The organism is Pseudomonas sp. NEEL19, assembly GCF_028751975.1.
GTDB lineage: Bacteria > Pseudomonadota > Gammaproteobacteria > Pseudomonadales > Pseudomonadaceae > Aquipseudomonas > Aquipseudomonas juntendi.
On sequence record NZ_CP081491.1, the window covers coordinates 5219826 to 5275316 of the forward strand.

The 55491-nt window shown below is 62.9% G+C and carries 56 protein-coding genes (2 of these 56 running past the window's edge); 29 read left to right on the forward strand and 27 right to left on the reverse strand.

Going from position 1 to position 55491, the window contains the following annotated elements; all coding sequences use genetic code 11:
• On the reverse strand, positions 1-613 hold the 5' portion of the coding sequence (gene pyrE / locus K4A76_RS23175) for an orotate phosphoribosyltransferase (RefSeq protein ID WP_054905201.1). 29 nt of this gene lie to the left of the window's left edge; the window shows 613 of its 642 coding nt (coding positions 1-613); its start codon is at positions 611-613; its stop codon lies off the left edge, out of view.
• Positions 614-693: 80 nt separating this feature from the next.
• Here pyrE and K4A76_RS23180 point away from each other — a divergent pair, with 80 nt between their 5' ends.
• A complete protein-coding gene (locus tag K4A76_RS23180) occupies positions 694-1473 on the forward strand; it encodes an exodeoxyribonuclease III (protein WP_003253401.1) in 780 nt (259 codons plus the stop codon).
• A gap of 202 nt (positions 1474-1675) precedes the next feature.
• On the opposite strand, the gene rph is transcribed toward K4A76_RS23180, so the two are convergent.
• A complete protein-coding gene (rph, locus tag K4A76_RS23185) occupies positions 1676-2398 on the reverse strand; it encodes a ribonuclease PH (RefSeq protein WP_009681991.1) in 723 nt (240 codons plus the stop codon).
• 205 nt (positions 2399-2603) lie between these two features.
• Between rph and K4A76_RS23190 the strand changes: the two genes are divergently transcribed.
• Together K4A76_RS23190 and gmk are read left to right on the forward strand one after the other, a co-directional pair.
• Positions 2604-3467, forward strand: coding sequence for a YicC/YloC family endoribonuclease (locus K4A76_RS23190; RefSeq protein WP_009681990.1), 864 nt, complete (start codon positions 2604-2606; stop codon positions 3465-3467).
• A gap of 13 nt (positions 3468-3480) precedes the next feature.
• On the forward strand, positions 3481-4101 hold the full coding sequence (gene gmk / locus K4A76_RS23195) for a guanylate kinase (RefSeq protein WP_054913891.1): 621 nt from the start codon (positions 3481-3483) through the stop codon (positions 4099-4101).
• 34 nt (positions 4102-4135) lie between these two features.
• Here the strand turns inward: gmk and K4A76_RS23200 are convergent, their stop codons facing one another.
• The 3 genes from K4A76_RS23200 to K4A76_RS23210 all read right to left on the reverse strand — a co-directional run bounded on the left by K4A76_RS23200 (position 4136) and on the right by K4A76_RS23210 (position 7878).
• A complete protein-coding gene (locus tag K4A76_RS23200; protein WP_047149774.1) occupies positions 4136-5677 on the reverse strand; it encodes an APC family permease in 1542 nt (513 codons plus the stop codon).
• 79 nt (positions 5678-5756) lie between these two features.
• Positions 5757-6530 carry a gamma-glutamyl-gamma-aminobutyrate hydrolase family protein gene (locus K4A76_RS23205; protein ID WP_274411238.1) on the reverse strand — a complete coding sequence of 258 codons (774 nt, stop codon included), beginning with the start codon at positions 6528-6530 and terminating at the stop codon, positions 5757-5759.
• A 4-nt stretch (positions 6531-6534) separates the two neighbouring features.
• Positions 6535-7878: a glutamine synthetase family protein gene (locus K4A76_RS23210; protein ID WP_370593786.1), complete on the reverse strand. Its 1344-nt coding sequence runs from the start codon at positions 7876-7878 to the stop codon at positions 6535-6537.
• Positions 7879-8124: 246 nt separating this feature from the next.
• On the opposite strand from K4A76_RS23210, the gene K4A76_RS23215 reads away from it, so the two are divergent.
• The 5 genes from K4A76_RS23215 to K4A76_RS23235 all read left to right on the forward strand — a co-directional run bounded on the left by K4A76_RS23215 (position 8125) and on the right by K4A76_RS23235 (position 12828).
• The gene (locus K4A76_RS23215) at positions 8125-8997 is read left to right on the forward strand and encodes a LysR family transcriptional regulator (RefSeq protein WP_274411239.1); all 873 of its coding nucleotides are present in this window, start codon (positions 8125-8127) and stop codon (positions 8995-8997) included.
• A gap of 205 nt (positions 8998-9202) precedes the next feature.
• Positions 9203-9466, forward strand: coding sequence for a DNA-directed RNA polymerase subunit omega (rpoZ, locus tag K4A76_RS23220; protein ID WP_003253383.1), 264 nt, complete (start codon positions 9203-9205; stop codon positions 9464-9466).
• Positions 9467-9525: 59 nt separating this feature from the next.
• Complete coding sequence (gene spoT / locus K4A76_RS23225) at positions 9526-11634, forward strand: bifunctional GTP diphosphokinase/guanosine-3',5'-bis pyrophosphate 3'-pyrophosphohydrolase (RefSeq protein ID WP_009684532.1); 2109 nt, start codon at positions 9526-9528, stop codon at positions 11632-11634.
• Positions 11635-11657: 23 nt separating this feature from the next.
• A complete protein-coding gene (locus K4A76_RS23230; RefSeq protein ID WP_274411240.1) occupies positions 11658-12038 on the forward strand; it encodes a RidA family protein in 381 nt (126 codons plus the stop codon).
• Positions 12039-12096: 58 nt separating this feature from the next.
• Positions 12097-12828, forward strand: coding sequence for a hypothetical protein (locus K4A76_RS23235; protein ID WP_274411241.1), 732 nt, complete (start codon positions 12097-12099; stop codon positions 12826-12828).
• 142 nt (positions 12829-12970) lie between these two features.
• On the opposite strand, the gene K4A76_RS23240 is transcribed toward K4A76_RS23235, so the two are convergent.
• Positions 12971-13828 carry an SDR family oxidoreductase gene (locus K4A76_RS23240; protein ID WP_274411242.1) on the reverse strand — a complete coding sequence of 286 codons (858 nt, stop codon included), beginning with the start codon at positions 13826-13828 and terminating at the stop codon, positions 12971-12973.
• Between the two features lie 191 nt (positions 13829-14019).
• On the opposite strand from K4A76_RS23240, the gene exbB reads away from it, so the two are divergent.
• The 6 genes from exbB to K4A76_RS23270 all read left to right on the forward strand — a co-directional run bounded on the left by exbB (position 14020) and on the right by K4A76_RS23270 (position 20730).
• Positions 14020-14985: a tonB-system energizer ExbB gene (exbB, locus tag K4A76_RS23245; protein WP_274411243.1), complete on the forward strand. Its 966-nt coding sequence runs from the start codon at positions 14020-14022 to the stop codon at positions 14983-14985.
• 3 nt (positions 14986-14988) lie between these two features.
• Positions 14989-15417, forward strand: coding sequence for a TonB system transport protein ExbD (gene exbD, locus K4A76_RS23250; protein ID WP_009684525.1), 429 nt, complete (start codon positions 14989-14991; stop codon positions 15415-15417).
• Positions 15414-16145 (forward strand): energy transducer TonB, encoded by a 732-nt coding sequence (locus tag K4A76_RS23255; RefSeq protein WP_033690730.1) that lies wholly within the window; start codon positions 15414-15416, stop codon positions 16143-16145. The genes exbD and K4A76_RS23255 overlap by 4 nt, the downstream gene beginning before the upstream one ends.
• 94 nt (positions 16146-16239) lie before the next feature.
• The gene (locus K4A76_RS23260) at positions 16240-17166 is read left to right on the forward strand and encodes a hydrogen peroxide-inducible genes activator (protein WP_009684523.1); all 927 of its coding nucleotides are present in this window, start codon (positions 16240-16242) and stop codon (positions 17164-17166) included.
• A gap of 3 nt (positions 17167-17169) precedes the next feature.
• Entirely contained in the window at positions 17170-19248 is a 2079-nt protein-coding gene (gene recG, locus K4A76_RS23265; RefSeq protein WP_274411244.1) for an ATP-dependent DNA helicase RecG, read from the forward strand.
• 78 nt (positions 19249-19326) lie between these two features.
• Positions 19327-20730, forward strand: coding sequence for an aminoacyl-tRNA deacylase and HDOD domain-containing protein (locus tag K4A76_RS23270; protein WP_009684521.1), 1404 nt, complete (start codon positions 19327-19329; stop codon positions 20728-20730).
• Between the two features lie 31 nt (positions 20731-20761).
• On the opposite strand, the gene K4A76_RS23275 is transcribed toward K4A76_RS23270, so the two are convergent.
• The 4 genes from K4A76_RS23275 to K4A76_RS23290 form a co-directional block, all read right to left on the reverse strand.
• The gene (locus tag K4A76_RS23275; protein WP_009684520.1) at positions 20762-21139 is read right to left on the reverse strand and encodes an SCP2 sterol-binding domain-containing protein; all 378 of its coding nucleotides are present in this window, start codon (positions 21137-21139) and stop codon (positions 20762-20764) included.
• Positions 21140-21285: 146 nt separating this feature from the next.
• A complete protein-coding gene (locus tag K4A76_RS23280; protein ID WP_274411245.1) occupies positions 21286-21591 on the reverse strand; it encodes an HU family DNA-binding protein in 306 nt (101 codons plus the stop codon).
• A 187-nt stretch (positions 21592-21778) separates the two neighbouring features.
• Positions 21779-22927, reverse strand: a complete 1149-nt coding sequence (locus tag K4A76_RS23285) for an NAD(P)/FAD-dependent oxidoreductase (protein ID WP_161892735.1) — start codon at positions 22925-22927, stop codon at positions 21779-21781.
• 16 nt (positions 22928-22943) lie between these two features.
• Positions 22944-23111, reverse strand: coding sequence for a rubredoxin (locus tag K4A76_RS23290; RefSeq protein WP_003253349.1), 168 nt, complete (start codon positions 23109-23111; stop codon positions 22944-22946).
• A 190-nt stretch (positions 23112-23301) separates the two neighbouring features.
• Here K4A76_RS23290 and K4A76_RS23295 point away from each other — a divergent pair, with 190 nt between their 5' ends.
• A complete protein-coding gene (locus K4A76_RS23295) occupies positions 23302-23859 on the forward strand; it encodes a chorismate--pyruvate lyase family protein (protein ID WP_029886880.1) in 558 nt (185 codons plus the stop codon).
• A complete protein-coding gene (gene ubiA, locus K4A76_RS23300; protein ID WP_274411246.1) occupies positions 23859-24749 on the forward strand; it encodes a 4-hydroxybenzoate octaprenyltransferase in 891 nt (296 codons plus the stop codon). The genes K4A76_RS23295 and ubiA overlap by 1 nt, the downstream gene beginning before the upstream one ends.
• Before the next feature lie 64 nt (positions 24750-24813).
• Here the strand turns inward: ubiA and K4A76_RS23305 are convergent, their stop codons facing one another.
• Entirely contained in the window at positions 24814-25182 is a 369-nt protein-coding gene (locus K4A76_RS23305; RefSeq protein WP_029886882.1) for a COG4315 family predicted lipoprotein, read from the reverse strand.
• Between the two features lie 173 nt (positions 25183-25355).
• On the opposite strand from K4A76_RS23305, the gene phoB reads away from it, so the two are divergent.
• From phoB to K4A76_RS23320, 3 genes are all read left to right on the forward strand, one after another.
• Positions 25356-26045, forward strand: coding sequence for a phosphate regulon transcriptional regulator PhoB (gene phoB / locus K4A76_RS23310; protein ID WP_003253341.1), 690 nt, complete (start codon positions 25356-25358; stop codon positions 26043-26045).
• 135 nt (positions 26046-26180) lie between these two features.
• Positions 26181-27488, forward strand: a complete 1308-nt coding sequence (gene phoR / locus K4A76_RS23315; RefSeq protein ID WP_274411247.1) for a phosphate regulon sensor histidine kinase PhoR — start codon at positions 26181-26183, stop codon at positions 27486-27488.
• 117 nt (positions 27489-27605) lie between these two features.
• Positions 27606-28946 carry a hemolysin family protein gene (locus K4A76_RS23320; RefSeq protein WP_009684513.1) on the forward strand — a complete coding sequence of 447 codons (1341 nt, stop codon included), beginning with the start codon at positions 27606-27608 and terminating at the stop codon, positions 28944-28946.
• 94 nt (positions 28947-29040) lie between these two features.
• On the opposite strand, the gene K4A76_RS23325 is transcribed toward K4A76_RS23320, so the two are convergent.
• The 8 genes from K4A76_RS23325 to K4A76_RS23360 all read right to left on the reverse strand — a co-directional run bounded on the left by K4A76_RS23325 (position 29041) and on the right by K4A76_RS23360 (position 39466).
• Entirely contained in the window at positions 29041-29937 is an 897-nt protein-coding gene (locus tag K4A76_RS23325) for a peptidoglycan DD-metalloendopeptidase family protein (RefSeq protein ID WP_009684512.1), read from the reverse strand.
• A gap of 80 nt (positions 29938-30017) precedes the next feature.
• The gene (locus K4A76_RS23330; RefSeq protein WP_274411248.1) at positions 30018-30914 is read right to left on the reverse strand and encodes a response regulator; all 897 of its coding nucleotides are present in this window, start codon (positions 30912-30914) and stop codon (positions 30018-30020) included.
• Positions 30915-31076: 162 nt separating this feature from the next.
• On the reverse strand, positions 31077-31847 hold the full coding sequence (gene phoU / locus K4A76_RS23335; RefSeq protein WP_009684510.1) for a phosphate signaling complex protein PhoU: 771 nt from the start codon (positions 31845-31847) through the stop codon (positions 31077-31079).
• Positions 31848-31986: 139 nt separating this feature from the next.
• A complete protein-coding gene (gene pstB / locus K4A76_RS23340; RefSeq protein WP_274411249.1) occupies positions 31987-32820 on the reverse strand; it encodes a phosphate ABC transporter ATP-binding protein PstB in 834 nt (277 codons plus the stop codon).
• A gap of 101 nt (positions 32821-32921) precedes the next feature.
• A complete protein-coding gene (pstA, locus tag K4A76_RS23345; RefSeq protein ID WP_174824186.1) occupies positions 32922-34538 on the reverse strand; it encodes a phosphate ABC transporter permease PstA in 1617 nt (538 codons plus the stop codon).
• A 71-nt stretch (positions 34539-34609) separates the two neighbouring features.
• On the reverse strand, positions 34610-36898 hold the full coding sequence (locus K4A76_RS23350; RefSeq protein ID WP_054912426.1) for an ABC transporter permease subunit: 2289 nt from the start codon (positions 36896-36898) through the stop codon (positions 34610-34612).
• A 138-nt stretch (positions 36899-37036) separates the two neighbouring features.
• Positions 37037-38035: a phosphate ABC transporter substrate-binding protein PstS gene (locus K4A76_RS23355; protein WP_009684506.1), complete on the reverse strand. Its 999-nt coding sequence runs from the start codon at positions 38033-38035 to the stop codon at positions 37037-37039.
• A 141-nt stretch (positions 38036-38176) separates the two neighbouring features.
• Positions 38177-39466, reverse strand: coding sequence for an MFS transporter (locus K4A76_RS23360; protein ID WP_274411250.1), 1290 nt, complete (start codon positions 39464-39466; stop codon positions 38177-38179).
• A gap of 361 nt (positions 39467-39827) precedes the next feature.
• Here K4A76_RS23360 and K4A76_RS23365 point away from each other — a divergent pair, with 361 nt between their 5' ends.
• Positions 39828-40226 carry an acyl-CoA thioesterase gene (locus tag K4A76_RS23365; RefSeq protein ID WP_003253317.1) on the forward strand — a complete coding sequence of 133 codons (399 nt, stop codon included), beginning with the start codon at positions 39828-39830 and terminating at the stop codon, positions 40224-40226.
• 71 nt (positions 40227-40297) lie between these two features.
• Positions 40298-41194: a D-hexose-6-phosphate mutarotase gene (locus K4A76_RS23370; protein WP_274411251.1), complete on the forward strand. Its 897-nt coding sequence runs from the start codon at positions 40298-40300 to the stop codon at positions 41192-41194.
• Positions 41195-41528: 334 nt separating this feature from the next.
• Here K4A76_RS23370 and K4A76_RS23375 read toward each other — a convergent pair whose 3' ends face one another.
• From K4A76_RS23375 to purE, 4 genes are all read right to left on the reverse strand, one after another.
• Positions 41529-42062 carry a DUF3299 domain-containing protein gene (locus K4A76_RS23375; protein ID WP_274412321.1) on the reverse strand — a complete coding sequence of 178 codons (534 nt, stop codon included), beginning with the start codon at positions 42060-42062 and terminating at the stop codon, positions 41529-41531.
• A gap of 48 nt (positions 42063-42110) precedes the next feature.
• A complete protein-coding gene (locus K4A76_RS23380) occupies positions 42111-42356 on the reverse strand; it encodes a GlsB/YeaQ/YmgE family stress response membrane protein (protein ID WP_009684502.1) in 246 nt (81 codons plus the stop codon).
• A gap of 96 nt (positions 42357-42452) precedes the next feature.
• A complete protein-coding gene (locus K4A76_RS23385; protein WP_274411252.1) occupies positions 42453-43535 on the reverse strand; it encodes a 5-(carboxyamino)imidazole ribonucleotide synthase in 1083 nt (360 codons plus the stop codon).
• Positions 43536-43545: 10 nt separating this feature from the next.
• Positions 43546-44037, reverse strand: a complete 492-nt coding sequence (gene purE / locus K4A76_RS23390; RefSeq protein WP_009684500.1) for a 5-(carboxyamino)imidazole ribonucleotide mutase — start codon at positions 44035-44037, stop codon at positions 43546-43548.
• A gap of 267 nt (positions 44038-44304) precedes the next feature.
• Between purE and K4A76_RS23395 the strand changes: the two genes are divergently transcribed.
• Complete coding sequence (locus tag K4A76_RS23395; RefSeq protein ID WP_274411253.1) at positions 44305-44934, forward strand: zinc-dependent metalloprotease family protein; 630 nt, start codon at positions 44305-44307, stop codon at positions 44932-44934.
• Here K4A76_RS23395 and K4A76_RS23400 read toward each other — a convergent pair.
• Positions 44926-45843 (reverse strand): LysR substrate-binding domain-containing protein, encoded by a 918-nt coding sequence (locus K4A76_RS23400; protein ID WP_274411254.1) that lies wholly within the window; start codon positions 45841-45843, stop codon positions 44926-44928. The two genes, K4A76_RS23395 and K4A76_RS23400, sit on opposite strands and share 9 nt — an antisense overlap.
• A 182-nt stretch (positions 45844-46025) precedes the next feature.
• On the opposite strand from K4A76_RS23400, the gene aspA reads away from it, so the two are divergent.
• The 4 genes from aspA to K4A76_RS23420 all read left to right on the forward strand — a co-directional run bounded on the left by aspA (position 46026) and on the right by K4A76_RS23420 (position 50987).
• Positions 46026-47450: an aspartate ammonia-lyase gene (gene aspA, locus K4A76_RS23405; RefSeq protein WP_029886441.1), complete on the forward strand. Its 1425-nt coding sequence runs from the start codon at positions 46026-46028 to the stop codon at positions 47448-47450.
• A gap of 234 nt (positions 47451-47684) precedes the next feature.
• Complete coding sequence (locus tag K4A76_RS23410; RefSeq protein ID WP_274411255.1) at positions 47685-48677, forward strand: AraC family transcriptional regulator; 993 nt, start codon at positions 47685-47687, stop codon at positions 48675-48677.
• Positions 48678-48840: 163 nt separating this feature from the next.
• Positions 48841-49884 (forward strand): histone deacetylase family protein, encoded by a 1044-nt coding sequence (locus tag K4A76_RS23415; protein ID WP_274411256.1) that lies wholly within the window; start codon positions 48841-48843, stop codon positions 49882-49884.
• Positions 49884-50987 (forward strand): polyamine ABC transporter substrate-binding protein, encoded by a 1104-nt coding sequence (locus K4A76_RS23420; RefSeq protein WP_274411257.1) that lies wholly within the window; start codon positions 49884-49886, stop codon positions 50985-50987. The genes K4A76_RS23415 and K4A76_RS23420 overlap by 1 nt, the downstream gene beginning before the upstream one ends.
• A gap of 122 nt (positions 50988-51109) precedes the next feature.
• On the opposite strand, the gene pdxR is transcribed toward K4A76_RS23420, so the two are convergent.
• On the reverse strand, positions 51110-52642 hold the full coding sequence (gene pdxR, locus K4A76_RS23425) for a MocR-like pyridoxine biosynthesis transcription factor PdxR (protein WP_274411258.1): 1533 nt from the start codon (positions 52640-52642) through the stop codon (positions 51110-51112).
• A gap of 90 nt (positions 52643-52732) precedes the next feature.
• Here pdxR and K4A76_RS23430 point away from each other — a divergent pair, with 90 nt between their 5' ends.
• The 3 genes from K4A76_RS23430 to K4A76_RS23440 are packed head-to-tail and all read left to right on the forward strand — an operon-like array spanning position 52733 to position 54495.
• On the forward strand, positions 52733-53362 hold the full coding sequence (locus tag K4A76_RS23430) for an FMN-binding negative transcriptional regulator (RefSeq protein ID WP_274411259.1): 630 nt from the start codon (positions 52733-52735) through the stop codon (positions 53360-53362).
• A 12-nt stretch (positions 53363-53374) separates the two neighbouring features.
• Positions 53375-53821, forward strand: coding sequence for a GNAT family N-acetyltransferase (locus K4A76_RS23435; RefSeq protein WP_274411260.1), 447 nt, complete (start codon positions 53375-53377; stop codon positions 53819-53821).
• A 5-nt stretch (positions 53822-53826) separates the two neighbouring features.
• Positions 53827-54495 (forward strand): GNAT family N-acetyltransferase, encoded by a 669-nt coding sequence (locus K4A76_RS23440; RefSeq protein ID WP_274411261.1) that lies wholly within the window; start codon positions 53827-53829, stop codon positions 54493-54495.
• Positions 54496-54543: 48 nt separating this feature from the next.
• Here the strand turns inward: K4A76_RS23440 and K4A76_RS23445 are convergent, their stop codons facing one another.
• Together K4A76_RS23445 and K4A76_RS23450 are read right to left on the reverse strand one after the other, a co-directional pair.
• Positions 54544-54822: a helix-turn-helix domain-containing protein gene (locus K4A76_RS23445; protein WP_197884904.1), complete on the reverse strand. Its 279-nt coding sequence runs from the start codon at positions 54820-54822 to the stop codon at positions 54544-54546.
• Positions 54819-55491: the 3' portion of a type II toxin-antitoxin system HipA family toxin gene (locus K4A76_RS23450; protein WP_274411262.1), read on the reverse strand. 653 nt of this gene lie beyond the right edge of the window; only the last 673 of its 1326 coding nucleotides appear in the window; its start codon lies beyond the right edge, outside the window — the gene reads right to left on this strand; the stop codon is at positions 54819-54821. Before K4A76_RS23450 ends, K4A76_RS23445 begins: the two co-directional genes overlap by 4 nt.

Sequence of the window (55491 nt, forward strand, 5' to 3'; positions counted from 1 at the left end):
CGACAGCCGGCAGGTGCTGCTTGAGCTGTGGGTCGTCAGCCAGGAACTCCAGCACCTGGGTCAGCGAAACGATGCTGACCACTGGAATGCCGAAGTCACGCTCCACTTCCTGGATAGCCGACAGCTCGCCATTGCCACGTTCTTCGCGGTTCAGCGCGATCAGCACGCCGGCGGCCTTGGCCTGCTGGGCGTTGATGATCTGCATGACCTCACGGATGGCAGTGCCGGCGGTGATCACATCGTCGATGATCAGCACATCGCCGGCCAGCGGTGCGCCAACCAGGCTGCCGCCTTCGCCGTGGTCCTTGGCTTCCTTGCGGTTGAAGCACCATGGCACATCGCGCTGATGCTGGTCAGCCAGCGCCACGGCGGTGGTCGCCGCCAGCGGAATGCCTTTGTATGCAGGGCCGAACAGCACATCGAACGGGATCTTGCTGTCGACGATGGCGGCGGCATAGCAGCGGCCCAGTTCAGCCAGGGCGGAACCGGTGTTGAACAGGCCGGCATTGAAGAAATACGGGCTGGTACGCCCCGATTTCAGGGTGAACTCACCGAAACGCAGTACCCCGCGATCGATGGCAAAACGGATAAAGTCGCGCTGATACGGCTGCATGAATAGTCCCGGACACCACGGATTTAGCTAAATGGGTTGAGCTCGGGTATCATACACGCACGAGATTTATGGGGCCATTTATGCGGATCATCAGTGTGAACGTTAATGGCATTCAGGCTGCGGCCGAGCGTGGTTTGCTCAGCTGGCTTCAAGCCCAGAATGCCGACGTCATCTGCCTTCAGGATACCCGCGCCTCGGCCTTTGAACTCGATGACCCAGCTTTCCAGCTCGATGGCTATTTCCTTTATGCCTGCGACGCGGAGGTGCCAGCCCAAGGTGGTGTGGCCCTTTATTCGCGCATGCAGCCCAAGGCAGTCATCACCGGCCTGGGCTTCGAGACAGCCGACCGCTACGGGCGTTACCTGCAAGCAGATTTCGACAAAGTCAGTATTGCCAGCCTGCTACTGCCTTCAGGCATGAACGGCGACGAAGACTTGAACCAGAAATTCAAGTTGATGGACGACTTCGCCAAGTACCTGGACAAGCAGCGCCGCAAGCGCCGCGAGTACATCTATTGCGGCTCGTTCTACGTGGCGCAGCAGAAGCTCGACATCAAGAACTGGCGCGACAGCCAGCAGTCGCCTGGCTTCCTGGCGCCGGAGCGTGCGTGGATGGATGCGATCACGGGCGAGATGGGTTACGTCGACGCCCTGCGCGAAGTCAGCCGTGAAGGCGACCAGTACAGCTGGTGGCCGGACAACGAGCAGGCCGAGATGCTCAACCTGGGCTACCGGTTCGACTACCAGATCCTCACCCCGGGTCTGCGCCGCTTCGTGCGCAACGCCCGCCTGCCGCGCCAACCGCGCTTCTCGCAGCATGCGCCGCTGATTGTCGACTATGACTGGACGCTGACCATCTAAAGCCTTTGGGGCTGCTTTGCAGCCCCGTTCGCGGGCACGCCCGCTCCCACAGGTACGGCGCTACCAGTGAAAGCGCCGCGATCGCTGTGGGAGCAGGCGTGCCCGCGAACGGGGCCACAGAAAATCTATTTGATCGGCCGCCAGATCAGCGGGCCCAGCAGCGCGGAGAGGTGGCAGAACATCTGCACCTCTCCGGCTGGTCTCAATCGGCCAGCGCCGCCTGCTGCAGCTCGAAGATTTCGGTCATGCCTTTCTGCGCCAGGGCGAGCATGGCGTTGAAATCTTCCGGCTGGAACGGCGCGCCTTCGGCAGTGCCCTGCACTTCGATGAAGCCGCCCGCGCTGGTCATGACCACGTTCAGGTCGGTTTCGGCAGCGGAATCTTCCAGGTAGTCCAGGTCGAGCACCGCTTCGCCCTGGTACATGCCGACCGAAACGGCAGCGATCATGTGCTTCAGCGGGTTACCGCCCTTGAGGCCACCGCGCTTCTTGATTACTGCCAGGGCGTCGCACAGGGCAACCATGGCACCGGTGATGGACGCGGTACGGGTGCCGCCATCGGCCTGGATCACGTCGCAGTCGACGTACAGGGTGATGTCGCCCAGCTTGCTCATGTCCAGTGCGGCACGCAGAGAGCGCCCGATAAGGCGCTGGATTTCCAGGGTGCGGCCACCCTGTTTGCCGCGGCTGGCTTCACGCTGGTTACGCTCACCGGTGGAACGCGGCAACATGCCGTACTCGGCGGTCAGCCAACCCTGGCCCTGGCCTTTGAGGAAGCGCGGTACACCGTTTTCCACGCTGACCGTGCAGATGACCTTGGTGTCACCGAACTCGACCAGTACCGACCCTTCGGCGTGCTTGGTGTAGTTGCGGGTGATGCGGATCGAGCGGAGCTGATCGGCGGCGCGACCACTTGGACGTTTCATCTGGGATACCTGTACTGGGACTTTGAATCTAGCGAGCATTATAAAGCCGCAAGCCCGGTGAGGACATGCCTATTGTCGCGCGCAGACGGCCCGTCGCCTTTTCCTACCCCGTCCACCACCTACCGGTAACATAGGCCGATTGGGCGCCACGCCCCCACTGCGCTACAATCCTGCGCCGTTCACTTATCCAAGCGAGGTACTCCCCATGGTGCATAGCATGACCGCTTTTGCGCGTGTCGAGCGCGCCGGCAGCCAAGGCACCCTGGTCTGGGAGCTGCGTTCGGTCAACCACCGTTACCTGGAGCCGCACCTGCGCCTGCCCGAGGCCCTGCGCGACCTCGAAGGCGGCGTGCGTGAAGGCCTGCGCCAAGGGCTGTCACGGGGCAAGGTGGAATGCACCTTGCGCCTGAATGAAGACAGCACCGGCAAGCCGCTGAAGGTCGACCGCGAGCGCGCCGCACAACTGGTCGCCGCCGCCGAAGAAGTGGCCGGGCTGATCAGGCAGCCAGCCCCGCTCAACCCGCTGGAAGTGCTGTCGTGGCCCGGCGTGCTGGTAGCCGATACCAGTGACCCGCAGGCACTCAACGCCGAAGCCATGGCGCTGTTCGACGAAGCCCTGGCCGAACTCAAGGCCGGGCGCCAGCGCGAAGGCCAGGAACTGGCGCGCCTGATCAACGAGCGCCTGGACAGCATGGCCGGTGAAGTCACGACGCTGCGCGCACTGGTGCCGCAGATGCTCGCGGCGCAGCGGCAGAAAATCCTCGACCGCTTCGGCGACATGCAGGCAGAGCTGGACCCACAGCGCCTCGAGCAGGAAATGGTGCTGCTGGCCCAGAAAAGCGACGTGGCCGAGGAACTCGACCGCCTCAGCACCCACGTTACCGAAGTACGCCGTGTGCTCAAGGGGGGCGGCGCCGCCGGCCGGCGCCTGGACTTCCTGATGCAGGAGCTCAACCGCGAGGCCAACACCCTTGGCTCCAAGGCCTTCGACCCACGCAGCACGCAGGCGGCGGTCAACCTGAAGGTATTGATCGAACAGATGCGTGAACAAGTACAGAACATCGAGTAAGGCCACCTCAACCATGAACCACAACAGCGGCACCCTCTACATCGTCTCGGCCCCTTCCGGCGCCGGCAAGACCAGCCTGGTCAACGCCCTGATCAAGGAAGACCGGCAGATCCGCGTCTCGGTCTCGCACACCACCCGCGCCATGCGCCCGGGCGAGCAGCACGGGGTGAACTACCACTTCGTCGTGCACGAGGAATTCAAGGCGCTGATCGCACAGGGTGACTTCCTGGAGCATGCCGAAGTGTTCGGCAATTTCTACGGCACGTCGCGCAGCGCACTGCAGCAAACCCTGGACGAGGGCTATGACCTGATTCTGGAAATCGACTGGCAAGGCGCCCAGCAGGTTCGCCGGGTGATGCCCGATGCGTTGTCGGTATTCATCCTGCCACCGAGCCAGCAGGCGCTGCGCCAGCGCCTGGACGGGCGCGGGCAGGACAGCGAGGAGATCATCGATGGGCGCATGAAAGAAGCGGTCAGCGAGATGGTGCACTACGACGAGTACGACTACGTGATCATCAATGATGATTTCAATGCAGCGCTGGAAGACTTGAAAGCAGTGTTCCGTGCCAACCGCCTGGTGTTGAGGAAGCAACAGCAACGCAAGAGTGTGCTGCTGAAAGAATTGCTCTCCTGAGAGACTGCACGGGGCCGCATCGCGGCCCCTTGCTTTATTCCTGCAAAGGCAGGGTGGCCTGCTGGCGCAGGGTAGCCCCCAGGAAATACGCTGGCGCACGCAGGCGTGACAGCATCATCAGCCCGATGCCCAGCACCGAGATGATCGCGGCAATCACGAACACCAGCCCCACCCCGCCGACATGCGAACCGCTGCCGAAGTCCGGCGACGCGCTGTCGATGGCGGTACGCGCGAAGATCACCGACAGAATCACCCCACCCACCAGCGGGCACATGCCGCGCATGAAGAAGTGGCGCACGCTGCTGAACAGGCTGCCGCGGAAATACCAGACACAGGCAAACGCCGTCAGCGAATAGTAGAAACAGATCATCATGCCCAGCGCAGTGATGGTATCGGCCAACACGTTCTCGCTCAGCGTACGCATGGTCACGTAGAACAGGCCCGCCGCCACACCTGCACAAATGGTGGCGTAGCGTGGGGTCTGCGAGCGTGGGCAAACACTGGCGAACTTCGGCGGTACTGCGCCGTAATAACCCATGGCCAGCAGCGTGCGCGCCGGCGCCACGAAAGTCGATTGCAACGAGGCTGCGGTACTGGCCAGCACGGCAATGGACATCAGGATCGCCAGCGGCCCCATCACCGGGCCGGCCAGGTGGGCAAACACGTTCTCCTGGATGCGCGGGTTGTTGAGCCCCAGGCCGGTTTCGCTAATGCCGGCAAACTGCAGGGTGGCAATGGCAGTGAACAGGTACAGGCCGAGGATCAGCATGACGGTCAAGGTGGCAGCCTTGCCCGGCACCTCTTCACTGCCAACCGACTCTTCGCTGACGGTCAGGCAGGTATCCCAACCCCAGAAGATGAAGATCGACAGCGACAAGCCCGCGGCAAAGGCCGAGAACGACTCCACGCCGAATGGATTGAACCAGGCCAGGTCGAACGCCATCGGCGGTGGCGCGGTGGTGCCGCCGAACGCGGCGAAAGCGAAGCCGACCAATACCAGCAGTTGCAGGGCCACCAGGCCATACTGCACGGTCATGGTGGTGGCCATGCCCCGGCAGCAGATCCACACCGCCAGGGCGATGAACACACAACAGGTGACGATGTTGATCAACAGGTTGTCGGCCAGCCCCGCCAGCGCGTGCCTGCCGGTGATCTGGCCGAGGAACAGGTAGAAGAAGTCGACCGCCACCCCCGCCAGGTTGGAAAGCACGATGGTGGTGGCAACCACCAGCCCCCACCCCCCGATCCAGCCGATCATCGGCCCGAAGGCGCGCGCCGACCAGGTAAAGGAGGTGCCGCTGTCCGGCTCTGCCGAGTTCAGTTCACGGTAGCCCAAGGCTACCAGCAGCATTGGCAGGAAGCCGACGATGAACACGGCTGGCAGGTGTGCTCCTACCTCACGCACGGTAGGGCCCAGTGCGCCGGTGAGGGTATACACCGGGGCGATGGTGGAGATGCCCAGTACCACGCTGGCCAGCAAGCCCAGGCGACCCTTGGCCAGGCCTTTGCTGCGCTGATTGTTGCCCGCTTCGGCCGCCACGTCGGGTGGGCGGGCGGCTTCTGTGTAATTGCTCATGAGTATTTGCCGTAAATTTTGGAATTGTTCTTACAGGCCTTGCGCACAAGGCCCGCTTTCACTCATTGAAAGCTTGCTGTCAGGGGCGCGTCAGCCGTGCGCCGTCCCGTGCTGCATAGGCAACGCAGGCCTCGCGAAACGCCTGAAACAGGCGCAGCGAGACCGGGTTTTCGCTGAACCGCCACTCTGGGTGCCACTGCACGCCAAGGACGAAGCCCGGCGCACCGGGCATGGACACCGCTTCGATGAGGCCGTCCGGGGCCCGCGCTTCGACCCGCAGGCACGAAGCCAGGCGCTCGATGCCCTGGCTGTGCAGCGAGTTGACCTCGAACTGCGCTGCCAGCCCCAGGCGCTCGAACAAGCCGCCAGGCTCGACGAACACCGGGTGCCGAAGGCCGTACTGCACCTCCAGGGGCGCGTCTTCGGGCTCGCGATGGTCCAGGTAGCCAGGCAGCGCCTGCACGCGCTGGTGCAGGCTGCCCCCCAAGGCCACGTTCAGTTCCTGATAGCCGCGGCAAATGCACAACACCGGCACACCGGCGGCGATCGCCGCCTGCAGCAGCGGCAAGGTCAGCCGGTCACGCGCCAGGTCATGCCGGGTGCCCGCGGCACTGGGGGCGCCATTGTAATGATGCGGTTCGATATTTGAAGGCGAGCCCGTAAAAACAATGCCGTGCAGGCAGGCCAGCAACGCTTGCGTGTCGCTGCCACCGTCACGGGCCGGCAGAATCAGCGGCAGGCCGGCAAACGCGGCCGCCTCGACATACTTGTCGCCAACCGTGTGCGACGAGTTCTTCCCCACCTGCTGGCGGCAGGCGCTGACACCGATCAAGGGGACCGCAGTTGCGCTCATGGGCTTACACCGTGTGCAGGTACCAGTTGTACTCGAGGTCGGAAATCGACACTTCGAACTCGGCCAGTTCGCTTTCCTTGCAGGCCACGAAGATATCGATGTAGTCCGGGCTGATGTATTGATTGAGCACCTCACTGTCGTCCAACGCGCGCAAGGCGTCGCGCAGGTTGTTCGGCAGGCTCTGTTCGAGTTGCTCGTAGGAGTTGCCTTCGATCGGCGCCTGGGGTTCGACCTGGTTGGTCAGGCCGTGATGCACGCCGGCCAGGATGGCCGCCAGCATCAGGTACGGGTTGGCGTCGGCGCCGGCCACACGGTGCTCAAGGCGCACGTTGTCGCTGCTGTCGGTGGGCACGCGGACGGCTACCGTACGGTTGTCCAGGCCCCAGCTCGGCGCATTGGGCACGTAGAACTGGGCGCCGAAGCGGCGGTAGGAGTTGATGTTCGGGCACAGGAAGGCCATCGATGCCGGCATCGTCTCCAGCACCCCACCAATGGCGTGACGCAGGGTGTCGCTCTGCAGCGGGTCGTCACTGGCGAATATGTTCTTGCCGGTTTTCTTGTCCAGCAGCGAGATGTGCACGTGCAGGCCGTTGCCTGCCTGGCCCGGGTAGGGCTTGGCCATGAAGGTGGTGTCCATTTCATGGTCGTAGGCCACGTTCTTGATCAGCCGTTTCAGCAAGATCGCGTAGTCGCAGGCTTTCAGCGGATCGGCAACGTGGTGCAGGTTGACCTCGAACTGCGCCGGGGCACTTTCCTTGACGATGGCGTCCGCCGGCAGCCCCTGCTCCTTGGCGGCTTCGAGCATGTCCTGCAGGCAATCTGCATATTCGTCGAGGTCGTCGATCAGGTACACCTGGGTCGATTGCGGGCGCTTGCCGGAAATCGGCGAGCGCGGCGGTTGCGGGCGGCCGTTGAGGTTGTCCTGGTCGATCAGGTAGAACTCAAGCTCGAAGGCGGCGCAGATAGCCAGGCCCAGGTCGTCGAACTTGCTGACCACTTGGCGCAGCACTTCCCGCGGGTCGGCGAAAAACGGCTGGCCATCCAGTTCGTGCATGGTCATCAGCAACTGGGCTGTGGGGCGCTTCTGCCACGGCTCATCCGATAACGTGCCAGGGATCGGGAAGCAGATACGGTCGGCATCGCCGATGTCCAGGCCAAGGCCGGTGCTTTCCACAGTGGAGCCGTTGATGTCCAGGGCGAACAGCGACGCCGGCAGGTTGATGCCTTTTTCGTACACCTTGTGCAGGCTGGCTCGCTCGATGCGCTTGCCGCGTACCACGCCGTTCATGTCGGAGATCAGCAGGTCGACGTACTGCGTGTCCGGATGGGCCTGGAGGAAGTCTTTCATCTCGCTGGAAGAACTGGCGCACGGGGTGACCGACGTCATGGCTGTACATCCTTTGATTTGCTGCGGCGATGTGGGGGGGTACGGCTGGCGCCTCATGGGCGACGATGGTTGCAGCTGTTGTTCTTTTCACTTCCCATCGTGGGGATTGTTGACCCGACCGGGCGCATTGATTCCGGGGGGCGGTTTCACTATAAAATGGCCCTGATGCAACAGACATTGGCAATTCGGCAAGCAGAGCGTGCACCAATGCAATATCAGATAACCCACGCCGACCTCACTCTGGTCCTGGCACTGGAGCGTGGCCGCTCGCTGGCGAAGGCCGCCGAGTTGCTCAAAGTTGACGTATCGACGGTCTTCCGCTCGATACGCCGGCTGGAATCGGCCCTCGGTACTGCGCTGTTCGTGAAAAGCCGCAAAGGCTACCTGCCAACCGATACTGCCCAGGCCCTGGCCGAACAGGCCGAGCGTGCCGAGCAGGCGCTGGAGGCCGCGCGCATTGCCATGACCAGTGGCGAGCAGGTGGTCAGCGGCACGGTGCGCCTGACCTGTACCGAGGCGGTCATGCACAGCCTGCTGCTGCCGGCGCTGGCCGAGTTCATGCCCAACTACCCGGCGCTGTCGCTGGAAATGGGCACCTCCAACACCTTCGCCAACCTCAGCCGGCGCGACGCCGACATTGCCCTGCGCCTGACCAATACACCGCCTGAACACCTGGTGGGCCGCGACCTGGGCTCGACGTCCTATGTCATCTGCGGCCAGCCGCAGTGGCGCGAGCGGCTGGCCGAATCGCCTGCCAGCACCCCGTGGATCGCCCCTGACGACTCCATGCAGGACCACCCCACGGTGGTCTGGCGCAACCAGCAGCACCCTGGGTTGAGCCCGCGCTACCAGTGCAGCAGCATGTCGACCATCGCCCAGTTGGTGACCGCCGGGTTGGGCGTGGCGGCGCTGCCGGACTACATGGTGCATGCGCTGCCCGGCGTCGATGCGCTCAGCGGGCCGCTGGCCGGCTGCGACACCCAGCTGTGGCTGCTGACCCGTCCGGACTGCCGGGCACTGCGCTCGGTGCAGACCTTGTTCGAAGAGCTGACCCCGAGGTTGCGCGGCGCGATGCTCTGAGGTTATCGTCAGGCTCATGCGTCGAGGGTGTCTGTTTCGGCCCTTTCGCGGCTGAAACCGCGCCTGCAGGGTGCGGTGGCAGGCTTGGGGATGACGCTGCTCGGCAAAACAGCGCTTCCCTATTGGCTGGTGAATTTTTATACTATCGAGTCCGCCTGCCCACTATTGGGCTGCACGCCCACCGCATTTGCTACTGAGGAAGACCATGGCCCGCGTAACTGTTGAAGACTGCCTGGAACACGTGGATAACCGCTTTGAGCTGGTCATGCTCTCGACCAAGCGCGCTCGCCAGCTGGCGACCGGCGGCAAGGAACCACGCGTAGCGTGGGAAAACGACAAGCCTACCGTCGTTGCCCTGCGTGAAATCGCCGAAGGCATCGTCACCAACGAATTCATCGCCGCTGAAGAGATCGTCACCGAGGATCCGGTGTTCGCCGCGTTCGAGGACGAGAACAACGAGGCTGTCTGATTGATGCCAGGTCGACGTCGCACGGCGCAAGGCCCTCTTCCTCGGCAGGAGGTAAACCCATGCCGGGTATAGAAGCCTTGGCCGAACGGCTGTCGACCTATCTTGGCCCTGAACAGGTCAACCTGGTCCGGCGCGCCTATTTCTACGCCGAACAGGCCCACGACGGGCAGCGCCGCCGCAGCGGCGAGCCCTACGTGACCCACCCGCTGGCCGTGGCCAGCATCCTCGCCGACATGCACATGGACCATCAAAGCCTGATGGCGGCCATGCTGCACGATGTGATCGAAGACACCGGTATCGCCAAGGAAGCCCTCAGCCAGCAATTTGGCGAGACCGTGGCCGAGCTGGTTGACGGGGTCAGCAAGCTGACCCAGATGAACTTCGAAACCAAGGCCGAGGCGCAGGCTGAAAACTTTCAGAAAATGGCCATGGCCATGGCGCGCGATATCCGCGTGATCCTGGTCAAGCTGGCTGACCGCCTGCACAACATGCGCACCCTTGAAGTGCTGTCCGGTGAAAAGCGCCGGCGCATCGCCAAGGAAACCCTCGAAATCTACGCCCCCATCGCCAATCGCCTGGGCATGCATACGGTGCGCGTGGAGTTCGAAGACCTCGGCTTCAAGGCCATGCACCCCATGCGCTCGTCGCTGATTCACCGTGCGGTGAAAAGCGCTCGTGGCAACCGCAAGGAAATCGTCGCCAAGATCGAGCACTCGCTGGCCAACTGCCTGGCTGCCGATGGCATCGAAGGCGAAATCAGCGGCCGGCAGAAGCACCTCTATGGCATCTACAAGAAGATGCGCGGCAAGCGCCGCGCCTTCAACGAGATCATGGACGTGTACGCCTTCCGCGTCATCGTTGACAAAGTCGATACCTGCTACCGTGTGCTCGGCGCCGTGCATAACCTGTACAAGCCGCTGCCCGGCCGCTTCAAGGACTACATCGCGATCCCCAAGGCCAACGGTTACCAGTCGTTGCACACCACGCTGTTCGGTATGCATGGCGTGCCCATCGAAATCCAGATCCGCACCCGCGAGATGGAAGAGATGGCCAACAACGGCATCGCGGCGCATTGGCTGTACAAGTCCAACGACGACGAGCAACCCAAGGGCAGCCACGCCCGTGCCCGCCAGTGGGTCAAAGGCATCCTCGAGCTGCAGCAGCGTGCTGGCAACTCGCTAGAGTTCATCGAAAGCGTGAAGATCGACCTGTTCCCGGACGAGGTCTACGTGTTCACGCCCAAGGGCCGCATCATGGAGCTGCCCAAAGGCTCGACGGCCGTCGACTTCGCTTACGCGGTACACACCGACGTCGGCAACAGTTGCATCGCCTGCCGTATCAATCGCCGCCTGGCGCCGTTGTCCGAACCGCTGCAGAGCGGGTCCACGGTGGAAATCGTCAGCGCCCCGGGCGCCCGGCCAAACCCCGCCTGGCTCAACTTCGTGGTTACCGGCAAGGCGCGCACGCACATCCGCCACGCGCTCAAGCAGCAGCGCCGGTCCGAATCCATCAGCCTGGGCGAACGCCTGCTGAACAAGGTGCTGACCGGCTTCGACAGCAGCCTGGAGAAGATCCCTCAGGAACGTATCCAGGCGATCCTGGCGGAGTACCGCCTGGAACTGATCGAAGACCTGCTCGAAGATATCGGCCTGGGCAACCGCATGGCGTATGTGGTTGCGCGCCGCCTGCTGTCAGCCGAAGGCGAACAGTTGCCAGCACCGGAAGGGCCGTTGGCGATCCGCGGTACCGAGGGGCTGGTACTGAGTTATGCCAAGTGCTGTACACCCATCCCGGGCGACCCGATCGTCGGCCACCTGTCGGCAGGCAAGGGCATGGTCGTGCACCTGGAGAACTGCCGCAACATCAGTGAAATCCGCCACAACCCGGAAAAATGCGTGCAGCTTTCCTGGGCCAAGGACATCACCGGCGAGTTCAATGTCGAATTGCGGGTCGAACTGGAGCACCAGCGCGGCCTGATTGCCCTGCTTGCCAGCAGCGTCAACGCGGCCGACGGCAATATCGAGAAAATCAGCATGGACGAGCGCGACGGCCGTATCAGCGTGGTCCAACTGGTGGTCAGCGTACACGATCGCGTGCACCTGGCCCGTGTGATCAAGAAGCTGCGTACCTTGACCGGTGTGGTCCGCATCACCCGCATGCGTACGTAGTCCGCCAACCGCAAGGAGTCATCATGAGCAAGACCGTCATCAACAGCGACAAGGCCCCCGCCGCTATCGGTACCTACTCGCAGGCGATCAAGGCCGGCAATACCGTGTACATGTCCGGCCAGATCCCGCTGGACTCGAAGACCATGGAGCTGGTCGAAGGCTTCGAAGCCCAGACCGTGCAGGTGTTCGAGAACCTCAAGGCCGTGGCTGAGGCTGCTGGCGGTTCGTTCAAGGACATCGTCAAGCTGAACATCTTCCTGACTGACCTGAGCCACTTCGCCAAAGTCAACGAGGTGATGGGCCGCTACTTCGAACAGCCTTACCCAGCCCGCGCCGCGATTGGCGTTGCCGCGCTGCCAAAAGGCGCCCAGGTCGAAATGGACGCCATCCTGGTCATCGAATGATGCCTTGGGCGACGGGCACCCTGCCCGTCGCCCCCTCTCCTGCGCAAGGTTTCCCGACATGCGTCACGCACTGCCCCTCGCGCTGGCAGCCCTGCTCCTGAGCGGCTGCGCCAGCCACAAACCCGAAGATTTCAACGGCACCTGGATCAACCAGGCTGCGATCAAGGCCGCTGTAAAGGGCGACAGCCTGCGCCAGGCCCTTCATGAAAATGGTCCGGTATTCGAGTGGAAGCTCGACGTCGCCAACCAGCAGGCCAGCTACAGCAATGGCTTCGAAGCGGCGGACGGCCAGCTGGTCACGCTCGACAAGCAATTGCAGGCCAGCTTTGACGGTGGCCAGACCGAGCAGCTTGCGCTGGACGGTGACGAGCTGCTGACCACAGACCAGAGCGGCGCAAAGCAGGCTTTTGTCCGCGTACAACCCTCTGCCACCGCCAACGCCCCGCTGGGCAGCAGCTTCGAAAAAGCCCTGTACCAAGCGTATCTGGGCGGTGAATGGACCATTCTCGAAGGCCAGGGCCAAGGCGGAAAAGTGCGCTTCAGCGATACCGGCAACGTCACTGGCCTGCCTGGGCCAGACCGTTTCGCCCTGTGCCTGGCCGGCGACTGCGCCACCATGGGCGGCAGCAACGACAGCCTGTGGCTGGAGCGCAATCAACGGGGTGCGCCTTTCATCATCAAGCGTGACGGCGACAAGCTGCAGATCTTCCAGGCGGTGAACCATGCCCAGGCTGATGACATGCCCCAACTGGCAGCGGGCAAGCGCCAGTGGTTGCTGGAAAAAAACTGAAGCCTGCAGCAGCGGCCTTGTTTCGCGACAGGGCCGCAACACGGCACCAGGGCATCAGCGTCGCCGCGTGGATTGCCAGGGCTGCTTTGCAGCCCAATCGCAACGCCAGGCCGCGCCTACAGAAGTCGCGTCAAGGGTGTGGTCAGGCTTTTGCCGCCAGGATGGCTGCGTAGCCTTCCTTGTAACTCGGATACACCGGCGCCCAGCCCAACGCCTTCACCCGTGCGTTGCTGCAGCGCTTGCTACCGGTGCGCCGCACGCGCTGTTCATCTGACCATTCGGTAACCCCCAGGTAGGCCCGCAACCAGGCCACCACATCGGCCAGCGGTGCCGGATCATCGTCAACCCCGATGTAACAGTCGTCCAACGCCTTGCCATCAGCATCTTCCTGCAGCAGAAACGCCAGCAAGCTGGCAGCATCTTCGGCATGAATACGGTTGCCGTACAGCGGCGGCTGCTCAGCCACCCGATAGCCTTGGCGTACCTGGCTCAGCAGCCACTCGCGGCCGGGGCCGTAGATGCCAGTGAGGCGCACTACACTCGCCGGTATGCCGCTGCCAAGGGCCAACCGCTCCGCTTCCAGCATCACCCGCCCCGAATACCCCTCGGGCTCGGTCGCCGACCCTTCCTCAACCCACTCGCCGTCCTTCTGCGCATACACGCTACTGCTTGACACGAACAGCAGACGGCGCGGCCGTTGGCCACGCTCGGCCAGCCAAGCCAGCACATGGCGTAAACCGTCGACATACGCCGCCCGGTAACCCGCCTCGTCATGCTGGCTGGCCGCCACGCAGTACACCAGGTAGTCCAACGCACCTTGTGGCCACGCGGCTGGCAGCGAGGGCTCGGCCAAGTCCGCAGCCACCGGGTGAACCCCCGCAGGCAATTGCCCCACCGAACGGCGCAGGCCACTGACCTGCCAGCCACGTGCCAGCATCTGCTGGGCCAAGCGCCCACCTACATCACCACAACCCACCACCAACACGGAAAGGTCTGACATCACAAAACTCCCTGGACCAACTGATCAGCCCAACCACGCTACACGATGGATGGCTAGACCATAGGCGAAAAAAGCTACAATATTACTTTTGTTAACAAGAATTACTTGCAATAATGGCGACCAAGTTGTTCTCGGCCCGCCTCGAGGCCTTGGAGAACGTTCGTCTTTTCTCTTCATCAGGTCCGGCCAGCATGACACGTACTAAACCCTCCGCTTCGCCAACCCAGTCGCGCGCCTGGCGCGCCATCGCCGCGCTGACGCTCAGCCTGGTGCTGGCCCCGGCAGCCATGGCCGATGAGCCAACCGCCAATACCACCACGCCGGCCGCCGCCACTGCCGCTGCTGCCCCGAGCACCGCCCCGGCTGGCGAAGCACCCGCCACCAGCGCCACTGCCGGTGCACCAGCTGCAGCAGACCCAAGCGTCGAAGCCCTGGTCGAAGATACCTCGCTGGGCATGGCCCACGACCTGTCCCCATGGGGCATGTACAAGAACGCCGACATCGTGGTGAAGATCGTCATGATCGGCCTGGCTATCGCCTCCATCATCACTTGGACCATCTGGATCGCCAAAGGCTTCGAGCTGATGGGCGCCAAACGCCGCCTGCGTGGCGAAATCGCCCACCTGAAGAAGGCCACCACGCTGAAAGATGCCAGCGAAGTCTCCAGCAAGGAAGGCACGCTGGCCCATACCCTGGTGCACGACGCCCTTGAAGAGATGCGCCTGTCGGCCAATGCCCGCGAGAAAGAGGGTATCAAGGAACGCGTCAGCTTCCGCCTGGAGCGCCTGGTGCATGCCAGCGGCCGTAACATGAGCAGCGGCACCGGCGTACTCGCAACCATTGGTTCCACCGCCCCGTTCGTCGGCCTGTTCGGCACCGTCTGGGGCATCATGAACAGCTTCATCGGTATCGCCAAGACCCAGACCACCAACCTGGCCGTGGTCGCCCCGGGTATCGCCGAAGCCCTGCTGGCCACCGCCCTGGGCCTGGTCGCGGCGATCCCCGCCGTGGTCATCTACAACGTCTTCGCCCGTTCCATTGCCGGCTACAAGGCTCAGGTGTCCGATGCTTCCGCCCAGGTACTGCTGCTGGTCAGCCGCGATCTGGACCACCAAGGCAGCGAGCGCGCCGCCCCGCACATGGTGAAAGTGGGGTAAGCCATGGGCCTGCATCTCAACGAAGGTGGCGACGACCTCGCCGAAAACCACGAAATCAACGTTACGCCGTTCATCGACGTAATGCTGGTACTGCTGATCATCTTCATGGTTGCCGCCCCCCTGGCCACAGTCGATATCAAGGTCGACCTGCCGGCCTCGACCGCCAAACCGGCGCCGAGGCCCGAGAAGCCGGTGTTCGTCAGCGTGAAGGCAGACCAGAAGCTGTACGTCGGCGACGATCAGGTCCCGGCACCCGACCAGCTTGGCCCGATGCTCGACGCCAAGACCAAGGGTGACAAGGAAACCACCATCTTCTTCCAGGCCGACAAAGGCGTGGATTACGGTGACCTGATGGAAGTGATGAACAACATGCGCTCGGCCGGCTACCTGAAAGTCGGCCTGGTAGGTCTCGAGACGGCAGCCAAGAAATGACAAAACCGCGCTCAAACATGGCGCGCTACGCTGGCAGCCTGGCGATCGTGCTGGGCGTGCACGTGGTCGCCGTGCTGCTGACGCTCAACTGGTCTGTGCCCCAGGCCATCGAGTTGCCGCCAGCAGCCATGATGGTCGAACTGGCACCGCTGCCGGAACCCGCGCCACCGCCGCCCCCGAAAGCGGCGCCGCAGCCACCTGCACCGGTAGAGGAACCACCTTTGCCGAAGCTGGTGGAGGCACCCAAGCCGAAGATCGCCATCCCCAAGCCGCCCAAGCCGAAGGCCAAGCCCCAGCCGCCCAAGCCTGAGAAGAAGCCTGAGCCGCCGAAGGAAGCACCGCCGACCGAGCAGACCGTCGACGCGCCGCCGAGCAATACGCCACCGCAGAAGTCCGCGGCACCGGCCCCGAGCATCGCGTCCAACAGCAACGCCCTGCCGACCTGGCAGAGTGACCTGCTGCGCCACCTGGCCAAGTACAAACGGTACCCGGAAGACGCGCGCCGCCGTGGCCTGCAAGGCATCAACCGCCTGCGCTTCGTGGTCGACGCCGAGGGCAAGGTGGTGTCGTATTCGATGGCCGGTGGGTCGGGCAGTGCCGCGCTGGACCGCGCGACCATGGAAATGATCCGCCGCGCCGGCAAAGTGCCAAAGCCGCCACCCGAGTTGTTGAACAATGGCACGATCGAAGTCGTGGCGCCCTTCGTCTACTCGCTGGATCGCCGCTAAGGCTTTTGTTTCTGTCACAAATCGGCAAGTCTGATAACGTGCGTCTATCGATTGCAGCCGCTATGCTGGGGCCGCAACTTCATGGACGCACGTTATGACCCTCACAGAACTACGCTACATCGTCACACTCGCCCAGGAACAGCACTTCGGCCATGCCGCCGAGCGCTGCCACGTGAGCCAGCCGACCCTGTCGGTCGGTGTGAAGAAGCTTGAGGATGAGCTTGGCGTTCTGATCTTCGAGCGCAGCAAAAGCGCGGTCCGCCTGACCCCTGTCGGCGAGAGCATCGTTGCCCAGGCACAAAAGGTACTGGAGCAGGCCCAGGGCATTCGCGAACTGGCCCAGGCTGGCAAGAACCAGCTGACTGCGCCGCTCAAGGTCGGTGCCATCTACACCGTGGGCCCCTACCTGTTCCCGCACCTGATCCCGCAACTGCACCGCGTGGCACCGCAGATGCCGCTGTACATCGAAGAAAACTTCACCCATGTGCTGCGCGAGAAGCTGCGCAATGGCGAGCTGGACGCCGTGATCATCGCCCTGCCGTTCAATGAAGCCGATGTGCTCACCCTGCCCCTCTACGACGAACCGTTCTGCGCGCTGATGCCTGCCGACCACCCATGGACGGCCAAAAAGACCATCGACACCGCCATGCTCAACGACAAGAGCCTGTTGCTGCTGGGTGAAGGTCACTGCTTCCGTGACCAGGTGCTGGAAGCCTGCCCAACCCTGAACAAGGGGGGTGAAGGGTCGCGGCACACCACGGTCGAATCCAGCTCGCTGGAAACCATCCGCCACATGGTTGCGTCCGGTCTTGGCGTGTCCATCCTGCCGCTGTCGGCGGTGCACAGCCACCACTACGCGCCTGGGGTCATCGAAGTCCGCCCGCTGACCGCCCCGGCACCGTTCCGCACCGTGGCCATCGCCTGGCGCGCCAGCTTCCCACGGCCGAAGGCCATCGAGATCCTCGCCGACTCGATCCGCCTGTGCTCGGTAGCCAAGGCCCCTGCAGAACAAACGGCCTGAGTCATGACGGAGCTGTCGAACGTCCCGGTCACCGTGCTCAAGGGTGTTGGCGAGGCCATGGCCGAAAAGCTCGCCAAGGTCGGCCTGGAAAACTTGCAGGACGTGCTGTTCCACCTGCCCCTGCGCTATCAGGACCGCACCCGCGTGGTTCCGATCGGCCAGCTGCGCCCAGGCCAGGACGCGGTGATCGAGGGGGTGGTCAGCGGTGCCGACGTGACCATGGGCAAGCGTCGCAGCCTGGTGGTACGCCTGGGTGACGGCAGTGGCGTGTTGGGCTTGCGCTTCTACCATTTCAGCAACGCGCAAAAGGAAGGGCTCAAGCGCGGCACCCACCTGCGCTGCTACGGCGAAGCTCGCCCGGGCGCTTCCGGGCTGGAGATCTACCACCCGGAGTACCGCGCACTGAACGGTGACGAACCGCCACCGCCGGTCGACCAAACCCTCACCCCGATCTACCCGTCTACCGAGGGCCTCACCCAGCAACGCCTGCGCCAACTGTGCCAACAGAGCCTGAGCCTGCTCGGCCCGCGCAGCCTGCCCGACTGGCTGCCCGACGAACTGGCCCGCGACTACCAGCTGGCGCCGCTGGATGACGCCATCCGCTACCTGCACAACCCGCCCGCCGACGCCGACGTCGAGGAGTTGGCCCTGGGCCACCACTGGGCTCAGCACCGCCTGGCATTCGAAGAGCTGCTCACCCACCAGCTGTCGCAACAGCGCCTGCGCGAGAGCCTGCGCAGCCTGCGTGCGCCAGTCCTGCCCAAGGCCACCCGGCTGCCGGCGCAATACCTGGCCAATCTGGGCTTCCAGCCGACCGGCGCGCAGCAGCGCGTCGCCAACGAAATTGCCTACGACCTCAGCCAGCACGAGCCGATGATGCGCCTGGTGCAAGGCGACGTGGGTGCCGGCAAGACCGTGGTCGCCGCGCTGGCCGCGTTGCAGGCCCTGGAGGCTGGTTATCAGGTGGCATTGATGGCCCCCACCGAGATCCTTGCCGAACAGCACTACATCACCTTCAAGCGCTGGCTGGAGCCTTTGGGTTTGGAGGTGGCCTGGCTAGCCGGCAAACTCAAGGGCAAGGCGCGGGCGGCGTCGCTCGAGCAGATCGCCAATGGCGCCCCGATGGTGGTCGGCACCCACGCCCTGTTCCAGGACGAGGTGAAGTTCAAGCACCTGGCCTTGGCCATCATCGACGAACAGCACCGTTTCGGCGTGCAGCAACGCCTGGCGCTGCGCAAGAAAGGCGTAGCCGGCGAGCTGTGCCCACACCAGCTGATCATGACCGCGACCCCCATTCCGCGCACCTTGGCCATGAGTGCCTACGCCGACCTGGACACCTCGGTGCTCGACGAGCTGCCGCCTGGGCGCACGCCGGTGAACACCGTGCTGGTGGCCGACAGCCGGCGTTTCGAAGTGGTCGAACGGGTACGCGCCGCCTGCGCTGAAGGGCGCCAGGCGTACTGGGTGTGCACGCTGATCGAAGAGTCCGAGGAACTGACCTGCCAAGCAGCCGAAAGCACTTACGAGGAGCTGGGCAGCGCCTTGGGTGAACTGCGGGTCGGGTTGATCCACGGCCGCATGAAACCGGCGGAAAAGGCCGAGATCATGGCCGAGTTCAAGGCCGGCAACCTGCAGTTGCTGGTCGCCACCACCGTCATCGAGGTGGGCGTGGACGTGCCCAATGCCAGCCTGATGATCATCGAAAACCCCGAGCGCCTCGGCCTGGCCCAGCTGCACCAGTTGCGTGGCCGGGTGGGTCGCGGCAGCGCCGTCAGCCATTGCGTGCTGCTGTACCACCCGCCGCTGTCGCAGATCGGCCGCGAGCGCCTGGGCATCATGCGCGAAACCAACGACGGCTTCATCATCGCCGAAAAAGACCTTGCGCTACGCGGCCCGGGCGAAATGCTGGGTACCCGCCAGACCGGCCTGCTGCAATTCAAGGTCGCCGACCTGATGCGCGACGCCGACCTGTTGCCAGCGGTACGCGATGCCGCCCAGGCCCTGATCGCACGCTGGCCGGAGCACGTCAGCCCGCTGCTGGACCGCTGGCTGCGTCATGGCCAGCAATATGGTCAGGTGTGACGCCTGTCCCATAATGGATCCAGATTTGCGACCAGGGTGGTTATACTTCGCGTTTAAAAGAATCAGTGGATACGGACCATGACTGAAGTTGCCCTGGACACCGCAACCCCACACACGCCTTCCGTCATCAGGCTGCTGCTCGAGAAACTCGGCGTAGCCTACCGCGAGGTGGTCGAACATCCGCACCTGCCCGCAGCCTCGCGGGTACAGGCCGTGCTGCTGGACGACGAGGTGGGCGCCATGATGGTGCTGTTCCCGCAGAGCCAGCTGCTGGACCTGAACCGCCTGGCCGAACTGACCGGGCGCAAGCTCACCGCCGTGTCGGTGCCACGCCTCAAGCAAATGCTCGACAAACACCAGCTCAAGGCGCTGCCGGGCATCCCGGCGCTCACCAGCTCACCGTGCCAGTACGAAAAAAGCCTGCTGGACGTCGACCTGGTGTACATCAATTCGGGTGAAGCCGGCCTGTTGCTGGAAATAGAGCGCGCGCACTTCAAGCGCATGTTGCTCAAGGCCAGCGCCAGCAGCTTTGGCCAGGAAGTCGGGGCGATCAGCCCCAACCTCGACCGCCCTAACGACGATACCCGCGAAATCACCAATGCCGTGCAAGCCTTCACTGCCCGGCGTATCCAGAAGCGTCTGGAAGAAACCATCGAAATCCCGCCGCTGGCCGATACTGCGCAGAAAATCATCAAACTGCGGGTAGACCCCAACGCCAGCATCGACGATATCACTGGGGTGGTAGAAACCGACCCGGCCCTGGCCGCCCAGGTGGTCAGCTGGGCGGCATCACCCTACTACGCCTCGCCGGGCAAGATCCGCTCGGTGGAAGACGCCATCGTGCGCGTGCTGGGCTTCGACCTGGTGATCAACCTCGCCCTCGGCCTGGCCCTGGGCAAGACCCTGAGCCTGCCCAAGGACAACCCTCAGCAGGCCACCCCGTACTGGCAGCAGTCGATCTACACCGCCGCCATCATCGAGGGCCTTACCCGAGCCATGCCGCGGGCAGAGCGCCCTGAAGCAGGCCTGACCTACCTGGCCGGGCTGTTGCACAACTTCGGTTACCTGCTGCTGGCACACGTTTTCCCGCCGCACTTCTCGCTGATTTGTCGCCACCTGGAGGTCAACCCTCACCTGAACCACACCTATGTGGAACAACACCTGCTGGGTATCAGCCGCGAGCAGATTGGTGCCTGGTTGATGAAACTGTGGGACATGCCGGTAGAGCTCTCGGCCGCGCTGCGTTTCCAGCACGACCCGGCTTACGACGGCGAGTTTTCGGAATTCCCCAACCTGGTATGCCTGGCCACACGCCTGCTGCGCTCGCGGGGGATTGGCTCGGGGCCGCTGGAGGAGATTCCTGACGAACTGCTGGAGCGTTTGGGCATTGCCCGGGAAAAGGCCGAGGATGTGGTGAACAAAGTGCTGGAGGCCGAGAGCTTGCTGCGGGAGCTGGCTTCGCAGTTCAACGCACCGCATTGAAGCCCGGGGCCGCTTGGCGGCCCCAAACATTTCAGCCCTGCTTCTTCTTCGGCTTCAGGTACTTCATCAACCCCTGAAACCACATCACCAACGCCGGATTGCCCTTGATCTGGATGTTCTTGTCCTGAATGCCCTGCATGAACGCCAACTGCTTGTTGCTTGCCTGCAAGGTGGCAAAGCCATAGGCGGCATCCTTGAAGGCAATGGCAAAGGCTGGCTGTGAGTACGACCCGCTTTTGCTGCTGACCCGCTCGTTGCTGACGATAAAGTGCCGGGCGACCTTGCCGTCCAGGGTCTGCATCTGGAACACCAGGTCCTTGCCTTTAAGCTGCTGCTGGAATGCCGGATTATTGCGGCTGGCCCGGGCCATCAGCAGCCCCATGGCCCAGAGAAGAAAGCGGAACTTCATCGACACGCCTCGATGGAAAAGTGACTAAGTTGCGCAGTTTATCCTCCTAATGACCTTTTTATGCAAGTTCGCAGCAATTACCGGGTGTAAAGCACAACGGGCGCCATCTGGCGCCCGTTCGGGATCAACGCATCCTCAGTGCACAGTTACTTTTTCTTGCTGGCCTTGCTCGGCGCGGCCGGCGTATTGACGCTGTCCCTGAGGTTCTTGCCGGGCTTGAAAGCCACGGTATTGCTGGCTTTGATCTTGACCGGCTGGCCGGTTTGCGGGTTTTTGCCGGTACGCGCGCCGCGGTGACGCTTTTCGAAAGTGCCGAAACCAACCAGGGTCACGGTGTCCTTGTCCAGGGCGCCCGTGATGCTGTCGAGAATCGCATTCAGCACTTGATTAGCCTTGTCTTTGGTCAGGTCAGCTTTTTCAGCGATGACGGCGGCGAGTTCTGGTTTGCGCATAGTAAAGCCTCTTTGACGGAATTCTTGTTGTTATGCCGTGCTGCCTTCAATAGCAGCGCTCAAGGCACCGCAGGCTCTAACCTGCGGCAGACGGGAGTGAGAATGGCACGTGGTTCGGGGCCGCGCCAGTATCTGAGCGGCCATTGTGCAGGCAACAACAGAACAAACCCGACAGAACGTCTGGCAATTACGCCATAACTGCAGGTAGCTGGCGGTTCAGCGCCAGCTTTTCCATGACCGCAGCCCCGGTCAGGGCGTAACCCAGCAGCCCGCCACCCGCATCGATGCACAGCACCTTCAGGTCATTGCCTTGCCCTTCCACCTGCCAAGTGCCTTCGCGGCCCTGTGGCGGGGGCGACACCACCAGCGGGCAGGCCGGGGTTTTCACGGTGATCGGCATTGGCCCATAGGCGACTGCTGTGGGCTTGCCGGCCAGGGTTTGGGCCAGTGCCCGTGCACAACTCATCAGTGGCATCACGTACAACAGGTTGATGCCGTCTACCTCGGCACAATCCCCGAGGGCGAAGATATTGGCGTGGGAGGTTCGCAGCTCACGGTCCACGCTGACGCCACGGTTGACCTGCAGCCCGGCCGCGGCAGCCAGGTCGGTACGCGGGCGCAGGCCAATGGCCGAAACGACCAGGTCACAGCCAACCACGCTGCCATCCGACAGGTGCGCCTCCAGGCCGTGGGGCGCCTGCTGCAAGCGGGTCAGAACCGGCCCAAGGTGGAAGCGTACGCCCAGGTCTTGCAACCCACGTTGTACCGCGCCGGCAGCGGCCGGATGCAACAGGGTCGGCATGACCTGCTCGCATGGCGCTACCACGTCTACCTGAAAGCCCCCCAGGCTCATGTCGTTGGCAAACTCGCAGCCGATCAGGCCAGCGCCGAGAATCAGCACGCGTTGCTTGCCGGCGGCGGCAGCACGAAAGCGTGCGTAGTCCTCCAGGTCGTTGATGGGGAACACCAGGTGACTGGCATCGCCTTCAACCGGCACCTGCACGGTCTGCGCCCCCCACGCCAGCACCAGGTCGCGGTATGCCACGGCCTCTTCGCCGATCCACAGGCGTTTGTGCCCAGGGTCGATGCCGCTGATGCGGGTATGGGTGCGGATTTCGGCGTTCAGCTGCTCGGCCATGGCACCGGCTTCGGCCATGCACAGGTCAGCGGCGCCCTTGTGCTTGGCATAGCCCATGGAAAGCATGGGCTTGGAGTAGGAACGACCGTCATCGGCGGTGATCAGCAGCAGCGGCGTATGCGCATCGAGCTTGCGAAATTCGCGGGCCAGGTTGTAGCCCGCCAGGCCGGTGCCGATGATTACCACAGGGGACGTCATGTCGTGCTTGCCTCGCTTAGCCGATGGAGATCATTTCAAAGTCGCTTTTGCCAACACCGCAGTCAGGGCATAGCCAGTCTTCCGGCACGTCCTCCCAACGGGTGCCAGGGGCGATGCCGTCGTCGGGCCAGCCTTCGGCTTCGTCGTAGATCAGGCCACAGACGATACATTGCCACTTTTTCATCAGGTTGTTTTCCTCGGGTCAGGCTGGGGCTTTGTGTTGCTGCTGATGGCCCTATGGCGGGTGAGCCCGCTGCAACAGGGACCAACGCGCAATGCTTGGGGGCTTTGTAGCGGCCCTGCCCGCAGTATGCAAGCAGTCGGGGCAATCATGCTAAGCTCGCCGCCTCTCAGGTTGTAACAAGCAGACCGACGTGTCGTACGAATCCCCGCAAGCAGCCGCTGTCGCGTGGCTGCCGTATTCACGGCTGGCGACCGACATCGACCAGCCCACCCTTGACTGGCTGTTCGACGAAGGCTCACTGACCCGCCGCCTGACGCGCCTGGCCCACGATGACTTCTCCGTCACCCCTTTGTTCGAGGGCTGGCAGCCACTGCGCGCCGACGAATGCCAGGCACTGGGCATCGCTGTTGGCGCTGAAGGCTGGGTGCGCGAGGTGTACCTGCGCGGCCATGGCCAGCCTTGGGTGTTCGCCCGCAGCGTGGCCAGCCGCAGTGCGCTGGCCCGCGGCGGGTTGGACCTGGAACGCCTCGGCAGCCGTTCGTTGGGCGAGTTGCTGTTCTGCGACCAGGCGTTCATCCGCCACCCAATCCAAGTGTGCAGTTACCCACAGGCGTGGTTGCCGGCAGATGCCGCCCGGCCAGCGCTATGGGCCCGCCGCTCGCGGTTTGAACGTGACGGGCTGGACCTGCTGGTAGCCGAGGTGTTTCTGCCGGCGCTGTGGCAAGCGGCCCAGGAGGAAAACAGCTGATGTACCTGCAACTGCTCAAGTCGCTGAACCGCCTGCACCCGCGTGCCTGGGACTTTGTCCAGCTCAGCCGCATGGACCGCCCGATCGGTATCTACCTGCTGCTGTGGCCCACGCTGTCGGCGGTATGGATTGCCGGCAACGGCTCGCCGACCCTGGCCAACGTGCTGATCTTCGGCCTTGGCGTGGTACTGATGCGCGCCGCCGGCTGCTGCATCAACGATTTTGCCGACCGCAAGGTGGATGGCCACGTCAAGCGTACCGCCGACCGGCCCCTGGCCAGTGGCCGCGTGCGCCCGCGCGAGGCGCTGGCCCTGTTCGCCATGCTTGTCGGGGTCAGTTTCCTGCTGGTGCTGTGCACCAATAGCCGCACCGTGTGGCTGTCGTTCGGCGCGGTGGCGTTGGCGTTCTGCTACCCGTTCATGAAGCGCTACACCTACTACCCGCAAGTGGTGCTGGGGGCAGCGTACTCGTGGGGCATTCCGATGGCGTTCACGGCCGCTGGGGGCGAACTGCCGGCCAGTGCCTGGCTGCTGTACATCGCCAACCTGCTGTGGACGGTGGGCTACGACACCTATTACGCCATGGTCGACCGGGACGACGACCTGAAGATCGGCGTGAAATCTACGGCCATCCTGTTCGGTGAGGCCGACCGCAGCATCATCCTGACCTTGCAGTTGTTGTCGCTGGGCTGCCTGTTGCTGGCCGGTAGCCGCTTTGACCTCGGCGGCTGGTTCCACCTGGGGCTGCTGGGGGCGCTGGCGTGCTTTGCCTGGGAGTACTGGTCGACACGCAAGCTGGACCGCGAGTCGTGCTTCAAGGCGTTCCTGCACAATCACTGGGCGGGGTTGCTGGTGTTTATGGGGGTGGTTCTGGACTACGCGCTGCGCTGACAGCGTGAGCACCCCACCTTGTGGGAGCGGGCTTACCCCGCCCCCGCAGGCCGACTGCAAGCCCTTACGGCTTGGCGACGTGCCAAACGTCTTTCATGCCGTCACCGGTCATGTCGCCAGCCTTCTTGTCCTTGACGAAGGTATACAGCGGCTTGCCGTCGTAGGCCCACTGCATCTTGCCGTCGTCCCGCTTGATATGTGTCCACTTGCCTTCGGCTTTTTCGCCGCCACTGGTCATCAAAGGCGGCCAGTTCTTGGCGCATTCGCCATTGCACATCGACTTGCCGCCGGTATCTTTGTCGAAGGTGTACAGGGTCATGCCAGCATGATCGACCCACATGCCATCCTTTTCCATTGCAGGTTGTGCCGAGGCCACCCCCGGAAGTGCCAGCGCAGTGAAAAGGGCCATCCAGCTCAGCGTATGTCGTGTCATTGGATTCACCATCGTTTCGGGGGGTAATGGGTTCGGGTTGCCAGAACCGCGGCCCTCTGTAGCCTAGTTCAGTCACGCAATGTCGCCAGAACGGCCAACGTCCTGTCACACAGCTGCAATAATTCCGTTATCTAATGCGGGTCAAGACACTGAATCCAGGAGAGGTTTTGAGCATGGTAGGCAGGAACATTCTGATCGTCGACGACGAAGCACCGATTCGCGAGATGATCGCCGTTGCCCTGGAAATGGCCGGCTATGACTGCCTGGAAGCGGAAAACTCCCAACAGGCCCACGCGATCATCGTCGACCGCAAGCCGGACCTGATCCTGCTCGACTGGATGCTGCCGGGTACCTCCGGCATCGAGTTGGCCCGCCGCCTGAAGCGCGATGAACTGACCGGCGACATTCCGATCATCATGCTCACTGCCAAAGGTGAAGAGGATAACAAGATCCAGGGCCTGGAAGTGGGTGCCGACGACTACATCACCAAACCGTTCTCACCGCGCGAGCTGGTTGCGCGGCTCAAAGCCGTGCTGCGCCGCACCGGCCCAAGCGACAGTGAGGCACCGATCGAGGTCGGCGGCCTGCTGCTCGATCCGATCAGCCACCGCGTGACCATCGACGGCAAGCCGGCTGAAATGGGCCCTACCGAATACCGCCTGCTGCAGTTCTTCATGACCCACCAGGAACGCGCCTACACCCGTGGCCAACTGCTGGACCAGGTGTGGGGCGGCAACGTCTATGTCGAAGAACGCACGGTCGACGTGCACATCCGCCGCCTGCGCAAAGCGCTGGGTGAGGCCTACGAGAATCTGGTACAAACCGTGCGCGGCACCGGCTACCGCTTCTCGACCAAGAGCTAGCTGCAAGCTGCAAGCTGCAAGCTGCAAGAAAGAGCATGTAGCATCAGGCTCGAAAAGGACTATCAGCACCACTGATCCGCTTTATCTTGAAGCTTGCAACTTGCAACTTGCAGCCGGATCCGAAGGACCCATCAATTGAACCAGAACTGGCACGCGACACTGATTCGCCACCTGCTGTTGCTGATCAGCGTCTGCCTGATCGGCGGGCTGATCAGCGGCTACTACGGCTGGAGCCTGGCCATTGGCCTGGCACTGTACCTGGGTTGGACCCTCAAGCAACTGCTACGCCTGCATGACTGGCTCCGCAACCATCAGCCCGACGAGGCGCCGCCCGACGGCTATGGCCTGTGGGGCGAGGTGTTCGACAGCATCTACCACCTGCAGCGCCGGGACCAGCGTGTGCGGGGCCGCCTGCAAGCGGTGATCGACCGCGTTCAGGAGTCCACTGCTGCGCTGCGGGATGCGGTGATCATGCTCGACAGCGACGGCAATCTGGAGTGGTGGAACCGCGCCGCCGAGACCCTGCTGGGCTTTAAAACTCCACAGGACGGCGGCCAGCAAGTCACCAACCTGGTTCGCCACCCGCGCTTCAAGGAGTACTTCGAGGCAGAAAACTACCTCGAACCGCTGGAAATCCCCTCACCGATCAACGACCGCATGCGGCTGCAGTTGCACATCACCCGCTACGGCAACAACGAGCACTTGATGCTGGTGCGCGACGTCACCCGCATTCACCAGCTGGAACAGATGCGCAAAGACTTCGTCGCCAACGTGTCGCACGAATTGCGCACACCGCTGACCGTCATCACCGGCTACCTGGAAACCCTGCTGGACAACGTCGAGGACGTGAACCCGCGCTGGCGCCGGGCCTTGCAGCAGATGAGCCAGCAAGGCTCGCGCATGCAGACGCTGCTCAACGACCTGTTGCTGCTGGCCAAGCTGGAGGCCACCGATTATCCGTCGGACAACCAGCCAGTGCCGGTCGATGCCCTGCTGGCCGCCATCAAGAACGACGCCCAGGCGTTGTCTGGGCCGCGCAACCAGCGCATTACGCTGGAAGCAACGCCCGGCGTGCAGCTCAAGGGCAGCGAGTCGGAGCTGCGCAGCGCCTTTTCCAACCTGGTGTTCAACGCCGTCAAATACACCCAGGATGAAGGCGATATCCGCATCCGCTGGTGGGCTGATGCCCAGGGCGCGCATTTGTCGGTGCAGGACTCTGGCGTGGGCATCGATGCCAAACACCTGCCACGCCTCACCGAGCGCTTCTACCGGGTGGATTCCAGCCGGGCCTCGAATACAGGCGGCACCGGGCTGGGGCTGGCCATCGTCAAGCATGTGCTGATGCGCCACCGCGGCAAGCTGGAAATCAGCAGCGTCCCGGGGCATGGCAGTACCTTCATCTGTCATTTTGCCCCGGCACAATTGGTCAACAGCAAGGTCTGAGCAACTCAGGGCCCTTTGCTTTTGCAGCCCCAGCCGCTACATTGGATCCCCTGTGCCAGCAAGAGCTGGCACTTTTTTTCTCTCCATTTCTAAGACGGACCCCGTAAAAACTCCATCATGGACCCTTCCCCTGGTATCAGCCTCAGTTCGTTATTCGCCGATTTCGGCATGATCATCTTTGCCTTCCTGCTGGTGCTGCTCAACGGCTTCTTCGTTGCTGCAGAGTTCGCCATGGTCAAGCTGCGCGCCACCCGCGTGGAGGCCATTGCCGAAGAGCATGGCTGGCGCGGCAACATTCTGCGTAAAGTGCACAACCAGCTGGACGCTTACCTGTCAGCCTGCCAACTGGGTATCACCCTGGCCTCGCTGGGCCTGGGCTGGGTCGGTGAGCCGGCGTTTGCCCACCTGCTGGAACCACTGCTGGCGTATTTCGGCGTCGACTCACCGGAACTGATCAAAGGCGTGTCGTTCTTCGTCGCCTTCTTCGTCATTTCGTACCTGCACATCGTTGTCGGTGAGCTGGCACCCAAATCCTGGGCCATCCGCAAACCGGAGCTGCTGTCGCTGTGGACTGCCGTACCGCTGTACCTGTTCTACTGGGCCATGTACCCGGCCATCTACCTGCTCAACGCCAGCGCCAACACCATCCTGCGCATCGCCGGCCAGGGCGAGCCGGGGCCGCACCACGAGCATCACTACAGCCGTGAAGAACTGAAGCTGATCCTGCACTCCAGCCGTGGCCAGGACCCAAGCGACCAGGGCATGCGCGTGCTGGCTTCGGCCGTGGAAATGGGCGAGCTGGAAGTGGTCGACTGGGCCAACTCGCGCGAAGACATGGTCACCATCGACGCCCATGCGCCGCTGAAGCAGATCCTGGCCCTTGTGCGCCGCCACAAGTTCAGCCGCTACCCCGTGTACGACGCCGAGCGCGAGGAATTCACCGGCCTGCTGCACATCAAGGACCTGCTGCTGGAGCTGGCGGAGCTGGAGCACTTGCCCGAAGCCATCGACCTGGACGACCTCGCCCGGCCGCTTGAGCGCGTATCGCGCCACATGCCACTGGCCCAGTTGCTGGAGCAGTTCCGCAAGGGTGGTGCGCACTTTGTGCTGGTCGAAGAAGCCGATGGCAAGGTGATCGGCTACCTCACAATGGAAGACGTGCTGGAAGTGCTGGTCGGCGATATCCAGGACGAGCACCGCAAGACCGAACGCGGCATCCTCGCCTACCAGCCGGGCAAGCTGCTGGTCCGTGGCGACACGCCGCTGTTCAAGGTGGAGCGCCTGCTCGGGGTCGACCTTGACCATATCGAGGCGGAAACCCTGGCTGGCCTGGTCTACGAGACGCTAAAGCGCGTGCCTGAAGAAGAAGAGGTGCTGGAAGTCGAAGGGCTGCGGATCATCATCAAGAAGATGAAAGGGCCGAAGATCGTGCTGGCCAAAGTGCTCAAGCTGGATTAACGGCCATGGGGCTGCCGCGCAGCCCCTCTCGATTTGCGTATACCTGTAGGCGCGGCCTTGTGTAGCGACGGCCTGCCAAGCAGGCCCGACGCTCTCAAGGGTTACCCGCAGTAAAGTCCGGCAAGCCGCTGAGCGGCCTGTCGAACCTGTAAGGGATCGACTCCAGCGCCAAGCCTACGTTGCGCTGTACCACGAAATGCAGGTGTGGCCCGGTGCTGTTGCCGGTATTGCCCGACTTGGCCAGCATCTGCCCCTGGCGCACCCGCTGCCCCTCCTTCACCACCACCGAGTCGCGCATCAGGTGCAGGTACACGCCCATGGTGCCGTCCGAGTGCAGCACCCTGACAAAGTTGCCCGACGGGTTGGGCTCGCGCCCGCTCTGGCCATTCTGCGTTTTCACCACCACCCCTTCGCGCGCCGCGATAATGGTGGTGCCTTCGGGCATGGCGATATCCATGGCATAGCGCCCCTTCGGCCCGAAATGGCTGACACGGCCATTGGGGCCCTGGGTCACGCGGAATGGCCCGCCAAGCCACGCGAACCCGTAGCGGAAGCCCTGCGGCCGCTTGCCCGGGTCACCCATGGCCTGCAGCAGGGTCGAGCGGTAATTCAGCAACAAACCGGGCCGCCCCCTCAGCACGCTGAGCATTTGCGTGGTGCCCGGTGGCAGCAGCCGGCGCACGATACGCGGGGCGTCACCGCCCTGGGCGTTCACCAGGTTGTCCAGGCGCAGCTCGACCTCGACCGGAACATGCAGTTGGTTGCGTGCCGAAAAGCTCACACCGCCGTTGAACACTTTCGCGTTCAGGAACACTTGGCCTTCGAGCGTTTCGACCATGGGCTCAAGCAAATTCAACGGCCTGGCGCCAGGGCCGGGGCGGTCGGAATAGGAAATGACACCGGACTCGTCGGTGCTCTTGTAAAGGGTCACACCCAGGCTCGACGCCGAGGCCATGAACAGTGCACAGAACAGCAGCAGGCGCCCGGGCATGATAGTGGCTTTTTGACAGTTGAGGTCTGTCGAAGCCTAGCAGCAGGTTTAACGGCAAGTGTTGCAGTTGGTCGGATGGCTCAGGCCCCTGGGGTGAAATGCTTCTGCGCGGTGCCACGGGCAATCAGCCGCGACAGGTAATCGAGCTTCTGCGCATCCTGGTCGACGAACTTGAAGGTCAGTTGCAGCCAGTCGCTGTCCGGCTTGGGCTCCAGCGCCGCGACGGCGTGCAGATAGCCGTTCAGGCGGGCGACTTCGGCGCTTTCGCCTTGCTCCAGGTCCAACACTGCACCTTCCAGCACCTGTGGCAGCACATCGCCGCGGCGTACCACCAGCAGGGCCTCTTTCAGGCTCAACGCCTTGATCACGCACGGCTGCATGCCACCGGCCAGGCGCAGTTGCCCTTGGCCGCGACCGGTCGGGGTGGCCGCGGCCGGCGTGGGCGCCTTGGCCGCTGGCCTGGCAGCAGCCGGTGCCAGTGCCGGCGCTGCAACCTTTACCGCCTCCGGCTTGCCGGCGGTCAGCGCATTCAAGGAATCGTTGGCGAACGCCGGGTTGGCGCGCGCCGGGGTGATGGCCATCAGGCTGTCGAGCTTGCCGATCTTGGTCAGGGCCTTTTTCACCTTGGTCAGCAACTGCTCGTTGGTGAATGGCTTGCCGACAAAATCGGAAACACCGGCCTGGATCGCCTGGATGACGTTTTCCTTGTCGCCACGGCTGGTCACCATGATGAACTGCAGCTGCTTCAACGCAGGCTGCTGGCGGCACCAGGTGAGCAATTCCAGGCCCGACATCTCGGGCATTTCCCAGTCGCACAGCACCAGGTCGAACGACTCCTTGCCCAGCATGGCCATGGCCTTGCGACCATTGACGGCATCGTCGATCGTCATGCCCGGGAAGGCACTGCGCAGGCACTTGCGGACCAGGTCGCGGATAAACGGGGCGTCATCCACGACCAGCACATTCACTTTACTCATCGAAACTCCTTCTGAACCCGACTAGCCTACTGCCAAATACTGGCTACTTGCTACCACCTGGTAACGCCGGGCGTTCATCCGATCGTTCGCGGGTGCCTGCCGGCTCTCGGCCGTAAACGAAAACGCCCGGCCAAGGCCGGGCGTCGCTGCTCGAGGGCAACCTTACTTATCGTCAGATTCACCAGGAACATTAGCCTTTTCGCCATCGGCGGGCGCGGTGCCCTGCACTTCTGCAGTCATTCGCTTGAGGCCCATGTGACGCACATCGGTACCGCGGACCAGGTAGATCACCAACTCGGAGATATTGCGTGCATGGTCGCCAATACGTTCCAGCGAGCGCAGCACCCAGATCACGCTCAGTACCCGCGAAATCGAGCGCGGATCTTCCATCATGTAGGTCACCAGTTCACGCAGGGCGGTCTTGTACTCCCGGTCGATGGTCTTGTCGTACTGAGCCACGGACAGTGCCAGGTCGGCGTCGAAGCGGGCAAAGGCGTCCAGCGCATCGCGGACCATGTTGCGCACCTGGTCGCCGATGTGGCGCACTTCCACATAGCCACGTGGCGACTCGCCTTCTTCACACAGCTGGATGGCCCGGCGGGCGATCTTGGTCGATTCGTCACCAATGCGCTCCAGGTCGATCACCGACTTGGAGATACTGATGATCAGGCGCAAGTCGGAGGCCGCCGGCTGCCGACGGGCAAGGATACGCAGGCATTCCTCGTCGATATTGCGCTCCATCTGGTTGATCTGCTCGTCAACCTCGCGCACTTGCTGGGCCAGGCCCGAATCGGCTTCGATCAGCGCGGTGACCGCGTCGTTGACCTGTTTTTCAACCAGCCCGCCCATGGCCAGCAGGTGGCTGCGCACCTCTTCCAGCTCGGCGTTGAACTGCTGGGAAATGTGGTGGGTAAGGCTTTCTTTGTTGATCATCGTTTTGTCCTTTGGTAGCGCGGCCCTGTAGGAGCGGGTTTACCCGCGAACACCGGCGAAGCCGGTGCCAGGCACCAAGCCGCCTGCTTTGCGGGTTTACCCGCTGCCGCAGGGGCCAGGTGCTCATCACGAGCGACGCCTAGCCGTAGCGACCAGTGATGTAGTCTTCGGTCTGCTTCTTCGCCGGGTTGGTGAACAGGGTATCGGTGTCGCCAAACTCGACCAGCTTGCCCATGTACATGAACGCGGTGTAGTCCGAAACACGGGCAGCCTGCTGCATGTTGTGGGTCACGATGACGATGGTGTACTTGGCTTTGAGTTCGTAGATCAGTTCCTCGACCTTGAGGGTCGAGATAGGGTCCAGCGCCGAGCACGGCTCATCCAGCAGCAGCACCTCAGGCTCCACGGCGATGGTGCGGGCGATGACCAGGCGTTGCTGCTGGCCACCAGACAGGCCCAGGGCCGACTCGTGCAGGCGGTCCTTGACCTCGTCCCACAGCGCCGCGGCCTTCAACGCCCACTCGACGGCCTCGTCGAGCACGCGCTTCTTGTTGATGCCCTGGATGCGCAGGCCATAGACCACGTTTTCGTAAATGGTCTTGGGAAACGGGTTGGGCTTCTGGAACACCATGCCCACACGGCGGCGCAGCTCCGCGACATCTTCGCCCTTGCGGTAGATGTTGTTGCCATACAAGTTCACGGCACCCTGTACGCGGCAACCGTCAACCAGGTCGTTCATGCGGTTGAACGTGCGCAACAAGGTCGACTTGCCGCAACCGGAGGGGCCAATGAACGCGGTCACGCGCTGCTTGGGAATGTTCATGCTGACATCGAACAAGGCCTGCTTGTCGCCGTAGAACAGGCTTAGCCCCGGTACCTCGATGGCCACGGTTTCTTCGGCCAGGCGCAGGCCCTGCTTGCTGCGGCCCAGGGCAGACATGTCGATGCCGTAGGTGTGGGATTCGTTCTGCATGGTTGACTCCGTTTGTAGCTGCAAGCTTCGAGCTGCAAGCTGCAAGTTTGGGCAAAGCGGCAATCTGCTTGGAGCTTGCCGCTTGTGGCTTAAAGCTTCAATCAGCTGTCCAGCGCCTTGTACTTTTCGCGCAGGTGGTTGCGGATCCATACCGCCGACAGGTTCAGGGCCGCGATCACCAGCACCAGCAACAGCGCCGTGGCGTAGACCAGCGGCCGCGCGGCTTCGACGTTGGGGCTCTGGAAGCCGACGTCATAGATGTGGAAGCCCAGGTGCATGATCTTCTGGTCCAGGTGCAGGTACGGGTAGTTACCGTCAACCGGCAGCGACGGCGCCAGCTTCACCACACCCACCAGCATCAGCGGCGCCACTTCGCCCGCAGCGCGGGCCACGGCGAGGATCATGCCGGTCATCATCGCCGGGCTGGCCATGGGCAACACAATCCGCCACAGCGTTTCGGCCTTGGTCGCACCCAGCGCCAGCGAGCCTTCACGCACCGTACGCGGGATGCGCGCCAGGCCTTCTTCGGTGGCCACGATCACCACAGGCACTGCCAGCAGCGCCAGGGTCAGCGACGCCCACAGCAAGCCTGGTGTACCCAGGGTTGGCGCGGGCAGCGCTTCGGGGAAGAACAGGCGGTCGATCGAGCCACCCAGCACATACACGAAGAAACCCAAACCAAATACGCCGTAGACGATCGCCGGCACCCCCGCCAGGTTGTTCACGGCAATGCGGATCAGCCGGGTTACCGGCCCCTGCCTTGCGTATTCACGCAAATAGACTGCCGCAAGCACGCCGAACGGGGTGACGATCACGGCCATGATCAGGGTCATCATCACGGTACCGAAGATGGCCGGGAAGATGCCGCCCTCGGTGTTGGCTTCACGCGGGTCGTCGCTCAGGAATTCCCAGACCTTGGCAAAGTAGGTGCGCAGCTTGGTAAAAGCAGACATGCCGTTCGGCTGGAGGGCATGCACCACCTTGTTCAGGCTGATCTCCACTTCCCGGCCGTTACCATCGCGGGCCACCAGGCTGTCACGCGCGAGTGCCTGGTGCAGGCCGCCGAGGCGCGCTTCGATAGCCTGGTAGCGGCTGTTCAGTTCGGCGCGCTCGGCGTCCATGTCCGCCTGGGCGGTAGCGTCCAGCTTGCCGTCTAGCTCCAGCTTGCGGGCGTGCAGCCGCAGGCGCTCCAGGCCATGGTTGATGGCCCCGATGTCTTTCTTCTCCAGTTGCTGCAATTCACCGTTGAGCTGGTTGGCACGCTTGAGCCGCGCTTGCAACTCGCTCCAGGCAGCCGGGCCTTCGGCAACCACCCGGCCCTGTTCCTTGACGCTGACCAGGTAGCCATAGAAGTTGCCCCACTCGCGGCGCTCCAGGGCCATCAGGTCGGCCGGGCGCTGCTCGTCGACCAGCCAATCGCCGACCACCCAGGTGAAATCGCTGCCATAGAGGTCGCGGTTACCCACCTTGATCAGTTCACGGCTCATGAACTCCGGGCCCTGGTCCGGTACCGGCAGGCCGGCACCTTTGAGGCGGGCACGCGGCACGTCCTCCTGCTGCACCACTTCGCCAATCACCACCTGGCCAGCCTGGCCCGGCACCTGGTAGGTGGCCTGTACCAGGTCGGCCGGCCAGAAGTGGCCCAGGCCGCGCACGGCGATGACCGCCAGCAGGCCAACGGTCATGATCACCGCCATGGCCACTGCGCCGCCGCTCATCCACACACCGGGGGCGCCGCTCTTGAACCAGCCTTTGAGGGAATCCTTTTTCACGGATCGCTACCTTTCTATCAAAGCGACGAGTATTTCTTGCGCAGACGCTGGCGAATCAGCTCGGCCAAGGTGTTCATGACGAAGGTGAACATCAGCAATACCAGCGCGGCCAGGAACAGCACGCGGTAGTGGCTGCCGCCGACTTCCGATTCGGGCATTTCCACGGCCACGTTGGCGGCCAGGGTGCGCATGCCCTCGAACAGGTTCATTTCCATCACCGGCGTATTGCCGGTGGCCATCAGCACGATCATGGTTTCGCCCACTGCGCGGCCCATGCCGATCATCAGCGCCGAGAAGATGCCCGGGCTGGCAGTCAGGATGACCACGCGGGTCAGGGTCTGCCAGGGGGTGGCGCCCAGCGCCAGCGAGCCCAGGGTGAGGCTGCGCGGCACGCTGAACACGGCGTCTTCGGCGATGGAGTAGATGTTGGGGATGACCGCGAAGCCCATGGCGATGCCGACCACCAGGGCATTGCGCTGGTCATAGGTGATGCCCAGATCGTTGGTGATCCACAGGCGCATGTCGCCAGCAAAGAACCAGTTTTCCAGGTGCGGGCTCATGGCCAGGGCGAACCAGCCGATCAGCAGGATTACCGGGATCAGTATCGCCGCTTCCCAGCCGTCAGGTACACGCAGGCGTATCGCCTCTGGCAGGCGGGTCCAGGTGAAGCCCACCAGCAGAATGCCGAACGGCATCAGCAGGAACAGGCTGAAGACCCCCGGCAGGTGACCTTCCAGGTAGGGGGCAAGGAACAGGCCGGCGAAGAAACCGAGGATCACCGTCGGCATCGCCTCCATCAGTTCGATCACCGGCTTGACCTTGCGCCGCATGCCCGGGGCCATGAAGTAAGCGGTATAGATGGCGGCCGCGACCGCCAGCGGGGCTGCCAGGATCATGGCGTAGAACGCGGCCTTGAGGGTACCGAAGGTCAGCGGCGACAGGCTGAGCTTGGGCTCGAAGTCGGTGTTGGAAGCGGTCGACTGCCAGACGTACTTAGGCTCGTCGTAGTTCTCGTACCAGACCTTGCCCCACAACGCGCTGAAGGAAATTTCCGGGTGCGGGTTGCGCAGGCTCAGCGGCAGCAGCTTGCCGCCTTGTTCGATGATGATACGGTTGGCACGCGGCGACAGGGCCAGGATGCCCGGGCCTTCGGCGACGGGCTCGACCAGCAGCGTACGGTGCGCCGTACTGTGGAACACACCCAGCTGGCCGTTCGCGTCGAGCGCGATGAAGCCCTTGCGGCGCTCTTCGGCGTCGATCTGCACGATCGGTGCCTTGCCCAGCTGGAAGGTACGGATCTGCTTGAGGCGCGATTCGCCGTCCGGGTCGCGGGCCATGAACCACTGGGCCAGGCCGCCCCTGGAGTCACCGACGATCAGCGAAATGCCGCCCACCAGTTGCCCCGTGGCGGTCACTTCGGTGTCGGCACTGTCGGCCAGTTTATAGCGGCCGTTGAGGCTCTTGTCGCGCAGGCTGAACACGTCGGCCGTGGCCCGGCCGTTGATCACGTACAGCCAGTGCTGGCGCGGATCGATGAAAATGTTCTTCACCACCTCGGTCATCTGCGGCAGGACGATGCGGTTCTGCTCCGTGGTGACTTCTTCGGTCAGCATGTTCTCGCTACGGGTCAACTCCAGCACCTGCAGTTGCGCACCGGTGGAGCCGGCCAGCACCAGGGTGTCACCGTTGGCATTGACGCTCACGTGCTCCAACGCACGGCCCTGCTCGTCGAGCACGAATGGCTGCTCGCCGTAGGGGTAGTCGATGCTGGCGGTAATCGCCTTCTGGTTGTCCGGGTAGGTGATCTTGTAGGCGTGGTGGAACACCAGCGCCTGACCGTTGGACAGGCCAAGCACCACCAGCGGGCTGCCCGGCTGGTCGGCCCCGATAGAGGTGACCTGGGTACCGGCTGGTACGGGCAGGTCGATGCGCTTGAGCGCTTGGCCGGTCTTGGCATCGAAGAACAACGCCTGGCCTTTGTCCGAAACCCGCATGCCCACCAGGTTCTGCTCTTCCAGCGCGATCATCAGCGGCTTGCCGGCATCCTGCTGCAGCCAGGTTGGCTGCAGGGCTTGCTTGCGCGTCAGCTCGGCGCCTTGGAACAGCGGCAGCACCACATAAGCCAGGTAGAAGAAGATCAACGTAATGGCGGCCAAAACGGCAAGGCCGCCCACCAGCACATACCAGCGGGTCAGGCGGTCCTTGAGCGCGCGCAAGCGGCGCTTGCGTTGCAACTCGGGCGTATTGAAATCAATGCGCACGGGCTGGGGTTTTTGGGTCATGTTGGAGTTGGCCAGATCATTCATGCGCACACCCTAGCGGTCCCGTGTGACAAAAACATTACAAAATGGTGACGCGCGAAAGCCCGCCGCACAGGTTACCTGGCTTCGGGCCGGGAATTCGTGGACGAGGCCGGGCGGTGGCACCGGCCTCCCCGCAATTAGTTACTGCTTGGCAACACTACCGGCATGGGACAGGCCCAAATCTGCCAAGGTCTTGTCGACGACCTTGGCCGGCAGCGGGATGTAGCCGTCCTTGACCACCACCTGCTGCCCAGCCTGCGACAGCACCAGCTTGACGAACTCGGCTTCCAGCGGCGCCAGTGGCTTGTTCGGCGCCTTGTTCACGTACACGTACAGGAAGCGCGACAGTGGGTAGGTGCCGTTCAGGGCGTTGGCTTCGTTGTCTTCAACGAACGCACTGCCTTCTTTCTTGGCCAGGGCTACGGTCTTGACGCTGGCGGTCTTGTAGCCGATGCCCGAGTAACCGATGCCGTTGAGCGAAGAGCTGATCGACTGCACGACCGAGGCCGAACCAGGCTGTTCGTTGACATTAGGCTTGAAGTCGCCTTTGCACAGGGCCTCTTCTTTGAAGTAGCCATAGGTACCGGAGACCGAGTTGCGGCCGAACAGCTGGATCGGCTTGTTGGCCAGGTCGCCGGTCACACCCACATCACCCCAGGTCTTGACCTCGGCCTTGCCCCCACACAAGCGGGTCGAGGAGAAGATGGCATCGACCTGCGCCATGGTCAGGCCCTTGATCGGGTTGTCCTTGTGCACGAACACGGCCAGGGCGTCGACGGCAACGGGAATAGCGGTCGGTTTGTAGCCGTACTTCTGCTCGAAGGCTTGCAGCTCGACGTCCTTCATCTTGCGGCTCATCGGGCCGAGGTTGGCAGTGCCTTCGGTCAGCGCAGGTGGCGCGGTGGAGGAACCCGCCGCCTGGATCTGGATGTTTACGTTCGGATATTCCTTCTTGTAGGCCTCGGCCCACAGCGTCATCAAGTTGGCCAGGGTGTCGGAGCCGACGCTGGAGAGGTTGCCCGAAACACCGGTGGTCTTGGTGTACGTCGGGATCGCAGGATCGACAGCGGCCACCGCGTTGGCGGTTGCAACGCCAGCGGCGGCGAACGTGAGGGCCGCCATCAAACGCTTCAGTTTCATGCCTTGCTCCTAGCAGGAATATTGGGGTGCTGGATGGAACGGGCCCCAGTATCGGCAGGCCGCATGAACACGATATGACCTAATTGTGACAAATGGATTAAAGGCCATCATTCGTAGGGCCGCGCCACGCGGCAGCGCAGCTCAGCGTTTGTTGGCGAGCAGATAAACCCCTACGCCCAGCCCGACGGCACACAACCCCGCCACATAATAGGCCGGCGCCATGGGGCTGACCTTGAGCAGCGCCGTTACCACCATCGGCGTCAGCCCGCCAAAGATCGCGTAGGCCACGTTGTAGGAGAACGACAACCCACTGAAGCGCACCACCGCCGGGAACGCCTTGACCATCACATAAGGCACCGCGCCGATCACCCCCACGCACAGGCCGGTTACCGCATACAGCGGGAACAGCAACTCGGGCCGGGTTGGCAAGCTATGGTAGAAGCTCCAGGAGGTTATCAGCAGCAACAGGCTGCCAATCACGAACACTCGGCCCGCGCCAAATCGGTCCGCCAGGCTGCCAGCGCTGATGCAGCCGAAGCTGAGCAGCACGATGGCCAGGCTGTTGGCCTTGAGCGAGTCGGTGGGGCTGATGTGGTAGATGCTCTGCAACAGCGCCGGGGTCATCAGGATGAGCACGACGATGGCCGCCGACAGCATCCAGGTCAGCAGCATCGACAAGATGATCGCGCCACGATGGTCGCGCAGCACCGCACGCAGCGGGAGCTCTTCTGCCAGGGCCTTGCGCTGCTGCATCTCGGCGAATACCGGCGTTTCGTGCAGCCAGCGGCGCAGGTAGACCGAGAACAGGCCGAACACACCACCCAGCAGGAAGGGGATGCGCCAGGCGTAATCCGCGACTTCTGCAGGGCTGTAGACCGTGTTGATCAGCGTGGCGACCAGCGACCCCAGCAGAATGCCCGAAGTCAGGCCGGCCGTGAGGGTGCCGCAGGCGTAACCGGTGTTACGCGCCGGTACGTGCTCGGAAACGAACACCCAGGCGCCCGGCACTTCCCCTCCGATCGCAGCGCCCTGGATAACCCGCATCAGCAGCAGCAGGATCGGTGCCCACATGCCGATCTGGGCATACGTTGGCAGCAGACCCATGATCAGCGTCGGCAGGGCCATCATGAAAATGCTCAGGGTGAACATCTTCTTGCGCCCGAGCAGGTCGCCAAAGTGGGCCATGATGATGCCGCCCAGCGGCCGCGCCAGGTAACCGGCCGCGAAGATGCCGAAGGTTTGCATCAGGCGCAGCCACTCGGGCATGTCGGCCGGGAAGAACAGCTTGCCGACCACCGTGGCGAAGAACACGAAGATGATGAAGTCGTAGAACTCCAGCGCCCCGCCCAGTGCGGACAGTGAGAGGGTCTTGTAGTCACTGCGGGTCAGCGGCCGCGAGGGCTGCTCGATACTGCTCGGCACGGAAGTCATCGCTGGTTGTTCTCTTTATAGGGCATGCAGGCCGCTGGGCGCGCGGCTTCTGGATTGGGAGACCAGCGAAGATAGCAAATTGCCGAGGCGTGCTGATAGCGCTACAAAAACCCTACAGATATTCACGAATGTGCGGTCGTCGCTGGCCGTTATGCTCTATATACTGGCAACTCGTAGGAAAAGGTTGCGCCTAACGTGGGATGTTGTGCGAAAACGCCGGTCTTTATTGTCAGGCGGTTTCGCAGAGTTTCCCTACGGCCGCCCAGTGAAACGAAATCGGCGTAGTATGTTTCAAGCTGAATCGTTTACCCGGCCCTTGCGCCACACCAACGAAAGCGTCACGGGTCAGAGGCCCCATCGCATGATTGAGCTCGAACAAGAAGATCCTATCCCGCAGGGCGACCTGGCCTTGCAGATCACTGCACTCCCGCGCGAGACCAATGGGTTTGGCGACATCTTCGGCGGCTGGCTGGTCGCCCAGATGGACCTGGCCGGCACTGCCATGGCCAGCCGCGTCGCCGGTGGCCGGGTAGCCACCGTGGCCATCGACCGCATGGCGTTCCTCGTGCCGGTCGCCGTGGGTGCGCAGCTGTCGTTCTATACCCAGACCCTGGAAATCGGCCGTAGCTCGATCCAGATGATGGTCGAAGTGTGGAGCGACGACCCGCTGTCCAGCGAATGGCGCAAGGTCACCGAGGCGGTATTCGTCTTCGTCGCCATCGACGGCAGCGGCCGCACGCGCTCGGTGCCTCGTCGCTGAGCCTTGCCGGCGGTAAACTCATTGCAGGTGCCCGGGTCCAAGGCCCACTGGCAATCAATGAGACAAGTGCAATGGCAACCTTCCAGGTCGTAACCGAGCAACATGGCGAACTGAACTGCTGGCGTATCAGCAGCGACCACGCCGAACTCCTGATCGCCCAACAGGGCGCACAGATCCTCAGCTACCAGCGGGTGGGCGAGCCGCCACTGCTGTGGCTGAGCGACCAGGCCATCTTCGGCAAGGGCAAGTCGGTGCGCGCCGGGGTACCCGTGTGCTGGCCGTGGTTCGGCAACCTGCAGCGTAACCCCCAGGCTGTGCAGGCCATGTACAACGGTGCGCAGGCGCCTGCCCACGGCCTTGCGCGCGCCCGAGACTGGCAATTGCTGGGTATCGAGGAAGTCGGCCAGCAACTGCAGATCGAATTCGCGCTGCCAGAAGCGCAGGGTCAACTGCCCGACTGGCCGCATTCAGTCGAACTGAAACTGGTGATAGCGCTTGGCGAGGACCTGAAACTGAACCTCACCAGTCGCAACGTGGGCACTGCACCAGTCACCATCAGCCAAGCCCTGCACAGCTACTTTGCGGTCAGTGACGTGCGCCAGGCCCAGGTCGAAGGGGTGGAGGGGCTGAGTTACATCGAAACCTTGGCTGACTGGCAGCAGCGCCAGCAGCAGGGGCCGCTCACGTTCACCGGGGAGACTGACCGGATCTACCTCGGCGCCCCGCAAACGCTGAGCATTGTCGACCCGCACTGGAAACGGCGGATAACCCTGACCAGCAGCGGCTCGCGTTCGGCGGTTATCTGGAACCCCTGGACCGAACGGGCCAGGGAGCTGTCGGACATGGCCGATGAGGGTTGGCAACGGATGCTGTGCATCGAGACGGCGAATGTGTGGGATGACCTGGTGGAGTTGAAGCCTGGGGCCAGTCATTCGCTGGGCGTGGTGCTGGCTAGCGAAGCGCTTTGAGTACCCGGGACCGCTGCGCGGTCCTTTCGCGACGCAAGGCCGCTTGTGTCTTGAGAGGGGATTAGAATCTGCAGTGAGAGCGGTGAATGACAAGCTGAATGCCGCAGGTGCCTAGAGCACGAGTAGGAGCAGAAGCTGTCATTCACCGTTCCACTTGTGGGAGCGGGGCGTGCCCGCGAACACCGGCGCAGCCGGTGCCAGACACCGCGTCGCCTGCTTCGCGGGCAAGCCCGCTCCCACAATGAATCGCGCAGGCTTTTCAAATTTTGGGAAAGACAGTTGCTCCTACTGGCGATCGCGTGCCCTTGCAGGTGCGGCCTTGTGTGGCGAGGGCTCAGAGGTCGGCGTCTTCCACCACCCTCACCTTTGCGGCATCCAGCGCATAGGCGGCATCGGCCAGATCATTGCTGACCTTCTCCACCTTCAATTTGCCGGTGACCCACAGTGGGGTGTAGATGTCATCGATCTTCAGGCCTTTCGGGTAGCGCACCAGCACCAGCTGATTGGGCGGCGGAGGCGGTACGTGGATGCACGCGCCCGGGTACGGCACCAGGAAGAACAACGTGCTGTTACCCTTGGCATCGCTTTCCAGCGGTACCGGGTAACCGCCCAGGCGGATGGCCTTGCCATTCATGGCTGGCACGGTCTTGGTGGAATACATCACCGCCGGCAGACCCTTGCTCTGCTTGAGGCCGCCCTTGTCGGTGAAGGTACCCATGGCTTCCGGCGAGTTATGGTCGATTTCGGGCATCTGCTCGAGCGCCTTCTGGTCCGACTTGGGCATCAGCTCCAGCCAGTCGGTTTCAGGCAGTTCGGCATGGGCCAGGGTGCTGGCCAACAGCAGGGGCAGGAGAAAAAAGGCACGCATGACAATGCTCGGCAACTCGATGGAATTGCCGAGCATTCTAACCGGTATTCAGCGTTTCTTGATGAACCCGTAGATCACCAGAAGGACAATGGCACCGACCAGCGCGCCGAAGAAGCCCGCCGCCTGCCCAGCCTGGTAAATGCCCAGCGCCTGGCCGCCATAGGTGGCCAACAGCGAACCGGCAATACCCAGCAGGATGGTCATGATCCAGCCCATGCTGTCGTCGCCTGGTTTGATGAAGCGGGCCAGCAGGCCGACGATGAGGCCGATGAAGATGGTTCCGATGATGCCCATGGCAATCCCTCTGCAGTGAAAATGGAACAAGCCAAAGCCTAGACAGCGCTTCGACTTGTTGCCATTTCAGAGGGCAAGCCGCTGGTAGAAGTTCGATCAGTTGCTGATCAGGGCCTCTACCTCGGCAATTTTGTGCTCCAGGGTAGCCATGTCGTGGCAGCGCACGGTGGCGTGGCCAACCTTGCGGCCGGCCTTGAAAGCCTTGCCGTAGTGGTGCAGGTGGCAGCCATCGATGGCGATCACCTTGTCCACGGCAGGCACTTCACCGATGAAGTTGAGCATCGCACTCTCGCCCACCTTGGCGGTGGAGCCCAGCGGCAGGCCGGCCACCGCGCGCAGGTGGTTCTCGAACTGGCTGCATTCGGCACCTTCGATGGTCCAGTGCCCGGAGTTGTGCACGCGCGGGGCGATTTCGTTGGCCTTCAGGCCACCGTCGACTTCGAAGAACTCGAACGCCATCACGCCCACGTACTCCAGCTTTTGCAGTACACGGCCAACATAGTCTTCAGCCAAAGCCTGCAGCGGGTGTGCCTGGCTGGCCACCGACAGGCGCAGGATGCCGCTCTCGTGGGTGTTGTGCACCAGCGGGTAGAAGCGGGTTTCGCCATCACGGGCCCGTACGGCCACCAGCGAGACTTCGCCGGTAAAGGGTACAAAGCCTTCCAGCAGGCAGGGCACGCTGCCCAGTTCGGCGAAGGTATCAACCACGTCTTCAGGCGTGCGCAGCACCTTCTGGCCCTTGCCGTCGTAACCCAGGGTACGGGTTTTCAGCACGGCTGGCAGGCCGATGCTGGCGACTGCGGCGTCCAGGTCGGCTTGCGAGAGGATGTCGGCGAAAGCCGGGGTAGGGATACCCAGGTCGCGGAACATGCTCTTCTCGAACAAGCGGTCACGGGCGATGCGCAGCGCTTCGGCACTGGGGTAGACCGGTACGAACTGCGAGAGGAAGGCCACGGTCTCGGCCGGGACGCTCTCGAACTCGAAGGTCACCAGGTCAACTTCGTCAGCCAACTGGCGCAGGTGCTCCTGATCGCCGTAATCGGCCCGCAGGTGCTCGCCCAGAGGCGCAGCGCAAGCATCGGGCGCCGGGTCGAGGAAAGCGAAATTCATGCCCAGCGGGGTACCCGCCAGGGCCAGCATGCGGCCCAGCTGGCCGCCACCGATTACACCGATCTTCATGGGTTGAGCCTCAAGCCTGGCGCGGGTCTGGGTTGTCCAGCACGGTGTCGGTCTGTTCCGTGCGGAATTGCTTCAGCGCAGCGTGGAATTGCGGGTATTTGGCACCCAGGATGCTGGCCGACAACAGCGCCGCATTGACTGCACCGGCACGGCCGATGGCCAGGGTGGCAACCGGTACGCCGGCTGGCATCTGCACGATCGACAGCAGCGAGTCGACGCCCGAGAGCATCGACGACTGCACCGGCACGCCCAGCACCGGCAGGTGGGTCTTGGCGGCGCACATGCCCGGCAGGTGGGCAGCGCCACCAGCACCCGCGATGATCACCTCGATGCCACGGCCCTCGGCCTCTTCGGCGTACTGGAACAGCAGATCCGGGGTGCGGTGGGCGGACACCACCTTCACTTCGTAGGGAATGCCGAGTTTTTCCAGCATATCGGCGGTGTGGCTAAGGGTGGACCAATCGGACTTGGAGCCCATGATCACGCCAACCAGTGCACTCATCGTCGAGCCTCTCCTGCAAGCGCCTTCTGGCGCGCTATAAAGCAACAAGCCACGCGGGTAGGCCGGCGTGGCTTGTCATACGGATTCTAATCGGCCCGGTGGCCGAAGGCGCGGGATTGTAGCGTACTTGCAGGCGGGCCGCCCACCCCTGCAAGCACATGACAGATAAAAGGGCAAGCTGTCTCGCGGGACAACTTTTTCCCGCTGCCTCGAGCCCGATGAGCAAGAGACGCTTGCCTTCCCACACGCGAACCTTGGTACGTTCCCATGAAGATCCCATACTGCTTTGCGCTTTCGCTTGGCGTGGTATTCGGCTTGCAATTACCAGATGCTGCTGCGGCGCGCTCGCTCACTGTCACCGTCTATATCCACGATGACCTCGCCGATATGAGCGATACACAAGTGAGAAAAGATTACTTCGAGCATTGGTTGAATGAGATGCGCAGTTTCAGCCAGCATCCTATTGAGTTGGACTTGCGCCGAAATGTCGAACGCATCACCGATATCGATTACGAAAGCATACCCGCTTCACAGATACTGAAGACCTTCGAACAGGAGGTGTACGAGCTGCCGCGGTATGGCGTTTTCTCTTTCATGGACAAACACCTGCTGCTGACTCGCAATCCCTACGATCGAAGCGGCTTGAACTACGTCGGCGGGCTGGCCAACTTCAGGTACAACACGGCCATTTCATCTGTGAGCGCCTACGGGGCACCGGCCCATGAAATCGGCCATATGTTGGGTGCAACCCATGAAGATGCCGAGCTGAAGTTCAATGGCTGGGTATGCGAAACATACACCTACCCCAACCGGGTAGCGGCGCGCTCCAACTGTTACCGCTACAGCGACAAGAACCGTGCAATTATTGCGGACTACCTGAAATACAACTCAAAGTGACGAGTCAGCGGGTGCCCCGGACGACTCCAGCTTGCGCCATAACAAGCGCACATTGGCCTTGCGCACCAACGCGCAGCGGTACAGGCGGATTTCCAGTGCTACATGCCACTGGCTGCCTCCGCAGATCGCCAACTCACCGCGTTCCAGCTCGCCCCGCATCGAAAGCCGGGGCACCCAGGCGATGCCCATGCCTTCCAGCGCCATGCTTTTGAGGCTGTCCGCCATGGCGGTTTCATAAACGGTGGTATAGCGCACATTGCGCTGGCGCAGCAGCAGGTTGACCGACCGCCCGAGGAAGGCCCCGGCGGTATAAGCCAGCAGTGGCACGCTACTTTCACCTTCCAGGTCGAACATGGGCCTGCCGTCGGCGCCCACCGCGCATACCGGCACCATTTCGGTATTGCCCATGTGCAGCGACGGGAAAATCTCGGCATCCATCTGCAAGGCGGCGTCTGGGTCGTAGAACGCCAGCATCAGGTCGCAACCGCCCTCGCGCAGTGCATGCACGGCATCCCCCACGTTAGTCGCAACCAGGCGAGTGGCGATATTCAGGCCGTCATTACGCAGCTGCGCTACCCAACGCGGGAAAAAGCCCGACGCCAACGAGTGCGCTGCAGCCACCTGAATCACCTCCCCCTGGCCACCCTCAAGGTGATGCAAATGGCGGAGAATTTCGCCCAACTGGTCGACAACCGTGCGCGCGGTAACCAGAAACAGCTGCCCTGCCTCGGTCAGCTCTATCGGCGTGCGGGAACGGTTCACCAACTGCAGGCCCAACGCTGCCTCAAGGCTGCGGATACGCCGGCTGAAGGCCGGTTGGGTGACGAAGCGCCGCTCTGCCGCCTGGGAAAAACTGCGGGTGGCGGCCAGCGCACTGAAATCTTCCAGCCATTTGCTTTCAAGGTTCACGAAGCACATCTCCCGTCGTGCACCAAAATGGAACACGCTCGAATTTCGATTGGCGTCACATGAATCACTATGCCGTTTGTGCATAGGTTAGCGTGCAACAGCATTGGCCGCAAAATCCCCTTAAGGCCTAGGATTGGCGCCATTCCGGCATGTGCCGGGTCAACATCGAGATGATATACATCATGTCCGCTGCTGCATCGTTCCGCGTCGAAAAAGATCTGTTGGGCACCCTGGAAGTACCTGCCGATGCTTACTACGGCATCCAGACCCTGCGCGCTGCCAACAACTTCCACCTCTCCGGTGTTCCGCTGTCGCACTACCCGAAACTGGTAGTGGGCCTGGCGATGGTCAAGCAGGCTGCTGCCGACGCCAACCGTGAGCTGGGGCACCTGAGCGATGCCAAGCATGCTGCCATCAGCGCCGCCTGCGGCCGCCTGATCAAGGGCGACTACCACGAGCAGTTCGTGGTCGACATGATCCAGGGTGGCGCCGGTACGTCCACCAACATGAACGCGAACGAAGTCATCGCCAACATCGCGCTGGAGGCCATGGGCCACCAGAAGGGTGAGTACCAGTACCTGCACCCGAACAACGATGTGAACATGGCGCAGTCGACCAACGACGCCTACCCGACGGCCATTCGCCTGGGCCTGCTGCTGGGTCACGACGCCCTGCTGGCCAGCCTCGAAAGCCTGATCCAGGCATTCGCCGCCAAAGGCAAGGAATTCGACCACGTACTGAAGATGGGCCGCACCCAGCTGCAGGACGCCGTGCCGATGACCCTGGGCCAGGAATTCCGTGCCTTCGCCACCACCATGACCGAAGACCTGCAGCGCCTGCGCTCGCTGGCGCCGGAGCTGCTGACCGAAATCAACCTGGGCGGTACCGCCATCGGCACCGGCATCAACGCCGACCCTGGCTACCAGGCCCTGGCCGTACAACGCCTGGCAATCATCAGCGGCCAGCCGCTGGTACCGGCTGCCGACCTGATCGAAGCCACCTCCGACATGGGTGCCTTCGTGCTGTTCTCCGGCATGCTCAAGCGCACCGCGGTCAAGCTGTCGAAGATCTGCAACGACCTGCGCCTGCTGTCCAGCGGCCCACGCACCGGCATCAACGAAATCAACCTGCCAGCGCGTCAGCCAGGCAGCTCGATCATGCCAGGCAAGGTCAACCCGGTTATCCCGGAAGCCGTCAACCAAGTCGCCTTCGCCATCATGGGCAACGACCTGGCCCTGACCGTTGCCGCCGAAGGTGGCCAGCTGCAGCTGAACGTCATGGAGCCGCTGATCGCCTACAAGATCTTCGACTCGATCCGCCTGCTGCAACGCGCCATGGACATGCTGCGCGAGCACTGCATCGTCGGCATCACCGCCAACGAGCAGCGCTGCCGTGAGCTGGTCGAACACTCGATCGGCCTGGTCACCGCCCTGAACCCATACATCGGCTACGAAAACGCCACCCGTATCGCCCGCGTTGCCCTGGAAACCGGCCGCGGCGTGCTGGAACTGGTGCGTGAAGAGAAGCTGCTGGACGAAGCAATGCTCAACGACATCCTGCGTCCGGAAAACATGATCGCGCCACGCCTGGTTCCGCTGAAGGCGTAACCGGCTGCTGCACACTGTCTCACCAGGTTAAGGGACTAGACACCTCTCAACCTTTCCAAGCCCGGGCTTATGCACCGGGCTTTTTTTTGCCTACTGGCTTGCGCAGGCGCGTGCCCTGCCTACACCGGTAGACGTGGGAGCGGCCTGGCGCCGCAAAGGGGCTGCACCGCGGCCTTTGAATATCGGCACACAACTTGCTCCATAATGTGTTCCAGGCCCACGGGATTACCCAGCATGCTGCACAGCCACCTGACCACCCTCAACGCGGTTTCGCTGATACTCAATGTCTTCCAGGCAGACGGTGCTGAGGCTTCGGCGCTGCTCGCCGGTAGCGGCATTGGCCCGGCAGACCTGGGGCACGCCGACGCGCGCATCACCACACAGCAGGAACTGCAAGTGTGTGCCAACGCCGTGGCCCGGCGCGAAGACATCGGCCTGGAGCTGGGCCAGCGCATGCATGTGTCGTGCTATGGCATGCTCGGTTACGCCCTGCTCTCCAGTGCCACTTTGGGTGACGCCCTGCGCCTGGCGCTGCAGTATCCGGCACTGCTGGGAACAGTCTTCTCGCTGCGCTTGCGCGACGATGGCCAACGCGTGTGGTTCAGCGCCAGCGAGTACCACGACAACCCGGCATTGAGCGCTTTCAATGCCGAGTTCTGCCTGGTTTCGCTGAAAGTCATCTGTGACGACCTGCTTGGCCGCCCATTGCCGCTGCTGGGCGCACGCTTCGAGCACCCTCGGCCTGACTACCATGCACGCTATGCCGGTGCGTTTCAGTGCCCAGTGGTGTTTGCGGCGCAAGACAATGCCTTTGCGTTCGAGCGGCGCTGGCTGGAAACGCCGCTGCCGTTGGCTGACCCGATTACCCACAAAGCCATGAGCGAACGCTGCCGGCGCCTGAACCTCGAATTCACGGGTCGCCAGGCCTGGCTGGGGCGGATTCGCCAGTTGCTCACGCAACAACTGGACGCCGCGCCAGGGCTGGACGGGCTGGCGCGGCAGATGAACTGCTCGTCGCGCACGCTGCGCCGGCATTTGCAGGCGCTGGGTAGCAGTTATCAGCAGCTGCTGGACGAACTGCGGTTCGAGCGGGCCAAGCAGTTGCTGGCCGATGAGCACATGCCAATCTACCGCATTGCCGAAACCCTGGGGTTCAGCGAAACGGCCAGTTTCCGCCATGCCTTTCAGCGTTGGAGTGGTGTAGCGCCCAGCCATTTCCGCGGCTGACCTGTGCTGGCTTCTTCGCGGGCTCGCCCGCGAAGAAGCCAGCACAGGAAAACCCGGCCATAGAGCTTGGCCACATCGATCCCCTTTTGGCCAGTTGCGTCGTTCTCCGCCACTGGCCCACCGCTGAAAATGGCCCCACGCCAGTCCCCACCGGAGAACAACAATGCTGACGATCTATTCCGATGATCACCGCCTGCACCATGGCCGCTGCGAGCTGATCGACGGCAAGCTGATGCCGTGTTTCGAAATGCCCTCGCGCGCTGACCATGTGCTCGACCAGGTCAAAAAACGCAACCTCGGTGACATCCAGGGCCCTACCGACTTCGGCCGCGCGCCCTTGCTGCGCATCCACAGCGCCGACTACCTGGACTTTTTCGAAGGCGCCTGGGCGCGCTGGGCGGCGCTGGGCCAGGAAGGCGACCTGCTGCCGTTCACCTGGCCGGCACGCACCTTGCGCCAGGTAAAACCTACCGGCCTGCACGGCGAGTTGGGCTATTACAGCTTCGATGCCGGTGCGCCGATCACCGCCGGCACCTGGCAGGCGGCCTACAGTGCCGCCCAGGTCGCCCTCACCGCCCAGGCAGCGATCCAGCAAGGCGCGCATAGCGCCTTTGCCCTGTGCCGCCCACCAGGGCACCACGCCGCCGGCGAAGTGATGGGTGGCTACTGCTACCTGAACAACGCCGCCATCGCCGCCCAGGCATTCCTCGACCAGGGTCGGCGCAAGGTTGCCATCCTCGATGTCGACTACCACCACGGCAATGGCACCCAGGACATATTCTACCGCCGCAACGATGTGTTCTTCGCTTCGATCCACGGCGACCCGCAAGCCGAATTCCCGTTCTTTCTCGGCTATGCCGACGAAACCGGCGAAGGTGCCGGCGAGGGCTGCAATATCAACTATCCGCTGCCCGCCGGCAGCGACTGGTCTGCCTGGAGCGCTGCCCTGGAAGAGGCTTGCCAGCGCATCGCCAGCTATGACGCCGACGTACTGGTGGTCTCCCTGGGTGTGGACACCTTCAAGGATGACCCGATCTCGCAATTCAAGCTGGACAGCCCCGACTACCTGGAAATGGGCAAGCGTATCGGCCAGCTTGGCAAGCCGACCCTGTTCGTGATGGAAGGCGGCTACGCTGTGGAAGAAATTGGTATCAACGCAGTCAATGTGCTGGAAGGTTTCCAGCGCGCCCAGCCAGGAGCCCGGTAATGGCCCGACTCAAGCGTCTGCTCGCCCCGTTCATCGCTGCCACCCTGTTCACCGGTGCCCTGCAGGCGCACGCCGAGCAGCGGACCCTCCGTGTGTATAACTGGTTCGACTACATCACCCCGCAGACCTTGACCGATTTCCAGAAGGACAGCGGCGTCAAGCTGATCTACGACATCTTCGACACCAACGAAGCGCTGGAGGCCAAGTTGCTCACCGGCAACTCCGGCTATGACGTGGTGGTGCCATCCAACGTATTCCTCGCCAAGCAGATCGAGGCCGGGGTGTTCCAGCCGCTGGATCGCAGCAAGCTGCCGAACTGGCAACACCTGGACCCTGCGCTGATGAAGCTGATCGAGGCCAACGACCCTGGCAACAAGTTTGCCGTGCCCTACATGTATGGCACCGTGCTGATCGGCTTCAACCCGGCCAAGATCAAGGCCGCGCTCGGCGATAATGCGCCGGTGGACAGCTGGGACCTGATCTTCAAGGAAGAGAACATCGCCAAGCTCAAGCAGTGCGGGGTGGCGCTGCTCGACTCGCCGTCGGAAATCCTGCCACTGGCCCTGCAGTACCTCGGCCTGCCGCCGAACAGCGACAACCCGGCCGACTACAAGAAGGCCGAAGCGCTGATGCTGAAGATTCGCCCGTACATCACCTACTTCCATTCTTCAAAGTACATGGCTGACATTGCCAATGGGGATATCTGCGTGGCGGTGGGTTACAGCGGCAGCTTCTCGCAGGCTGCCAACCGCGCCCGCGAAGCGAATAATGGTGTGTCGGTCGACATGCGCCTGCCCAAGGAAGGCGCGCCGATCTGGTTCGACATGCTGGCGATTCCGAAGAATGCCGCCAACCCGGCAGACGCCCATGCATTCATCAACTACCTGCTGCGGCCCGAGGTGATTGCGCCGATCAGCGATTTTGTCGGCTACCCGAACCCCAACAAGGATGCCACCGACAAGGTGAGCCCTGCGATTCGCAACAACCCCAACCTGTACCCGACGGCGGAGGCGATGGCCAAGCTTTACACGCTCAAGCCGTTGCAGCGCGATGCCGAGCGGGCGCGAACCCGGGCCTGGACGCGGATCAAGTCGGGGACCTGATGCAGTTGGGGCTGCCTTGCAGCCCTTCGCGGGTGAACCCGCTCCTACAGGATATGCGCCGTACCTGAGACCACCCGGCCATACCTGTGGGGGCGGGTTTACCCATGAAGAGGCAGGCAGCCTCAACCCTTGCGCCAAGCCTTGCGCAATTTCATCAATGCCGCGGCGATCTCACCCTCCGGCACCGCGGCAAACCCCAGCACCAGGCCAGCACGCTTATCCACAGGCACTTCGCTGTCGGCCAGCCAGAAATTGCTCAACGCTGTCACTTCAACGCCAACCGCCTCTGCCTTGGCCACCAACGCCTGTTCACACGCAAAGTTATCCACAGACACCTTCACGTGCAGCCCAGCAGCCACTGCGGGCATGCTGCCCAGCCCGGCAATATCCACAGGCCAGCCGGCCTTGAGCACATTGCGCCGGCTCAACGCCGCTTTGCGCATGCGGCGAATATGCCGCTGGAAATGCCCACGGGCCATGAACTCGGCCATCACGCACTGGCTGCTGACCTCCGAATGCCGTACTGCCAACGCCTTACCCTGGCTGAAGGCCTGTGACAACTGCGCCGGCAATACCAGGTAACCCAAGCGCAGCGCCGGGAAGGCGATCTTGCCGAAGGTGCCCACGTACAACACCCGGCCGGCCCGGTCGAGTGCAGCCAGCGGGGCCAGGGGCGCGCCGCTGTAACGGTACTCGCCATCGTAGTCGTCCTCGATGATCCAGCCATCGTTGCGTTCTGCCCAGCCCAGCAACGCCAGGCGCCGGGCCAGGCTCATGGTTACCCCGGTCGGGTACTGATGGGCGGGCGTGACATAGGCCAACCGGCAACCCGGCAACTGGCCCAACCGTGCGCACTCCATACCCTCTTCATCCACCGGCACGCCGGCGACCTGAGCACCCGCCACTGAAAAGGCGTGCGCCGCCGCCCGGTAGCCGGGGTTTTCCACAGCCACCCTGTCGCCAGGCTGCAACAGCAACTGTGCACAAAGGCTTATGGCCTGCTGCGCGCCACTGGTGATCACTATTTGCTCAGCGGTACAGGTCAGCCCCCGCGAGCGGCGCAAGTAGGCCGCGATCAACTCGCGCAGTGCCGGTTCACCCGCCGGGTCGCCATAACCCAGCTGTGCAGGCGCAGCGTTACGCCAGAAACCCCCTTGCAGCTTGGCCCAAACGTCGAAGGGGAACAGATCGAAGGCAGGTATCCCCAAACGAAAAGCCCGCGGCGCGCCCTGTTTGGGGGGCGGCAGATGGTGATTTTTCAAGCGCTGCAAAGGCTCGCTCCAGCTGTGCTGGCTGGATAAATCCTCAGTATTTTCCTGGCCAAATGTGGATAAACCTGTTGATAACCCCCGGTATAACCCTGTGGACAGTTGTGTGGATAGTTTCGGCAGCCGGGTTACGTAGGTGCCGTCACCGACTCGGCTTTCGATATAGCCCTCCGCGTACAACTGGTCATACGCGCGTACCACGCTATTGCGCGACAGCCCCAGCACGGCTGCCAGGTCGCGGGTGGCAGGCAGCCGTGTGCCGCTGCACAGCCGCCCGTCCAGCACCCGCTCGCGTAGCGCCTGGTAAAGCTGCTGGCTCAACCCGCGGCGGCGATCGAGCGAAATCCCGGCCGGGTCGAAAGGCAGGATGAGGGGCTTTTCGTGCATGGCATTGGACCTATGAAAACAGGCAGTAATGGCTCTTACCCAGAACCATTAGCCTGCCTAGGATGGGACCATTCGACAAGGACTCAGGCCATGTACAACAGTAAGCCACACCAGGAACACGACCTCGCCCGGCTGCAGCGGCACATGCTCGACACGCGTCTGGCCGTGCTGGTCAGCCATGGCGAGCAGGGCCTGCTGGCCACCCACTTGCCGGTGCTGCTCGACCCCGCAGAAGGCGAGTTCGGCACCGTGTATGCCCACTTGGCCAGGGCCAACCGGCAGTGGCAGGACCTGGCGCGGGGGGCCGAAGCGCTGCTGGTGTTTCCCGGGGCCGATGCCTATGTCAGCCCCGGCTACTACCCGAGCAAGGCCGAGAACCCCAAGGTGGTGCCAACCTGGAATTACCTGGCCGTGCACGCCTATGGGGTAGCCGACGTGATCCACGACGCCGAGCCATTGCTGGCGATTGTCAGCCGGCTCACCGACCGCCATGAGCACGGCCGCAGTGAGCCGTGGCAGGTGAGCGATGCGCCCGCCGACTACATCGACGGCATGCTCCGCGCCATTGTTGGCATTCGCCTGCCGTTCCAGCGGTTGCAAGGCGCGCGCAAGCTGAGCCAGAACCGCGCTGAGCAGGACATTGCCGGCGTGCGCGAAAGCCTGAGCGCCAGCCCCGATCACCTGGACAATCAACTTGCCGCGCACATGCGCCTTCTGTGAAGGACTAGCCCAATGCTCAGCGTTACCCTGCGCCCCGTCACTGCTCAAGATCACGCCGCCTGGCATGCCTTGTGGCAGGCCTACCTGCACTTCTACGAAACCGAACTGGCCGATGACGTCAGCCTCAGTACCTGGCAGCGCCTGCTCGACCCCAACGAGCCAACCCATTCGGCCCTGGCTTGGGTGGATGGCACGGCCGTGGGCATGGTCAACTTCATCTACCACCGCTCCAACTGGAGCATCGAAAATGCCTGCTACCTGCAGGACCTTTACGTGCACAGCGCACAGCGGGGCCTGGGCATCGGCCGCCAGCTGATCGAACATGTCTATGCTGCAGCCAAGGCCGACAACTGCAACAAGGTGCACTGGCTGACCCACGAAACCAACGCCACCGCCATCAGCCTGTACGAGCAGGTTGCCGAGCGCCCGGGCTTCATCCAATTCCGCAAAGGGTTGTAGGCCACATGACTGACGCACTGCACTGGAAACCCGCCGCATCACCCAAGGCCGAGCCCATCGACGGGCGCTTCATCCGCCTGGAAAAGCTCGACCCGGTGCGCCACGGCGACGACCTCTGGGTGGCCCTGCAAGGCCCGGGCGCCGACCCGGTACTGTGGGATTACCTGCCCTACGGCCCGTTTACCGAACGCGCTGCCTTCGACCATTGGCTGCAAGGTAACGCCGCCGGCCACGACCCGCTGTATTTCACCGTGATCGACCGCGCCAGTGGCGAAGCTCAGGGCATTCTCACCCTGATGTCGATCATGCCTGACCATGGCCGCATCGAGATTGGCCACATCGCCTTCGGCGCGCCCATGCAGCGCACACCCAGGAGTACCGAGGCCGTCTACCTGTTGGCCAAGCTGAGCTTCGAACTCGGGAACCGCCGCCTGGAATGGAAGTGCAATAACGCCAATGCCCGCTCCAAGCGTGCAGCGCAGCGGTTCGGGTTCGTCTTCGAAGGGGTGTTCCGCAAGCACCTGGTGGTGAAGGATCACAACCGTGATACGGCGTGGTACTCGATTACCGATGATGAGTGGCCGCAGGTGGCGGCTGGCTTCGAGCGGTGGTTGAGTGCCGAGAACCAACGCCCGCAAGGGCAGGCACGAACGCTTGAGGCCTGCAGGAGCTGACCTGCACAACCGGTCACGGGCTCACGGGCCTGTGATCGGTGCAGTGGCTTACCTGATCAGACTCGCGCGCCTGACGACTCCCATCTGCAAGCCAAATGGCTTGAACACGGCGTTCAACGAGTTCAGCGTGGGGTTACCACCGCCCTGCTCGATCTGGATCAGCGTACGCACGGAAATCTTGCACATGCGTGCAAACTGAGTCTGCTGCATCTTCGCCACCTCCACACGCAGCCGCCGCACGGCAGCACCCAGCTCAAGACTGCCGTTGGCGATCCCTTCGCATACTCCTTCGATCAGTAGCCCACGGGCATCGATGGAAACCGTCATGCCAACCCCCATTCAACCATCCGGCGCTCAAGCCTGCCCAGCGCAATTGCCGGGTGATTCATCACCGCATCAGGCAGCCCTAGGGCGGACAAGATATCCGGCAATGCCAACAGGTGCCGGGCATCCAGCCGCAGACGCTCAAAAGCTTCGCCCGGGTCGACAAATTCGGCCAGCGCAGTACAGGCAGCCTGCCAGTCGATATCGCCAGCCCGCTCTATCGAGACTGGCCACTTCGTCGTTCGCGTTATCCCTTCCCGATCCATCACCATCGGTGCAAGGTCGTAGATCGGTGCGAGGCGCACGGTGTCACGGGTACGGATGATCGCAGTGTTACGCCCGTGGTTATCGGCATTACCCAGGATCTTGTTGATCAGGTCGCGCCGCAGATAATCGGCAACCAGGTCTGGCAGCTGTCTCCCCTGCCCGGACAGTTTCCACAACACGGCAAGCGCCTCAATCGCCTCCAGGTGCCCCATTCGGCTGCCAGGCTCGGTCACGCCACACAGGGAGTACATCGACTCCACGGCAAAGCGTTGCACACCCTGCGCGCAAACCTGCCGGTCGAAGCGTTCCAGCCACAGGCTGGGCTTGGAGCCTTCTTCCAGCGCCATGTATTCAGTGGCCACCGTTTCGATGCCAAGCTGCTGCAACGCCTTGTAGTAGAGATAC

Excerpts from the sequence above, each read along its gene's own strand:
- K4A76_RS23190 (WP_009681990.1), top strand. The coding sequence starts at position 2,604 with ATGGTGCATAGCATGACCGCTTTTGCGCGTGTCGAGCGCGCCGGCAGC.
- K4A76_RS23440 (WP_274411261.1), top strand. The coding sequence starts at position 53,827 with ATGACTGACGCACTGCACTGGAAACCCGCCGCATCACCCAAGGCCGAG.
- pdxR (WP_274411258.1), bottom strand. The coding sequence starts at position 52,642 with ATGCACGAAAAGCCCCTCATCCTGCCTTTCGACCCGGCCGGGATTTCG.
- K4A76_RS23285 (WP_161892735.1), bottom strand. The coding sequence starts at position 22,927 with ATGACGTCCCCTGTGGTAATCATCGGCACCGGCCTGGCGGGCTACAAC.
- exbD (WP_009684525.1), top strand. The coding sequence starts at position 14,989 with ATGGGCCTGCATCTCAACGAAGGTGGCGACGACCTCGCCGAAAACCAC.
- spoT (WP_009684532.1), top strand. The coding sequence starts at position 9,526 with ATGCCGGGTATAGAAGCCTTGGCCGAACGGCTGTCGACCTATCTTGGC.
- K4A76_RS23420 (WP_274411257.1), top strand. The coding sequence starts at position 49,884 with ATGGCCCGACTCAAGCGTCTGCTCGCCCCGTTCATCGCTGCCACCCTG.
- purE (WP_009684500.1), bottom strand. The coding sequence starts at position 44,037 with ATGAGTGCACTGGTTGGCGTGATCATGGGCTCCAAGTCCGATTGGTCC.
- K4A76_RS23385 (WP_274411252.1), bottom strand. The coding sequence starts at position 43,535 with ATGAAGATCGGTGTAATCGGTGGCGGCCAGCTGGGCCGCATGCTGGCC.
- ubiA (WP_274411246.1), top strand. The coding sequence starts at position 23,859 with ATGTACCTGCAACTGCTCAAGTCGCTGAACCGCCTGCACCCGCGTGCC.
- recG (WP_274411244.1), top strand. The coding sequence starts at position 17,170 with ATGACGGAGCTGTCGAACGTCCCGGTCACCGTGCTCAAGGGTGTTGGC.
- K4A76_RS23430 (WP_274411259.1), top strand. The coding sequence starts at position 52,733 with ATGTACAACAGTAAGCCACACCAGGAACACGACCTCGCCCGGCTGCAG.
- K4A76_RS23320 (WP_009684513.1), top strand. The coding sequence starts at position 27,606 with ATGGACCCTTCCCCTGGTATCAGCCTCAGTTCGTTATTCGCCGATTTC.
- rph (WP_009681991.1), bottom strand. The coding sequence starts at position 2,398 with ATGAAACGTCCAAGTGGTCGCGCCGCCGATCAGCTCCGCTCGATCCGC.
- K4A76_RS23355 (WP_009684506.1), bottom strand. The coding sequence starts at position 38,035 with ATGAAACTGAAGCGTTTGATGGCGGCCCTCACGTTCGCCGCCGCTGGC.
- K4A76_RS23230 (WP_274411240.1), top strand. The coding sequence starts at position 11,658 with ATGAGCAAGACCGTCATCAACAGCGACAAGGCCCCCGCCGCTATCGGT.
- K4A76_RS23410 (WP_274411255.1), top strand. The coding sequence starts at position 47,685 with ATGCTGCACAGCCACCTGACCACCCTCAACGCGGTTTCGCTGATACTC.
- K4A76_RS23305 (WP_029886882.1), bottom strand. The coding sequence starts at position 25,182 with ATGACACGACATACGCTGAGCTGGATGGCCCTTTTCACTGCGCTGGCA.
- K4A76_RS23435 (WP_274411260.1), top strand. The coding sequence starts at position 53,375 with ATGCTCAGCGTTACCCTGCGCCCCGTCACTGCTCAAGATCACGCCGCC.
- K4A76_RS23215 (WP_274411239.1), top strand. The coding sequence starts at position 8,125 with ATGCAATATCAGATAACCCACGCCGACCTCACTCTGGTCCTGGCACTG.
- phoB (WP_003253341.1), top strand. The coding sequence starts at position 25,356 with ATGGTAGGCAGGAACATTCTGATCGTCGACGACGAAGCACCGATTCGC.
- K4A76_RS23350 (WP_054912426.1), bottom strand. The coding sequence starts at position 36,898 with ATGAATGATCTGGCCAACTCCAACATGACCCAAAAACCCCAGCCCGTG.
- K4A76_RS23210 (WP_370593786.1), bottom strand. The coding sequence starts at position 7,878 with ATGAAAGACTTCCTCCAGGCCCATCCGGACACGCAGTACGTCGACCTG.
- K4A76_RS23205 (WP_274411238.1), bottom strand. The coding sequence starts at position 6,530 with ATGAGCGCAACTGCGGTCCCCTTGATCGGTGTCAGCGCCTGCCGCCAG.
- aspA (WP_029886441.1), top strand. The coding sequence starts at position 46,026 with ATGTCCGCTGCTGCATCGTTCCGCGTCGAAAAAGATCTGTTGGGCACC.
- pstB (WP_274411249.1), bottom strand. The coding sequence starts at position 32,820 with ATGCAGAACGAATCCCACACCTACGGCATCGACATGTCTGCCCTGGGC.
- phoU (WP_009684510.1), bottom strand. The coding sequence starts at position 31,847 with ATGATCAACAAAGAAAGCCTTACCCACCACATTTCCCAGCAGTTCAAC.
- K4A76_RS23325 (WP_009684512.1), bottom strand. The coding sequence starts at position 29,937 with ATGCCCGGGCGCCTGCTGCTGTTCTGTGCACTGTTCATGGCCTCGGCG.
- exbB (WP_274411243.1), top strand. The coding sequence starts at position 14,020 with ATGACACGTACTAAACCCTCCGCTTCGCCAACCCAGTCGCGCGCCTGG.
- gmk (WP_054913891.1), top strand. The coding sequence starts at position 3,481 with ATGAACCACAACAGCGGCACCCTCTACATCGTCTCGGCCCCTTCCGGC.
- K4A76_RS23255 (WP_033690730.1), top strand. The coding sequence starts at position 15,414 with ATGACAAAACCGCGCTCAAACATGGCGCGCTACGCTGGCAGCCTGGCG.
- K4A76_RS23200 (WP_047149774.1), bottom strand. The coding sequence starts at position 5,677 with ATGAGCAATTACACAGAAGCCGCCCGCCCACCCGACGTGGCGGCCGAA.
- K4A76_RS23365 (WP_003253317.1), top strand. The coding sequence starts at position 39,828 with ATGATTGAGCTCGAACAAGAAGATCCTATCCCGCAGGGCGACCTGGCC.
- pstA (WP_174824186.1), bottom strand. The coding sequence starts at position 34,538 with ATGAGCGGCGGCGCAGTGGCCATGGCGGTGATCATGACCGTTGGCCTG.
- rpoZ (WP_003253383.1), top strand. The coding sequence starts at position 9,203 with ATGGCCCGCGTAACTGTTGAAGACTGCCTGGAACACGTGGATAACCGC.
- K4A76_RS23260 (WP_009684523.1), top strand. The coding sequence starts at position 16,240 with ATGACCCTCACAGAACTACGCTACATCGTCACACTCGCCCAGGAACAG.
- K4A76_RS23180 (WP_003253401.1), top strand. The coding sequence starts at position 694 with ATGCGGATCATCAGTGTGAACGTTAATGGCATTCAGGCTGCGGCCGAG.
- K4A76_RS23235 (WP_274411241.1), top strand. The coding sequence starts at position 12,097 with ATGCGTCACGCACTGCCCCTCGCGCTGGCAGCCCTGCTCCTGAGCGGC.
- K4A76_RS23270 (WP_009684521.1), top strand. The coding sequence starts at position 19,327 with ATGACTGAAGTTGCCCTGGACACCGCAACCCCACACACGCCTTCCGTC.
- K4A76_RS23360 (WP_274411250.1), bottom strand. The coding sequence starts at position 39,466 with ATGACTTCCGTGCCGAGCAGTATCGAGCAGCCCTCGCGGCCGCTGACC.
- K4A76_RS23380 (WP_009684502.1), bottom strand. The coding sequence starts at position 42,356 with ATGGGCATCATCGGAACCATCTTCATCGGCCTCATCGTCGGCCTGCTG.
- K4A76_RS23275 (WP_009684520.1), bottom strand. The coding sequence starts at position 21,139 with ATGAAGTTCCGCTTTCTTCTCTGGGCCATGGGGCTGCTGATGGCCCGG.
- K4A76_RS23395 (WP_274411253.1), top strand. The coding sequence starts at position 44,305 with ATGAAGATCCCATACTGCTTTGCGCTTTCGCTTGGCGTGGTATTCGGC.
- K4A76_RS23375 (WP_274412321.1), bottom strand. The coding sequence starts at position 42,062 with ATGCGTGCCTTTTTTCTCCTGCCCCTGCTGTTGGCCAGCACCCTGGCC.
- K4A76_RS23370 (WP_274411251.1), top strand. The coding sequence starts at position 40,298 with ATGGCAACCTTCCAGGTCGTAACCGAGCAACATGGCGAACTGAACTGC.
- K4A76_RS23240 (WP_274411242.1), bottom strand. The coding sequence starts at position 13,828 with ATGTCAGACCTTTCCGTGTTGGTGGTGGGTTGTGGTGATGTAGGTGGG.
- K4A76_RS23290 (WP_003253349.1), bottom strand. The coding sequence starts at position 23,111 with ATGAAAAAGTGGCAATGTATCGTCTGTGGCCTGATCTACGACGAAGCC.
- K4A76_RS23445 (WP_197884904.1), bottom strand. The coding sequence starts at position 54,822 with ATGACGGTTTCCATCGATGCCCGTGGGCTACTGATCGAAGGAGTATGC.
- K4A76_RS23280 (WP_274411245.1), bottom strand. The coding sequence starts at position 21,591 with ATGCGCAAACCAGAACTCGCCGCCGTCATCGCTGAAAAAGCTGACCTG.
- K4A76_RS23415 (WP_274411256.1), top strand. The coding sequence starts at position 48,841 with ATGCTGACGATCTATTCCGATGATCACCGCCTGCACCATGGCCGCTGC.
- K4A76_RS23330 (WP_274411248.1), bottom strand. The coding sequence starts at position 30,914 with ATGAGTAAAGTGAATGTGCTGGTCGTGGATGACGCCCCGTTTATCCGC.